General features: G+C 64.7%; 50 protein-coding genes and 1 pseudogene (1 of these 51 only partly in view). 22 read left to right on the forward strand and 29 right to left on the reverse strand.

What is annotated here, in order from left to right:
- Positions 1-436, forward strand: a 436-nt coding sequence (locus AWB78_RS08060) for a transposase (protein ID WP_157697436.1), incomplete at its 5' end; no start/stop codon positions are given.
- A 183-nt stretch (positions 437-619) separates the two neighbouring features.
- Here the strand turns inward: AWB78_RS08060 and AWB78_RS08065 are convergent.
- From AWB78_RS08065 to AWB78_RS08075, 3 genes are all read right to left on the reverse strand, one after another.
- The gene (locus tag AWB78_RS08065) at positions 620-2,425 is read right to left on the reverse strand and encodes an alpha/beta fold hydrolase (protein ID WP_063958955.1); all 1,806 of its coding nucleotides are present in this window, start codon (positions 2,423-2,425) and stop codon (positions 620-622) included.
- Between the two features lie 404 nt (positions 2,426-2,829).
- Positions 2,830-3,828 carry a PDR/VanB family oxidoreductase gene (locus AWB78_RS08070; RefSeq protein ID WP_062604034.1) on the reverse strand — a complete coding sequence of 333 codons (999 nt, stop codon included), beginning with the start codon at positions 3,826-3,828 and terminating at the stop codon, positions 2,830-2,832.
- Positions 3,829-3,896: 68 nt separating this feature from the next.
- Positions 3,897-5,441 carry a Rieske 2Fe-2S domain-containing protein gene (locus tag AWB78_RS08075; RefSeq protein ID WP_062604036.1) on the reverse strand — a complete coding sequence of 515 codons (1,545 nt, stop codon included), beginning with the start codon at positions 5,439-5,441 and terminating at the stop codon, positions 3,897-3,899.
- A 221-nt stretch (positions 5,442-5,662) separates the two neighbouring features.
- On the opposite strand from AWB78_RS08075, the gene AWB78_RS08080 reads away from it, so the two are divergent.
- Positions 5,663-6,355: a GntR family transcriptional regulator gene (locus AWB78_RS08080; protein ID WP_062604038.1), complete on the forward strand. Its 693-nt coding sequence runs from the start codon at positions 5,663-5,665 to the stop codon at positions 6,353-6,355.
- A 77-nt stretch (positions 6,356-6,432) separates the two neighbouring features.
- Here AWB78_RS08080 and AWB78_RS08085 read toward each other — a convergent pair whose 3' ends face one another.
- Complete coding sequence (locus tag AWB78_RS08085; protein ID WP_062604040.1) at positions 6,433-7,746, reverse strand: MFS transporter; 1,314 nt, start codon at positions 7,744-7,746, stop codon at positions 6,433-6,435.
- Between the two features lie 120 nt (positions 7,747-7,866).
- Between AWB78_RS08085 and AWB78_RS08090 the strand changes: the two genes are divergently transcribed.
- The gene (locus tag AWB78_RS08090; RefSeq protein ID WP_062604042.1) at positions 7,867-8,778 is read left to right on the forward strand and encodes a LysR substrate-binding domain-containing protein; all 912 of its coding nucleotides are present in this window, start codon (positions 7,867-7,869) and stop codon (positions 8,776-8,778) included.
- A gap of 1 nt (position 8,779) precedes the next feature.
- Here AWB78_RS08090 and AWB78_RS08095 read toward each other — a convergent pair whose 3' ends face one another.
- The gene (locus AWB78_RS08095; RefSeq protein ID WP_062604044.1) at positions 8,780-9,175 is read right to left on the reverse strand and encodes a hypothetical protein; all 396 of its coding nucleotides are present in this window, start codon (positions 9,173-9,175) and stop codon (positions 8,780-8,782) included.
- A 1,310-nt stretch (positions 9,176-10,485) separates the two neighbouring features.
- On the opposite strand from AWB78_RS08095, the gene ltrA reads away from it, so the two are divergent.
- The gene (gene ltrA, locus AWB78_RS08105; RefSeq protein WP_062604048.1) at positions 10,486-11,865 is read left to right on the forward strand and encodes a group II intron reverse transcriptase/maturase; all 1,380 of its coding nucleotides are present in this window, start codon (positions 10,486-10,488) and stop codon (positions 11,863-11,865) included.
- Between the two features lie 211 nt (positions 11,866-12,076).
- Here ltrA and AWB78_RS08110 read toward each other — a convergent pair whose 3' ends face one another.
- From AWB78_RS08110 to AWB78_RS08120, 3 genes are all read right to left on the reverse strand, one after another.
- Entirely contained in the window at positions 12,077-12,913 is an 837-nt protein-coding gene (locus AWB78_RS08110; protein WP_062604050.1) for a 3-oxoadipate:acetyl-CoA acetyltransferase, read from the reverse strand.
- Positions 12,914-13,107: 194 nt separating this feature from the next.
- Positions 13,108-13,392 carry a DUF3303 domain-containing protein gene (locus AWB78_RS08115; protein ID WP_062604052.1) on the reverse strand — a complete coding sequence of 95 codons (285 nt, stop codon included), beginning with the start codon at positions 13,390-13,392 and terminating at the stop codon, positions 13,108-13,110.
- 244 nt (positions 13,393-13,636) lie between these two features.
- A complete protein-coding gene (locus AWB78_RS08120) occupies positions 13,637-13,993 on the reverse strand; it encodes a hypothetical protein (RefSeq protein ID WP_082883262.1) in 357 nt (118 codons plus the stop codon).
- Positions 13,994-14,250: 257 nt separating this feature from the next.
- Between AWB78_RS08120 and AWB78_RS08125 the strand changes: the two genes are divergently transcribed.
- The 4 genes from AWB78_RS08125 to AWB78_RS08140 all read left to right on the forward strand — a co-directional run bounded on the left by AWB78_RS08125 (position 14,251) and on the right by AWB78_RS08140 (position 17,435).
- On the forward strand, positions 14,251-14,553 hold the full coding sequence (locus AWB78_RS08125; protein WP_062604055.1) for an EF-hand domain-containing protein: 303 nt from the start codon (positions 14,251-14,253) through the stop codon (positions 14,551-14,553).
- A 12-nt stretch (positions 14,554-14,565) separates the two neighbouring features.
- A complete protein-coding gene (locus tag AWB78_RS08130) occupies positions 14,566-15,279 on the forward strand; it encodes a response regulator (protein WP_062604057.1) in 714 nt (237 codons plus the stop codon).
- Positions 15,276-16,640, forward strand: a complete 1,365-nt coding sequence (locus tag AWB78_RS08135) for an ATP-binding protein (protein ID WP_062604060.1) — start codon at positions 15,276-15,278, stop codon at positions 16,638-16,640. The genes AWB78_RS08130 and AWB78_RS08135 overlap by 4 nt, the downstream gene beginning before the upstream one ends.
- A gap of 63 nt (positions 16,641-16,703) precedes the next feature.
- Positions 16,704-17,435, forward strand: coding sequence for a helix-turn-helix domain-containing protein (locus AWB78_RS08140; protein ID WP_062604061.1), 732 nt, complete (start codon positions 16,704-16,706; stop codon positions 17,433-17,435).
- A 27-nt stretch (positions 17,436-17,462) separates the two neighbouring features.
- On the opposite strand, the gene AWB78_RS08145 is transcribed toward AWB78_RS08140, so the two are convergent.
- Entirely contained in the window at positions 17,463-18,452 is a 990-nt protein-coding gene (locus AWB78_RS08145; protein ID WP_062604062.1) for a zinc-dependent alcohol dehydrogenase family protein, read from the reverse strand.
- Between AWB78_RS08145 and AWB78_RS08150 the strand changes: the two genes are divergently transcribed.
- Both AWB78_RS08150 and AWB78_RS08155 read left to right on the forward strand, forming a co-directional pair.
- Positions 18,451-18,672, forward strand: a complete 222-nt coding sequence (locus tag AWB78_RS08150; protein ID WP_062604063.1) for a hypothetical protein — start codon at positions 18,451-18,453, stop codon at positions 18,670-18,672. The two genes, AWB78_RS08145 and AWB78_RS08150, sit on opposite strands and share 2 nt — an antisense overlap.
- A gap of 396 nt (positions 18,673-19,068) precedes the next feature.
- Positions 19,069-19,443 carry a DUF3564 family protein gene (locus AWB78_RS08155; protein ID WP_062604227.1) on the forward strand — a complete coding sequence of 125 codons (375 nt, stop codon included), beginning with the start codon at positions 19,069-19,071 and terminating at the stop codon, positions 19,441-19,443.
- 16 nt (positions 19,444-19,459) lie between these two features.
- On the opposite strand, the gene AWB78_RS08160 is transcribed toward AWB78_RS08155, so the two are convergent.
- Positions 19,460-19,651 (reverse strand): DUF2964 family protein, encoded by a 192-nt coding sequence (locus tag AWB78_RS08160; RefSeq protein ID WP_062604228.1) that lies wholly within the window; start codon positions 19,649-19,651, stop codon positions 19,460-19,462.
- A gap of 360 nt (positions 19,652-20,011) precedes the next feature.
- Here AWB78_RS08160 and phaP point away from each other — a divergent pair, with 360 nt between their 5' ends.
- Together phaP and AWB78_RS08170 are read left to right on the forward strand one after the other, a co-directional pair.
- Positions 20,012-20,434, forward strand: a complete 423-nt coding sequence (gene phaP, locus AWB78_RS08165) for a phasin family protein (protein WP_062604064.1) — start codon at positions 20,012-20,014, stop codon at positions 20,432-20,434.
- Positions 20,435-20,504: 70 nt separating this feature from the next.
- The gene (locus AWB78_RS08170) at positions 20,505-21,338 is read left to right on the forward strand and encodes a class I SAM-dependent methyltransferase (RefSeq protein ID WP_062604065.1); all 834 of its coding nucleotides are present in this window, start codon (positions 20,505-20,507) and stop codon (positions 21,336-21,338) included.
- 9 nt (positions 21,339-21,347) lie between these two features.
- On the opposite strand, the gene AWB78_RS08175 is transcribed toward AWB78_RS08170, so the two are convergent.
- The gene (locus tag AWB78_RS08175) at positions 21,348-23,522 is read right to left on the reverse strand and encodes a serine/threonine-protein kinase (RefSeq protein WP_062604066.1); all 2,175 of its coding nucleotides are present in this window, start codon (positions 23,520-23,522) and stop codon (positions 21,348-21,350) included.
- A 444-nt stretch (positions 23,523-23,966) separates the two neighbouring features.
- Here AWB78_RS08175 and AWB78_RS08180 point away from each other — a divergent pair, with 444 nt between their 5' ends.
- Positions 23,967-24,188 (forward strand): hypothetical protein, encoded by a 222-nt coding sequence (locus tag AWB78_RS08180; RefSeq protein ID WP_062604067.1) that lies wholly within the window; start codon positions 23,967-23,969, stop codon positions 24,186-24,188.
- 37 nt (positions 24,189-24,225) lie between these two features.
- Here AWB78_RS08180 and AWB78_RS08185 read toward each other — a convergent pair whose 3' ends face one another.
- A complete protein-coding gene (locus AWB78_RS08185) occupies positions 24,226-28,596 on the reverse strand; it encodes a DEAD/DEAH box helicase (RefSeq protein WP_062604068.1) in 4,371 nt (1,456 codons plus the stop codon).
- A 60-nt stretch (positions 28,597-28,656) separates the two neighbouring features.
- Between AWB78_RS08185 and AWB78_RS08190 the strand changes: the two genes are divergently transcribed.
- Positions 28,657-30,018 carry a glycosyltransferase family protein gene (locus AWB78_RS08190; protein WP_232477643.1) on the forward strand — a complete coding sequence of 454 codons (1,362 nt, stop codon included), beginning with the start codon at positions 28,657-28,659 and terminating at the stop codon, positions 30,016-30,018.
- Between the two features lie 209 nt (positions 30,019-30,227).
- Positions 30,228-32,606, forward strand: coding sequence for a phosphoketolase family protein (locus AWB78_RS08195; RefSeq protein ID WP_062604229.1), 2,379 nt, complete (start codon positions 30,228-30,230; stop codon positions 32,604-32,606).
- A gap of 144 nt (positions 32,607-32,750) precedes the next feature.
- Here the strand turns inward: AWB78_RS08195 and AWB78_RS08200 are convergent, their stop codons facing one another.
- The 8 genes from AWB78_RS08200 to amaB form a co-directional block, all read right to left on the reverse strand.
- A complete protein-coding gene (locus AWB78_RS08200) occupies positions 32,751-34,088 on the reverse strand; it encodes an MFS transporter (protein ID WP_062604070.1) in 1,338 nt (445 codons plus the stop codon).
- Positions 34,089-34,120: 32 nt separating this feature from the next.
- A complete protein-coding gene (locus tag AWB78_RS08205; RefSeq protein ID WP_062604071.1) occupies positions 34,121-35,068 on the reverse strand; it encodes a hydroxymethylglutaryl-CoA lyase in 948 nt (315 codons plus the stop codon).
- A complete protein-coding gene (locus AWB78_RS08210) occupies positions 35,065-36,258 on the reverse strand; it encodes a CaiB/BaiF CoA transferase family protein (RefSeq protein WP_062604072.1) in 1,194 nt (397 codons plus the stop codon). Before AWB78_RS08210 ends, AWB78_RS08205 begins: the two co-directional genes overlap by 4 nt.
- Positions 36,259-36,380: 122 nt before the next feature.
- Entirely contained in the window at positions 36,381-37,298 is a 918-nt protein-coding gene (locus AWB78_RS08215; protein WP_062604073.1) for a LysR family transcriptional regulator, read from the reverse strand.
- A 16-nt stretch (positions 37,299-37,314) separates the two neighbouring features.
- On the reverse strand, positions 37,315-37,701 hold the full coding sequence (locus AWB78_RS08220; protein WP_062604074.1) for a PaaI family thioesterase: 387 nt from the start codon (positions 37,699-37,701) through the stop codon (positions 37,315-37,317).
- A 318-nt stretch (positions 37,702-38,019) separates the two neighbouring features.
- A complete protein-coding gene (locus AWB78_RS08225) occupies positions 38,020-38,211 on the reverse strand; it encodes a hypothetical protein (RefSeq protein ID WP_062604075.1) in 192 nt (63 codons plus the stop codon).
- 262 nt (positions 38,212-38,473) lie between these two features.
- Positions 38,474-39,646 (reverse strand): NAD(P)/FAD-dependent oxidoreductase, encoded by a 1,173-nt coding sequence (locus AWB78_RS08230; RefSeq protein WP_062604076.1) that lies wholly within the window; start codon positions 39,644-39,646, stop codon positions 38,474-38,476.
- Positions 39,647-39,668: 22 nt separating this feature from the next.
- Positions 39,669-41,168: an L-piperidine-6-carboxylate dehydrogenase gene (gene amaB / locus AWB78_RS08235; RefSeq protein WP_062604077.1), complete on the reverse strand. Its 1,500-nt coding sequence runs from the start codon at positions 41,166-41,168 to the stop codon at positions 39,669-39,671.
- A 236-nt stretch (positions 41,169-41,404) separates the two neighbouring features.
- Here amaB and AWB78_RS08240 point away from each other — a divergent pair, with 236 nt between their 5' ends.
- Complete coding sequence (locus AWB78_RS08240) at positions 41,405-42,028, forward strand: helix-turn-helix domain-containing protein (RefSeq protein WP_062604078.1); 624 nt, start codon at positions 41,405-41,407, stop codon at positions 42,026-42,028.
- Between the two features lie 40 nt (positions 42,029-42,068).
- Here the strand turns inward: AWB78_RS08240 and AWB78_RS08245 are convergent, their stop codons facing one another.
- From AWB78_RS08245 to AWB78_RS08275, 7 genes are all read right to left on the reverse strand, one after another.
- Complete coding sequence (locus tag AWB78_RS08245) at positions 42,069-42,347, reverse strand: type II toxin-antitoxin system RelE/ParE family toxin (protein WP_062604079.1); 279 nt, start codon at positions 42,345-42,347, stop codon at positions 42,069-42,071.
- Positions 42,347-42,562: a type II toxin-antitoxin system RelB family antitoxin gene (relB, locus tag AWB78_RS08250; protein WP_198399238.1), complete on the reverse strand. Its 216-nt coding sequence runs from the start codon at positions 42,560-42,562 to the stop codon at positions 42,347-42,349. The genes AWB78_RS08245 and relB overlap by 1 nt, the downstream gene beginning before the upstream one ends.
- Positions 42,563-42,643: 81 nt before the next feature.
- Positions 42,644-43,516: an IclR family transcriptional regulator gene (locus tag AWB78_RS08255; protein ID WP_062604080.1), complete on the reverse strand. Its 873-nt coding sequence runs from the start codon at positions 43,514-43,516 to the stop codon at positions 42,644-42,646.
- A 70-nt stretch (positions 43,517-43,586) separates the two neighbouring features.
- Positions 43,587-44,411: a sugar phosphate isomerase/epimerase family protein gene (locus AWB78_RS08260; RefSeq protein WP_062604081.1), complete on the reverse strand. Its 825-nt coding sequence runs from the start codon at positions 44,409-44,411 to the stop codon at positions 43,587-43,589.
- 14 nt (positions 44,412-44,425) lie between these two features.
- Positions 44,426-45,037, reverse strand: a complete 612-nt coding sequence (locus AWB78_RS08265; protein WP_062604082.1) for an NIPSNAP family protein — start codon at positions 45,035-45,037, stop codon at positions 44,426-44,428.
- Positions 45,034-46,791 (reverse strand): FAD-dependent oxidoreductase, encoded by a 1,758-nt coding sequence (locus AWB78_RS08270; protein WP_062604083.1) that lies wholly within the window; start codon positions 46,789-46,791, stop codon positions 45,034-45,036. Before AWB78_RS08270 ends, AWB78_RS08265 begins: the two co-directional genes overlap by 4 nt.
- Entirely contained in the window at positions 46,788-48,587 is a 1,800-nt protein-coding gene (locus AWB78_RS08275; protein WP_062604084.1) for an FAD-dependent oxidoreductase, read from the reverse strand. The genes AWB78_RS08270 and AWB78_RS08275 overlap by 4 nt, the downstream gene beginning before the upstream one ends.
- Before the next feature lie 210 nt (positions 48,588-48,797).
- Between AWB78_RS08275 and AWB78_RS08280 the strand changes: the two genes are divergently transcribed.
- The 5 genes from AWB78_RS08280 (at position 48,798) to AWB78_RS08300 (ending at position 54,110) form a co-directional block, all read left to right on the forward strand.
- On the forward strand, positions 48,798-50,516 hold the full coding sequence (locus tag AWB78_RS08280; RefSeq protein WP_062604085.1) for a SulP family inorganic anion transporter: 1,719 nt from the start codon (positions 48,798-48,800) through the stop codon (positions 50,514-50,516).
- Positions 50,517-50,712: 196 nt separating this feature from the next.
- Positions 50,713-51,540, forward strand: a complete 828-nt coding sequence (locus AWB78_RS08285) for a shikimate dehydrogenase family protein (RefSeq protein ID WP_062604086.1) — start codon at positions 50,713-50,715, stop codon at positions 51,538-51,540.
- 273 nt (positions 51,541-51,813) lie between these two features.
- Positions 51,814-52,278, forward strand: coding sequence for a hypothetical protein (locus AWB78_RS08290; protein WP_062604087.1), 465 nt, complete (start codon positions 51,814-51,816; stop codon positions 52,276-52,278).
- Positions 52,279-52,549: 271 nt separating this feature from the next.
- On the forward strand, positions 52,550-53,428 hold the full coding sequence (locus AWB78_RS08295) for an alpha/beta fold hydrolase (RefSeq protein WP_062604088.1): 879 nt from the start codon (positions 52,550-52,552) through the stop codon (positions 53,426-53,428).
- A gap of 199 nt (positions 53,429-53,627) precedes the next feature.
- Positions 53,628-54,110, forward strand: a complete 483-nt coding sequence (locus AWB78_RS08300) for a hypothetical protein (protein WP_062604089.1) — start codon at positions 53,628-53,630, stop codon at positions 54,108-54,110.
- Positions 54,111-54,113: 3 nt separating this feature from the next.
- Here AWB78_RS08300 and AWB78_RS08305 read toward each other — a convergent pair whose 3' ends face one another.
- Positions 54,114-55,442 carry an MFS transporter gene (locus AWB78_RS08305; protein WP_062604090.1) on the reverse strand — a complete coding sequence of 443 codons (1,329 nt, stop codon included), beginning with the start codon at positions 55,440-55,442 and terminating at the stop codon, positions 54,114-54,116.
- Between the two features lie 111 nt (positions 55,443-55,553).
- Positions 55,554-56,513: an MBL fold metallo-hydrolase gene (locus tag AWB78_RS08310; protein ID WP_062604091.1), complete on the reverse strand. Its 960-nt coding sequence runs from the start codon at positions 56,511-56,513 to the stop codon at positions 55,554-55,556.
- Between AWB78_RS08310 and AWB78_RS48240 the strand changes: the two are divergent.
- Positions 56,395-57,483, forward strand: a pseudogene (locus AWB78_RS48240) (IclR family transcriptional regulator); it runs 761 nt beyond the window's last position. The gene AWB78_RS08310 and the pseudogene AWB78_RS48240 sit on opposite strands and share 119 nt — an antisense overlap.

Genomic DNA, 57,483 nt, shown 5'->3' on the forward strand with positions numbered 1-57,483 from the left:
GGCCGAACTGGGTAACTGTGCTGCCGACAGCGGCCAATTGCCGATCGTTCTGGCGGCGGTAGCGCGCGACGCCGGGGCCGCCCCCAAGCAAGTCCTTGCCGATGCGGGCTACCGCTCGGAGGCGACGTTCGAACAATTGCGCGAGCACCCCGCCGAGTTGATCGTGGCGCCCGGACGCGAGGGCAAGAAAGAGGTGAAGGTCGATGCCCGGAAGCGCCCGCTATGCGCTGCGATGGCCGACAAGTTTACTTGTGCGCAAACTCAGGCGGCCTATCGAAAGCGCAAATGGCTGTCCGAACCGCCGAATGCCTGGGTAAAGAGCGTTCTCGGATTTCGACAATTCAGCATGCGCGGACTGGCCAAGGCCCAGGCCGAATGGAAACTCGTCTGCGCGGCGCTGAACCTACGCAGAATGTCGAAAATGACGCCTGCGTAAGTCCCGAAGGGGACAACATTGCCCTGATTTCGCCGCCGGGAAAGCCATTTTTGCGCGCAATGGCGGACCAAACCGCAATCGGCGTTGACGCCGCACGATGTGGCGTCAGTACCGGCAGCTCAAATTCTGTCTGCCGCGCGGATTCCTAGCTCGCTCGCGCGTGTTCGCGCGTGGAGCCATGCATCACAGCACGACCGATACCCTATTGGGAAGCACATGGTCCGCAACCGGAGAATTCGATTCCCTGGCGACACGTTCACATACTGCGACGACCTGCGCCGAGCCGGACGCAAGGAAGAGCGAATGATCGACGTCCGGAAAGATCGTCATTCGCACGGAGGGAAAACGCGACAGCCGCGCGCCCTGTTTGCCGAAATGCGCGGCGATAAGATCCATCCCGGCATCATAGGCGCCATAGACGAGCACGGTCTTCACGCGCTTCGCATCGAGTGCGCGGATGATCTGACCAGGCTCCGTCGCCCGCTCGGGCGGTGTCGTGTTCAGCCGGTCGAGTTGCAGCGCCTCGACGATACGCGAACGCACGCGCGTCAGCATATAGCCGAGCACGAAGCGCAATACACGCATCAAATGCTTTTCGCCGCGCAGGATCGCTTTCCATTTTTGACCGTCGAGCATCGACATGGCATAGCCGGCCATCGAATTGCGCGTGGACTCGCGCAGTCCATCGGGCGCAACGTCCGCGGGTTTTTTGAACGTCGGAAGATTGACCGTGACTACGCCCGTGATGACGTCTTCGACGAGCGCCGCCTTGAGCGCGTGATAGGCGCCCGAGCATACGCCGAAGGCGAAGATCGACTTATAACCCTGACGTGAGAGCCAGCGCGCGGCGGCTGCCGTGTCGTCCGTTGCGATCTGGTTATAGATGCGGCCGAATGCGGTGTCCGATTGCACCTCGCCGGGCGCCGCCGGACTGTCTCCGCGGCCCCGTGCGTCGAAGCGCAGCGAGGCTATGCCGCGACGCGCGAGTTCGCGCGCAATACGCACCGATAACCTGCTGTCGCCGACTCGTGAGCTCGCCGATGTATTCGCTATCAGAAACACCGGCCGGCGCGCCGAGCCGGTACGCGGCTCGCACATGATGCCGAATAGCCGTTCGTCGCCGATGAATACCGGACGCTCGACCGCTTCAGGCGTTTCGATTCGCGCGGCGCTCCATTCTTCGATCTTTGCAGGCGACCGCTCGCGCGACACCGATGCCGCACTGCCCGCCATCCACTGCACGGCCTCATCGAAAGCGGCGATCGGCAAGGCGTTGAATGCGGTCTCCTGAACGAAGCCGGTCAGACCTTCGAAAGGCCGCGCCTGCGCTTCAACGCCTCGCTCGAGGAGTGCATCGCACAACGGATCGTTTCCGCCGGCTTTCACGTTCATGATCAACACTCGGCGCGCCGGCGCGATTGCAGCGCGCTTCACGCTCGCCACGAGATCGATGGCTTCGAGCGAGCGTGTGAATTCGTCGCTATAGGCCTGACCCAGAACGTTTAGGCTGACCTCCTTTTCCTGGATCTCGCGCAAAGGCGGCGCAAGCAGTTCGAGCCAGGTTTTGCGCACGATGCTCAACTCACGCATATACACGCGACCACTCGCGACGGGTGCGAGTAGAACGAGATCGTCCACGGGCTCGCGCAATGCCGCTTCCAGCGCGAATGCGGCGCCCACGCGAAAACCGCATAACGTCACATGCTCGATATCAACTGAGGTTTTGAGCCAGTCGACCGCCGCGCCGATGTCATCGACCGACGATGCGAACTGATTCGGCGCGAGTTCGGCGTCCGTCGAGTCGCCCGTCCCCCGATAATCGAAACGCAGCACCCAGATGCCGCGCGCGGCCAATGTTTCCGCGAGATGGCGGATGCCGCTATAAGTCCATACGTATTCGTGGCCAAACGTATTGCAAAGCACAACGCCGCGCTTGCCCGTCCCTGCATGCAGCCATCCGAAACGATTCCCGAATACAACCGGTCTCATTGAATGTTTTCCTCGTCCTGGATGGCACGCCGTGAGCGATAACATCAAGTCTCTTCTTGCGATGCATGACCGTCAACGCCCGTTTAGCAAAACGGAGACGGTTTTAATGAGCAATCGTCGTGCCCGTAAGTAGAAAAGCCCCGCACGATGCCGGGGCTCTTAAGACGAAGCAAAATAAAAGGGGCTTCACATCACGAGTCGCTCGGCATTCTCACGGCGGGACCGCGAGGTATGAGGCGATTATATTAAGCGAGTCCTTAGTAGTGAGGCCGATCGCGGCACATGTGCCCGAACGCGCTACCTATTGGCGCATAAAGCATAGGCAGGCGGCTGGATCATCGTCGGAATGGAACAGAGCGGACAACTGACGTTGTCCGCCCATCGGATGACGCGTTGAGTGGCGATCAGAGATCGAGCACGAGCAACTTGCTGGCCGCACGTGATACACATGCGGTCAGGTATTCGGTCTTCTCTTCGTCGCTCAATATGCAGTCGTTGTGTTCGACGTCGCCCTCCAGATAGCGCACCTTGCACGTTCCGCATAAGCCCGCGCAGCACGACGTCTCCATCGTGACGCCCGCTTGCGCGAGCGCATCGGCAATGCTCTCATCCTTGGCCACTTCGATCTCCTGCCCGGTGCTGGCAAGGCGCACGATGAAACTGTCGAGCGCATCGTTGGCCGCCTGCTCGCCGGGATCACGCTCGGGCGCCTTGAAGTGCTCGAAGTGCACCGTGCCCGAAGGCCAGTGCTGCGCCGCTTCAGCGCATGCCTTCATGAAGCCGCCCGGGCCGCAGTAATACACATGCTCGCCTTCGCGGGGTGCGTCGAGCAGCTCGCGGATGTCGAGGCCCGCTGAAGGATCGCCGCCGTCGAAATGAAAATGCAGGCGCCCGCTCGCGCGCATCGGCTCGAATTCCGCCGAGAACGCGGCGCAGCTCGCGTCCTTTGCGCAATAGTGCATTTCGTAGTCGATACCCGCATCGTCCAGTTCATGCGCCATCGCTTTTAGCGGCGTGACGCCGATGCCGCCCGCGATCAACAACACGCGGCGCGCGCCGTCGACGATATGAAAGTTATTGCGCGGCCGACTGACGCGCACGATATCCTGCACGCGCAATTGCTCGTGAAGTGCCTTCGATCCGCCCCGCCCGCGCTCATCGCGCAATACGGCGATCACATAGCGATGACGTTCGCGCGGCGCATTGCTGATCGAATACTGCCGCACGACGCCGCCGGCGAGATGAATGTCGATATGCGCGCCCGCTGTGAAAGGCGGCAATGGCGCGCCCTCCGGATCGACGAGCTCGTATGAATTGATGCCCCGGCCTTCGAACCGGATCTGACGCACGAGCAGATTCAGCATCTGCTCCTGCGTGTGCGTTGAAATGAGTTGCGTTGACATGGTCGTCTTTCCTCGATCGATGATCCGACATCGCGAGGCACGCACGATGCGCCCTCGCGCTGCCCGTGTCACTGCTTCATCGATTGCTCGAGCGCCTCGAAGCGCTCGCGCACGAACGCGGCGCGTGCTTCGCCCTTCAGCGTCTCGCTTTCCGCCAGAATCGCGACGATCTGTTTCGTCACCTTTCGGCGGCGCACGATTTCCTCCTCGACAGTGATGCCCTCCGGAATCTCGAACACGTTGCCCGAGCAGAAGCTGTTCGGTGCGCCGGCATGCTCGCGGAACCATTCCGCGAAGTTCTGCGCGGATGCCGCAGGATTGGAACCGCGCAACGCATCGCGCAGCATCTTGCGGAACAGGAACAAGCCTGCATCGAACTTGGTCGGATTCTCGAGCGAATGCACCGCGATCGGCCGCTGACTGATGATCGCCTCATAGTCGCCCGGCGCGTATTGCGCCTGCTTGTAGTTCGCGCGCTCGCGATGATTCGGCGGAATGGGCACGATATCCTCGATGCCGTACTCGCCGAAACGCTCGGGACGGCGCATCGCAACCTGGCCATCGAGAAAGTCGATCGACTCGTAGCCCACCAGTTCCTTTTTGCCGATGCCGCGCGTGTCGATGCCCGGGCCCATCACGCGCCAGCCGATCATCTTGCTGTTCTCGTCGTCGACGGGCACCGTCCAGCGAATGATATGGAAGCGGCTGAAGAGCTTCTTTTGCGATCCGTCTTCCGACGTATAGGCATGCAGGCTCAGATTCGGCAGCACCTGATGCTGCACGCGCACGAAAAGCCGATCCTTGTTGACGCGGCGAGCCCCCGCGCACGCGAGGCTGCGGCCTTGCTGAACCGGCTGAAAGTGCATGTCGGGTGCGACTTCCATCGACGCTGCGCCGACTTCATCGAAGGTCGTGCCCTGAAACTGCCCATTCACCACGTTCTTCGCGGCATGCAATGCGGTCGGGTGGAAGTTGTCGGCGGCATTGTCCTGCACCTGCAGCCAGTTACAGTGCTGGAAGTTGCTGTAGGGCACGAGCTCATCGCCGGGAAGCACAGTGTAGTCGCCCTCCCACTCGGGGAACGGAGGCTCGTTTTCCGGCGGTCCCATGTAGGCGAACACGAGCCCATGACGCTCCACCGCCTTATATGCGCCCTGACGAATCGAGCACGCGTACTTCTCGGCTTCTTTCTCTTCGCCCTTTGGAAAAGGCACATGAAGGCATGCGCCGTCGACGTCGAACACCATGCCGTGATAGCAGCACATGATGCCGCGCTCCTGAATCGCGCCATATTCGAGGGATGCGCCGCGATGCGCGCAATGCGCATGTAGCAGGCCCACGCGCCCGCTGCCGTCGCGGAACGCCACCAGTTCCTCGTTGAGGATCTTGAGAAAGCGCGGCGTATCGGTCAGCTCGATCGACATGCACACCGGATGCCAGAACGCGCGCATGTACTCGCCCATCGGCGTGCCCGGTCCCGTTTCGGTCAGTTCGGGATCGTGGCCCGGCACCTTGTTCACGTAGTAACCGCCGTACGGCACGAGCTTCTTGACCGTCGCGCCTGCGCCGCCGCTGCTCTTCTGTCCTTCCAGCTTGTCCGATTTGATGGTCATGGGAATCCTGTTTGAGTGGGGGTGAGATTGAGCGATGCTCGAGACCTGAATTCCGGTTACCGAACTCCGAACTCTGTATACAAAGATTAGCCAGGCGATGCCGCCTTGTCTCTATGGGTAAACCTCAGTGCGACCGGGTATGACAGCGACGCGCGTTGACGCGCGGCGCTGCCGCGCTGTAACCTTGCCGTATTCTGTATCCAGAAATTACGGTCGTTATCATGCCCGCCAAACTTCTCAAGCTTCAGGCCCGCACCGATTATGTGGACGAGGTCTACAAGGTGCTGCTCGATGCCATCAGCTCCGGTTCCCTCGCCCCTGGCACGCGCATCACGCAGGAAGAGATCGCCGAGCAGCTCGCGGTGTCGCGCTCGCCCGTCCTGCAGGCGTTGCGCCTGTTGAAAAAGGACGGCCTCGTCGTCGATGCGCCCGGACGCGGCCTGCTCGTCACCCCGCTCGATCCGGCGTGGATCAGCCATCTCTATGAGATTCGCGGCGCACTGGATTCGCTCGCCGCGCGTCTGGCCGCAGCACGCGGTGCGAAGATCGACAAGGCGCTCATCACCAACGGCCGGCGCGCCTCGAAGAGCGACGACGTCAAAGCGATGATCGATGCCGACATGGCCTTTCATAACGCGATCTACACGGCATCGGGCAATCCGTTGATCGCAGAGACGGCGCAGACGCACTGGGTGCATCTGCGCCGCGTCATGGGCGCCGTGCTGCAGGCATCAGGACAGCGCAAGGCGATCTGGGACGAGCACGCGGCCATTGCGACGGCCATCGCCGAAGGAGACGGTCAGCGTGCCGCCGAACTCACCGATCTGCACACCGCGAATGCGCGCAAGAATCTCGTCGAACGGCTCGGCCTCGTGTTGAATGAGCAGCGCGACCGGGAAGCCGAAGCCACGTGAACGCCAAACCCGCCTGCGCAACGCGTCAACGACGACGGCCCCGTTTGCGCGGGGCCGTTCTTCTCGACGCGTGGGCTTCAATCTTCGCGACGCTTGCTGTTCACGAGCGCAGCAGGAACGGCGAACACGAGCAGACTGCCGATCACACAGCTCGCCGCGAGTCCGAGCACGCCGCTGCCCGTCGATCCCGTATGGGTCTGGATCACGCCGATGAGCCACGGACTCACGACGCCCGAGATGCTGCCCACGGAGTTCGCGAGCGCGAGACCTGCCGCCGCCGCACCACCGCTCAGAATCGCGGGCGGCAGGACCCAGAACTGCGAGATGGTGGTGACGACGCCCATCGTCGCGAGCGTGAGACCGATCATGCCGAAGAGGGTCGAGTGCGCGAAGGCCACGCTCATATACAGTCCGACCGCACCGACGATGCCCGCGCCCGCCAGATGCCAGCGGCGTTCGCCACGCTTGTCGGAGCTATGGCCGACCACGAGCATCGCGATCGCGCCGGCGCCATACGGAATCGCCGCGAGCAGACCTATATCGAGCGGATCGGTCACGCCGCTTGCTTTTACGAGCGTGGGGAGCCAGAAGCTCACGCCATAGAGACCCATCGTGAAGAAGAAGTAGGTCACGGAAAGCAGCAGCACCTTCGGATGCAACAGGCCATCTTTTACGGAATGCAGCGCATGCGTGGGCTTTTCTTCGCGCAGGTTCGCTTCGAGCATGGTTTTTTGCGAGTCGCTGAGCCACTTTGCGTCGGCGACCTTGTCGTCGAGATAGAAGTATGCGATGACGCCGAAGATAGCCGTCGGAATGCCTTCGAGCAGGAAGAGCCATTGCCATCCCGCGATGCCGTGAGCACCCCCGACATGCGTCATGATCCACCCCGACAGCGGACCGCCGACGACGCCGGACATCGGAATGCCCGTCATGAAGAGCGCGGTGACCTTGCTTCTGCGCGAAGCGGGAAACCAGTACGTGAGATAGAGCAGGATCGCGGGAATGAAGCCCGCCTCCGCCACGCCGAGCAGAAAGCGCATGATGTAGAAGCTCGTCGGCGTGGTGACAAACATCATCGCCGCCGATATGAGACCCCACGTCACCATGATGCGCGCGATCCAGCGCCGCGCGCCCACGCGCAGCAGAATGAGATTGCTCGGCACCTCGAACAGCAGATAGCCGATGAAGAACACACCCGCGCCCGCGCCATAGACCGCTTCGCTGAAATGCAGGTCGTTGAGCATCTGCAGCTTCGCAAAGCTCACGTTGATGCGATCGAGATACGCGCAGAGATAACACGCGAAGAGAAATGGCAAAAGACGCCATGTCACCTTCGCATACGTGGACGATTCATCGCCTGCCAGATACGCAATCGGACTGTGGGAACTCATGTGCTGTCTCCTGGTTATGTGATGCGTTTCGACCGCTCCCATATTCGTCACACGCACTCCGAAAGACAAACGATGCCTGTTCATCGAACCATGACAGGCGCTCATGCATAAGGTGTTTCCATGAGGCGCATCCCAAACTTCGTTCTCCTTCGCGCTTTCGAAGCAGCGGCGCGTCTGGAAAGCTTCACACTCGCCGCAAGCGAGCTACACCTCACGCAATCGGCGATCAGCCATCAGGTGAAGGAGCTCGAGCAGTATTTCGGCAGACCGCTTTTTCATCGGCGCAACCGGCGTGTGGAGACGACCTCGGAAGGCCGGCGCCTGCATGAAAGCCTGGGACGCGTATTCGATGTGATCGAGGCCGCCTGCGCGGAAGTGACGCTCGAGCCGCTCGCGCAAGTGCTCGCCGTTCACTGCGCGCCGAGCTTCGCGGTGAAATGGCTCGGGCCGCGTTTGCCCGAGTTCATGCAGACGCATCCGAACGTGACGATCCGTCTTTCGTCGGACGCGGAACCCGCCGATCTCGCACGCGCGCGCGAAGTCGATGTCGCGATCTCATATGGTTTCGCGCATGATCGTCCGGGCGTCGTCACGCGCGCATTGGGCGCCGAGCGCATCATTCCGATGTGCTCGCCGTCCTTGTTGCGCGATGGCGTTCCGGTCGCCGAGCAGATCATCACGATGACCTTGATCGACTCGCAACTGAGCCGCGTGACGTGGCCCGGCTGGTTCGCGCTCAATGGCCTCGACATGCCGCGCGGACCGCGTCCTTCATTCGACCGCGCGGCGCTCGCGATATCGGCTGCGGTGGATGGTATGGGTGTTGCGCTGGAAACGACGCGGCTCGCCGAGCGCGAGCTTGCGCGCGGCGATCTGATCGAGCTGGGCGCGGGTGTGTTCGCGCCGCTCGCAAGGGAGACGCACTTTCTTTCCTATCGCGTCAATGAGCGCAATGTCGAGAAAGTGAAATGCTTTTGCGACTGGGTTCTGGCCAAGGCGGGACTCGAAGAAACGGACGCGGCACAAGCGTGACTCAGGCAGCTTGCCGCGCCCTCTCCTCTTCGACCATGCGCGCGTGCGCGTACACGCGGTCACGTTCGCGCGCAACGAGCGTGCGCTTGCGCGCGAGCGTCTGTCGATGATATTTCGGGTCGCCCATCTGCATCACATACTCACTATGACGATGACGCAGATAGCGCTGGAAGAATTCCGCGCCGGGCAAGCCGCTGTCGAGCGCCATGAGCACGCCGTAGTCGATGTCGCACACGTCGCCGAGTGTCTTGATCGCGGATTCGAGCGCCGCATAGCGCTGGGGCAGCGGCACGCCTTTGTCGCATAGCGCATGAAAGCGCTGATAGGTCAGCACCTGCCCGTGCGATGCACAACGCCATAACGCCTTCGTGAGCCGTTGACTGAGTTCCGTTTCCACGTTTCCTCCCGCATGTCGTGCGGATCGTATGCGTGCGACATTCCACCGTCATTCGAAAATCGACGACGGCGAACGATTGCCTGGAAATCACCTGCAACGCCAAAAGAGATATGCGCGACATTGTCAATGCATCATGTCGCCTTGGGCCTTGATGTGCTTCACAAAACGGAAACGCTAAAGCACACTGCTGCTAAGCCCGCCTTTACGCGCCTTATTGAAGCGGCGTGTTTGGTTATTTCCTGCGTTGTAGGAAACGAGGCAAATAGCCAAGAACACGAAATACGCTAAACGTCTTTGTATATCAGGTCTTGCGCGACGCAACTCGAAACAGCGCACGCGCTCACACGGCTGCGGAAGCAGCAGTGCACTTGCAGAACATGTTTGTGACGCACGAAGCGACGCCAAAGCGCGAACCTTGCGCGCTTCGCTTGTTATCGGCCTCGACGGACCGTATTGAATTCCACGCTACAGCGCTGCACTCTCTGACGGAAGAGCTCTCGCAACGGCTGCAACCCGATTACATGCTAGCAAACATACAGGCGTAAACCAAGAAAAGTTTCCACATCGAAGACCGCGCAGGTTTTCACGCGGCTGTCATTCGGTATATTTTCCTTGCATCGATTCGCCGTTTAATGGTGCACACGAATTCGTAATTTGGAACGTTGTTTCGCAAGCCACGATGCTTAAGACCGGTTTAAGCATTCGAGACTAAAACATGTCATGAGACACGAGCAACATGACGACGCGATGCCGTTCATCGCGGCTCGCTGCATATCGGCTCTCACCCGAACGTCCACGCGGATGGTCAGACCGGGCAACGCCGCACGCGCATGCCAACGGCGCGAAGGCGCAGGCGATGACCATCCCATTCAGCCCGGCAGAAATGCCGGGCTTTTTTTTGGTGCGCCGAGCATGCGCAACAGCTTGGGGGTGCGAGTCCCCTGTCCAGCCTGATGGGGCGAAGGACTAGCGAAACGCAAGGGCGTCGTCGTGAGGCGGGGTCTGAAGGAAGCGTGTAGCAAAGCCACGAGCTGACGAACAGAAACCAGATACGAGGCCTACCCGTGCGGACGAGCGAGCCAATGATCGCGAAGTCCTCAACCATCAAGGGGCGGGGTGGTAAATCTGGCAGGTGTGTGGTGAAGGCGGTTGTGCTTACCTCGGGAGGCCTGCGCGGTGTCCTGGAATCAGGACTGAGCGACTCGCAAGGGGCGCTGAGCGCCGCGCAGGAGTCAGCAGCGGGCATATTAGGGCGGCGACGTCTGAAGGCCCAAACGGAGAGGAGCGGCGAGTAAGCCAGAGAACTCGACATGGGAGCGCAGCAGAAAACGCATCGCGTCCTTGACGGCGGAGGCAGGGGTGAAGCCCCGATGGCTGCTGATCGAGGGGCTGAACCTATGACGGCGAACCCCGAGCCTGAAAGCCCGTCGGCCTGTGACCGACTGATGGAAGAAGTCTGCGAAAGGGAGAACCTGAAGCAGGCGTTGAAGCGTGTGAAGGCAAACAAGGGTGCGCCCGGCGTGGACGGCATGACGGTTCAGGCACTACCGGCGTACCTGCGGGAGCATTGGCCGTCGATCCGGGACACGCTGCTGAATGGCACGTACAGGCCTCAACCTGTGAGACGGGTCGAAATACCCAAGCCGGATGGAGGTGGCGTGCGCAAGCTCGGCATCCCCTCTGCGCTTGACAGATTCGTTCAGCAGGCGGTATTGCAGGTGCTGCAAAGGCAGTGGGACCCGACGTTCTCGGACTCCAGCTACGGTTTCCGTCCGGGACGCTCGGCGCATCAGGCCGTGGCGCAGGCACAAGGCTACATTCAGGCGGGACATCGCTGGGTTGTAGATCTAGATCTGGAGAAATTCTTCGATCGCGTGAGCCACGATATCCTGATGAGCCGGGTGGCAAAGCGAGTTGGCGACAGGCGTGTCCTGAAGCTGGTTCGCTCCTTCCTGACGGCAGGTGTGCTGGAGAACGGGCTGGTTGGTGCAACGGACGAAGGGACACCCCAGGGTGGTCCTCTGTCACCGTTGTTATCCAATCTGATGCTCGACGACCTTGACCGGGAGCTTGAGCGGCGGGGGCTGCACTTCGTGAGGTACGCCGACGATTGCAATGTCTACGTACGTAGCGAACGCGCGGGCCAGCGTGTGATGGTGGGCCTGAAGGTCTTCCTCACCAGCCGGTTGAAGCTGAAGGTCAATGAGGCGAAGAGCGCCGTGGCGCGACCACACACGAGGAAGTTTCTGGGATTTACCTTCTCGAACCGGGATTCGGTCAAACGGCGCATCGCGCCCAAGGCGCTGGCCCGCTTCAGGGAGCGAATTCGGGAACTGACGCAACGCACGCGAGGGGTCAGCGTCGACCAGATGGTTGACGTGCTGAAACGATACCTGACTGGGTGGCGAGGCTACTTCAGCTTCTGCGAAACGCCCTCCGTACTCCACAAACTTGATGAATGGATCCGCCGTCGCCTTCGCTGCTTCCTGTGGAAGCAATGGAAACGCGGCCGGACTCGATTCGAGGAACTGGTTGCGCGAGGCGTGAACCGCAACCTTGCTGCCCAGACGGCGGGCTCACCGCACGGTGCATGGCGCCTTAGTTGCAGCCCGGCATTGAACCAGGCGCTGTCAAATCGTTACTTCCGTTCGCTGGGCCTGCCGTCGGTCGGGCCAACGCCGATCAACTGATCCGAACCGCCGTGTACGGACCCGTACGCACGGTGGTGTGGGAGGGGTCGGGCCGCGAGGCCTGCCCCTATCCCGATTTTCATCGCACAACGCGTGAAGCGTGCGCAAGCTCATGGCCGTCCCCCGAAGATGGTCGACGAACATAAAAAAAACGCGCCGCGGTTTCCCGTCGGCGCGTCTTGAGTCCTGTGTTTCGAACCGCGAGCAACACTCAAAGCGACAACAGCTTGCGCGCCTCCTGCGCCGTCGCGACAGGCCGTCCGTACTCCGCGCACAGCGACGCCACCCGGCTCACCAGTTGCGCATTGCTCTTCGCGAGCGTGTCCTTGTCCCAGCGCACGTTATCTTCGAGGCCGGTGCGGCAATGTCCGCCCAACTGCAGCGTCCAGTGATTCACTTCGAGCTGGTGACGGCCGATGCCCGCAGCGGTCCATGTCGCATCGGGCAGATTCTTCTTCAACTGCTCGACTTCGAACTCGAGAATCTCGCGCCTTGCGGGCAACGCGTTTTTCACGCCGAGCACGAACTGCACGTGCACGGGTGACTTGAGCAAGCCCTGGTTCACGAGATCGACAGTGCTGTAGAGCATCGCCAGATCGAAGATCTCGATCTCGGGCTTCACATTGTGATCGAGCATCGTCTGCGCGAGAGAGCGCACGAAGTCGGGCGGATTCTCGTAGACGATCGTCGGGAAGTTGACCGAGCCCGTCGCGAGCGATGCCATATCGGGCTTGAGATCGAGCATCGCGCCGCGCTGCTCGAACGAACGACCGCGCCCGCCCGTCGAAAACTGGATGATGATGTCCGGGCAATGCTTGCGGATGCCTTCCTGCAATTCAGCGAAGCGATGACGGTCCGAGCTCGAGCGCTCGTCTTCGTCGCGCACATGCAGATGCACGAGCGTCGCGCCCGCTTCGTACGCCTCGTGCGTGCTCTCGATCTGCTCGGCGATCGTGATGGGCACGGCCGGATTGTCCTTCTTGCGCGGCACCGATCCGGTGATCGCAACCGATATGACGCAGGGTTCCTTCGTAGGGGATTGGGTCACGCTTCGCTCCTTGACGGCGCCGTCCCTGCGTAAGACATCGCGGGGACCGAGACGGCGCTCAAATTTGAACTAACTAGTACGTTTAGTGATGATGCGGCATTGTCCGTTCCGCTGCAAGCCACACAAACCCTAAGCCTCCTTCCGCGCGCGTGCGCCGCCGAAACATTGCGTTCGTACGACGAATCGCGCCATGCCTACGTCTGCCGCGCCGCGTGCTCGGCGAGCATCTGGCCGACCTGCAGGTCGTCAAGTGCCGGCTTGATGTCGAACATGAACAAGTCGGCCCACTCGTGCGCCCACTGCGCCAGCGGCGCGAGGTCGTTGCATTCGCATACGGCGATTCCCCAGATCGAGCCGATCGCGTGCCAGCGGCCCAGCAGATGAATGCCGTCGGGCGGCGCGCCGCGGGTCTGCAGGAATCGCTCGGCCGCCTGTCTTTCGACATCGGGTTGCGCCGTCCAGTTGACGATGAATAGCATGGCTCGATCCTCCTGTTGGAACGCGATGACACGGCGCGATGCGTCGCGCCCCGCCGCATCGGCACGCGCGGCGGATGCGGTTCATCCAGTATAGGAGGCGGCGGCCGGGCCAACGGGGCGTCGCATCGTGCGTGCTCGTGCGCGCTTGTGCGATTGCATTTTGCGTATTGCATGACGCATTCAAACGCAGCCGCCATGCACTATCCTCTTGCCACCGCATCGGCACGCACGCAGGCGGCGTCGCTCAATGCATCACGACGACCGGTGCCGCGAGCACCGGCTGCGCATACGTCACCCTCACGGCCGGTGCGGGCGCATAGGCGGAGACGACCACAGCCGTCCCCGGCGGCGGAGACGCAGGCGGCGGCGCAGCGACGGCCACGGGCGCAACGACGGGCGCAATCACCACGGTGCGCGCGGGCACGTAGTAGTACGGCGGCCTCGGCGGCGGCGCATAGTAATAGACGGGACGTGGCGGCGGTGCGTAGACGACGGCGGGCGCCACGTAGGAAACCTGCACGTTCGTTCCAGCCGACGCGGTCTTCGCGCAAGTGAGACTGACGACGGCAACGGCGGAAACGCTGAGCAAACGGATATTCATGGTGAAGTCCTCATGTATCGAAGGCGGTCGATCGGGAGAGATATCGATATCTCAAGTGCCGGCGATGAGAACGATAGCGAAGCGCCGCGCGAAGCGTGAGGCATAACTTGTGTCATCGAATGTCGGCGAAAGCGCCGGGCATCGCGGATGAAATGCGGCGACATGGTTCGTAGCATCCCTGAGATTGCGTTCGCCGCGCGGCTCAATAGAATGGCATCACCGCTTACGTTCATCGCATTCGAAACGAGGAGAACGCCATGCGAAAGATCCTTGTCATCCTTGCAGCATGCGCGGCCTGCGTCACGTCGAACGCCGCCTTCGCGCAGACCGCCACGCAGCCGATGGGCGCGAGCCCGCGCGTCGAACACGCGCTCGGTCAGTTGCAGACGCGCTTCTCGAGCGCCAACACCACGCACGACGGCAAGCTCACGCGCGAGCAGGCCACCACCGGCATGCCGATGGTCGCGAAGCACTTCGACGAAATCGACACGCAGAAGAACGGCTACGTGACGTTGCCGCAGATCGAAGCCTTCATGCGCGAGCACGCCGCGCAACGTTGATCCGGAGCCTCCATGGAACCCCTGCCGAAGATCATCGTGCTCGACGACGAAGCCGAGCTGCGCAACATGCTGCAGCGTTTTCTGAGTTCGCAAGGTTTCGAAGTGCGCGTCGTCGAGAACGGCAAACGCCTCGACCGCTATCTTCAGCGCGAGCCCTATGACCTCCTCGTGCTCGACTGGATGATGGAGCCCGAAGACGGCCTTTCGGTCTGCAAGCGCTTGCGCGCGGAAGGCCAGACCTTGCCGATCCTGATGCTCACGGCGAAGGGCGATCCGGTCGACAAGGTGATCGGCCTCGAAACCGGCGCCGACGATTACCTCGCGAAGCCCTTCCTGCCGCAAGAGCTCGTCGCGCGCGTGCGTGCGTTGCTGCGCCGCCAGAAGATCGCCGCCGGCGATCCCACCCACACGCAGCAAGTCGTCCGTTTCGGCGAGTTTCGCCTCGATCTCGGCAAGCAGAAGCTCTATCGCAATGGCGAGCCGTTCGAGATCCACTCCGCGCAGATGCAGTTGCTCGGTGCGCTCGGCTCCTCGCCGAATCGCGCGGTGAGCCGCGACAACCTCATCGCGCGCACGCGTGGCCGCGACCACGACGCGCTCGATCGCAGCATCGACGTGCAAGTGCTGCGGCTGCGTCAAATCGTCGAGGAAGATCCCGGCAAGCCGCGCTTCATCAAGACCGTCTGGGGCGTCGGCTACATGCTGCTCGCAGAAGTCGAATCGTGAGCCGCGCGCCGCTCGCTCGCGTCGTGCCGCGCTCGCTCTTCGCGCGCAACATCCTGCTGCTCGTCACGCTCGTCGCAGTGAGCCAGGTTTGCGCGATCGCCGTGCTGCTGCACTTCATCCAGACGCCGCGCCTCGAGCGGGCGGCGGCGGCGTTCGCGAGCTACATCGTCACGCTCGACACGCTGCTGCAGACGACGCCGCCCGACGCCGCGCAGTCCGTCGCCGCGCATCTCGACCTGCACGCCGAATTGCCCGCCGGCACCCGCGATACGGCGCCGCAATCGCGGCTGCGCTTTTATCAAACGTATCAGCGCCAGACTTTCATCGAGAGCCTGCGGCGCCATCTGCCCGCGGACATGCTCGTGCGCTGGCAAGGCGGCGATTCAGCCGACGACGGCCAGCAACGGCTGTGGATCCGCGCGCATCTGTCGGGCGAGCCGCGCTGGCTCGCGCTGCCGGTGCCCGAAGCCGCGCATGACGACGGCCTCGCCACGGCGCTCCTGCTGTCGCTCGGACTCGGCGCGCTCGCGTTCGCGACGGCCTATGCGATCCAGCGCCATCTGAACCGTCCGCTCGCGCATCTCGCCGATGCCGCGCGGCTCGTGTCGTCGGGCGGCGAGCCGGGCGTCCTGCCGACCGACGGCCCGACCGAAATCGCCCAGGTCAGCAGCGCGTTCAACCGCATGACGGCGGCGCTGAAGGAAGCGGACGCCACGCGCGCGCTGATGCTCGCGGGCATCTCGCACGATATCCGCACGCCGATGACCAAGCTGCGCCTCGCCATGGCGATGTCCTCGGTGCCGTCGACGGACGCGGCCTTCGCGGCATCGGCGGAAGGCTATCTCGACACCATCGACACGATTCTTCAGCAGTTCATGGATTACGCGGGCAGCGGCGCGAAGGAGGCGCCTGTGATCGGCGATCTCAATGCGCTGATCGCGAACCTGGCCGCCGATTTCGCGGGACTCGGGCACGAGTTCGCGCTCGATCTCGGCGAGATCGAGCCGTTTCCGTTCCGCCCGATCAGCATGATGCGCATGCTCATGAACCTGATGCAGAACGCGGTGCTGTACGGGGTCGTCGGGCTGGAAGTGCGCACGTGGACCGACCCGCGGACGCGCGCCGCGTGCGTTGTGATCGCGGATCGCGGCAAGGGGCTCGGCGGACAGGACCCGGAAGCGCTCAAGCAGCCCTTCAAGCGCGGCGGCGGCGAAGGCCAGCCGAAGGGCACGGGCCTCGGCCTCGCGATCGTCGAGCGCATCGCGCGGCTGCATGGCGGCACGCTCGAACTACGCGCGCGCGAAGGCGGCGGCGCGGAATCGCGCATCGTGCTGCCGCTAGCGGCGGCCGCAACGCGTTAGCGCTGCGTCGAATTTTCCTTTCCTCCATCCGTGAACCATACTGCTCTGTAGGAGGAAACCGCCATGGAACCGTCCATCGATCCCGCCACGCCTGCCGGACGCGCGGCGCGCGACGGCGCGCACGGCGCCGTGCCGTCGCTGCATGTCCGTCTGTCGGACGCCGACGCCATCCCGTTTCCGACGCGCACCGTCGAGCGCGGCGACGCGCTCTATTGCGCGGGCGAGCCGCTGCGCAGCCTCTATACGGTGCAAAGCGGCTGCTTCAAGACGGTCGCGACCTATCCCAGCACCGACGACGACAGCGCCCCGCACACGCAGGTCACGGGCTTTCATCTCGCCAACGAGACGCTCGGCCTCGACGGCGTATGCACGAGCCGGCACGAAAGCGACGCCGTCGCGCTCGAGGCGAGTGTCGTGCGGATCATGCCGGTGGGCATACTCGAACCCTTGTGCCGTGAGTACGCGGCGATGCAGCACGAACTGCTCGCGATCATGAGCGCCGAGATCGTGCGCGCATCGCGTCTCGCGCTGATGCTCGGCACGATGCCCGCGCGCGAGCGCGTCGCCGCGTTCCTGCTCGATTTCTCGGAGCGGCTCGACGCGAGCACCTCATCGTCCGGCGAGCGCGCGACGGAACTGCTCCTGCCGATGACGCGCGCGGATATCGGCAGCTATCTCGGGCTCGAACTCGAAACCGTGAGCCGCACGCTCTCGAAGCTGCAGCGCGAAGGCGCGATCGGGCTCAATGGAAGGCAGGTGCGGATCGTCGATCGCACGATGCTCGAGCATCACTGACGAACGTTCGTCGCTTCGTTGCTGCGCTCAAGCGCGGACCGTGAGCACGGCCGCGCCCGTCACTCTGCCTTCGCGCAGATCGTCGAGCGCGCGGTTCGCGTCTTCGAGCGGATACGGCGTCGTATGCAGATCCAGATGAAACTCCCCGGCGATGCGCATGAACGCGCGCCCGTCCTCGCGAGTCAGATTCGCGACCGACACGACGCGTCGTTCGCCCCAGAGCAGATCGTAGGGAAACGAAGGAATATCGCTCATATGGATGCCGCCGCACACCACGGCGCCGCCCTTCGCGACCGCCTTGAGCGCCGCGGGCACGAGCGCGCCGGCCGGTGCGAAGATGAGCGCCGCATCGAGCGTATCGGGCGGCGTCTCGTCGCTGCCGCCGGCCCAATGCGCCTTCAGATCGAGCGCGAGCCGCTGCGCGGCGCTATCGCCCGGACGGGTGAACGCATAGACGTCGCGCCCCTGATGCCGCGCCACCTGCGCGACGATATGCGCGGCCGCGCCGAAGCCATAGATGCCGATGCGCTTCGCATCGCCCGCCATGGCGAGCGTGCGGTAGCCGATGAGCCCCGCGCACAGCAGCGGCGCCGCTTCCACATCCGAATAGCGCTGCGGCAGATGCAGACAGTAGCGCGCATCCGCGACGACCTGCTCCGCGTAGCCGCCGTCGATCGTATAGCCGGTGAAGCCGGGGTCATCGCAGAGATTCTCGCGGCCCGCCGCACAGTAGCGGCAGCGGCCGCAGGTATGACCGAGCCACGGCACACCGACGCGATCGCCGGGCGCGAAATCCGTCACGCCCGCGCCGAGCCGCGCGACCGTCCCGACGATCTCGTGCCCCGGAATCACGGGCCGCTTCGGATGCGCAAGCTCGCCGTCGACCACATGCAGATCGGTGCGGCACACGCCGCACGCGTGCACGTCGATGAGCACTTCGCCCGGACGCGGCGACGGGTCGGGCAGATCGAGTGCCTGCAGGCGCGGTGCGGTGCCGTCGAAAATCATTGCGCGCATGGATACGTCTCCCGTGATCGTTGCAATCGAGCGTACGCCGTTCGATATTGCGATGCAGCGCCTGCGCATGTGTCGCGACGAACGCAACGCCTGCCTACGCGACCTCGTGGGGCGCGAGAAGCCGCCGTGGTGCAATCATGCACGCGCATTGCGCGCCGGCGCGACGCTTCATGACGCCGTATCGCGCGATGATGCGGCGCACTCATCGCGTATCGAATGACCAGCGCATGCGGCGATATGTCTCCCGCGCCTGTCTCTGAAGCGTCAGATTGTCGTACTAAACTTTGGTCATGCAGTCACGAAGCGAACATGTGCGAGAAGTGCTTTTTCGGCATCGGTCTTGCTTGACTGGCTCGGACGTCATCGCTGTTGCGGCGCGGCAAACCATGTGATCCTGGCGTGCCTTACGAACGTTCCGGCGATGGAACCCATTACATGCGGCGCGATTAAACTTATCTTCCGCGCACCGTTCGAACTTGTCATCGCGGTCTTCACGGGCCGCGTCGTAACGCCTTGGAAATACGCGCGGCGCGAGCCGCCATTCAACCGACGACGCTCATGGCCGGCACGAAAGTGCTGGGCGTCTCGTCCATCGAATCGTTTCATGGAGGAAGACATGCGTATCACGGTCAAGCTGGATGGCTTCGAGGGCGCTCAATCGGCGGCTTACGCCATCCTGTGGCTCGACAAGGAAACCCGCCGCTGGTCACGCGAGGGCCACCAGGCAGTGGAGGTCCCGGACTGGGGCGGACTGCGCTCGGGATCGAACGGAACGATGATTTGCGGCCAGGAGGTCGAAGATCCGATCTGCGTGCTGGAGCGCCTCGATTTCGATGCGCCCGACGGTCCGTGCGAAGGTCTCGCGGGCCGCGTGCTTTGGTATCACGACGGCGCGCGCACGAAGAGCACCGGCCGGTGGCACGTGCAGTGCATCGACCGCGAGCAGATCAAGGCGGAACACGGCGTCTTCGCTGGAGAGGAGGACAGCTGACGCGAGAGCAGGAACGTCAGGGCTCGTCGCTCGGCAATGGTGTGAGCATCACGACGAACGACGCAGCCCCGATGAGAATGGCGAGCACGCCGTAGTACGTGACGGCCGTCTCGTCGAAGAGCAATCCGCGCAGCGCCGCATGAATGCCGCCCAGCGTCACGAAGACGGCACCCAAGGCCGCGACGATGCGCCCTTCACCCCTGATCATGATGTTCTCCCGACCGTCGGGCGGCTGCGGCCGCTCACGCGGTCGCGGCACGCGGTCATCCTTTGCAGACGTCCTTGCTGCGCCGCCATGACTTCATGGTCGCTTCGGCGGCGCGGTCCGATTTGATCTGCATCAACCTCGCCCGGACGCCGCGCTCCTGCGCTCGTCGGGCAGGCATCAGGCGAGAGGAGACCGCTCGTTCTGGTGTTTTCCCTTGCCCCATCTCCAAGGCTTATATTGGTAGTATCGGGTGCGGCTGCGCGTTGGCACGATTTCGCGCACCGCGCTCGTCGCCGGGCCATTCTCGCGTTTTGCCCGCAAGCATGGCTTGCATTCGACCGAAGAACCTGGAGAGGCACGATGAATCAAAATTTCAGCGATCCGTTCAGCCAGTTCGCCGCCATGTTCCAGCAGTATCAGCTTCCCGGGTTCGATGTCACCGCAATCATGGAATCGCGGCGCAAGGACGTCGAAGCGCTCGCGGCGACCAACCGCGTCGCGTTCGGCGGCATGGAAGCGCTGCGCGACAAGCAAGTCGAAATCCTGCGCCGGACCCTGGGCGAGCTCGAAACCATCGCCAGACAATTCGCCAATACATCGACCCAGCCTCCCTTCAACGCCAACGAAGTCGTGCAACGCGCGCTGCACAACGCTCTCGCAGACATGCAGGACATCGCGCGCACGACCCAGCAAACTCAGGCCGAAGCCTATGCGCTCGTCAGCAAGCGCATGGAAGACGCCCTGAAGGAACTGAAAGCTTCTATCGAGAAGCCCAAGACCTAGCCTCGCACATCCTGCGGGGCCCGGCCTCCGGCAATGCCTTGGCCGCGCAAGCGGCGAGCGGAGGTGCGTCATGCAATTCGACGAATTCGCGGCGTTCGAAAAGAACGGCTGGGAGCACGTCGTCCAGCAGTACGAGGATTATTTCGGAAGGCTGACTGTCCAGTCGCATCCCGCGATGCTGGACGCGCTCGAGGTCGGTCCGGGCACGCGCATGCTCGATGTCGCCGCCGGGCCCGGCTATCTCGCCGCGGCGGCCATCGAGCGCGGCGCGACCGCGGCGGCCATCGATTTCTCTGCGTCGATGATCGCGCATGCGCGCCAGCTTCATCCCGAGGTCGAGTTTCAGATCGCGGGCGCCGAGCATTTGCCCTTCGACGCCGAGAGTTTCGACGCGGTCGGAATCAGCTTCGGCATGCTGCATTTTCCCGAGCCGGAACGCGCGCTCGAGGAAGCGGCGCGCGTGCTGCGCCAGGGCGGCCGCGTCGCGTTCACCGCCTGGGCGCCGCCCGAGCGCGCGGTGGGCTTCGGCATGGTGCTCGACGCGGTCCAGCTGCACGGCAAGCTCGATGTCGGTTTGCCGCCCTCGCCGCCCTTCTTCCGTTTCAGCGATCCCGACGAATGCCTGCGCGTGCTGACGGAAGCGGGATTCACCGCCGCGCGCGCCGACGAAGTCGAGCAGACCTGGCACCTGGTGCTGCCGGAAACGCCGCTCGACGGGCTGATGCACGGCGGCGTGCGCATGGCGGCGCTGCTGCGCGCGCAATCGAAGAGCGCGCTCGCGCAGATCGAGCAGGAAGTGAGAATGCGCGTGAAGGCCTATTCGCAGCAAGGCGCGCAGCACGCGCAATTCGGCGAACTGCTCGTGCCGATGCCGTGCGTGCTCGCCTCCGCCACCAAGCCTTGAGATCCGCCCTTACTTTTTGGCCTGCGTCGTGATCTGAAAGATATCGACGGCCACGCGGTCGCGCCCGTACTTGCCCGCGAGCGCGGAGAGGCGCTTTTCGACGGCGCGCAGATATTCGGGCTTCGCCTCGCTGTCGGGGCGCGCGGCATCGAAGAGCGGCGCGGGCGTGACCATGAGCACGATCATCTCCGAGCCGAAGGGCTTGCCGACGACCCAATCGCCCATCGTGCCGATGGTCGCCGTGTAGCTCGGCGGCGCCTGGTTGTCGCGCGAGCGCGAGTTGGGCAGCAGATGCACGACGCTGCCGTCGAGCATGTAGTAATCGACGTTGACGTAGGAATCGAAGGCTGGCGTCATCAGATCGACGATCAGCGGTTCGCCTTCGCTGAGGCGCGTCGCGCGCGAGCGCGTGTGCACCGACGCCGGCCCGCCCGACTGCCGGTTCGTTGTCCAGTACGGGCCGAAGACCTTGAGCAGATCGCATTTGTCGTCGGCGACCGGCTGCACGCCGAAGTTCGTCGTCTTCACGCCGGGCACGCGGCCGAGCGCTTCCTTGAGCCGCGCGAGCCCGTATTTTTGCGACACGAAACCCTGCACGTCGACAGTCTGATCGTGCACCGACGCAACGAGCGCCGAGCACGGCACGCTCGCGAGCACGGGCGTGACGGCGGCCATCGTGAGCGTGGGAACGGGCGTCGCGGGCACCGCGGGCGTGACCGCCACGGCGGACGCCGCCGCGGCCGTCTCGGGCGCGGGAGTCGTCACCGTGCCCGACGCGCTCCCTTCCGACGGACGCGGTGGGGCTTCGCGCGGCGCCTCCCGCGCGGTTTCCTCGCCGTTTCCGGATTGCTCGAAGTAGTACCAGCCCCCGGCGGCCGCGAGCACCGCCGCGACCGCCGCCGCGCCGATCGCGAGCTTCGGCGCGGCGCCTTTCTTCGCCTTGCGGCCCGCAGGCGTCGTGGCGTGCTCCTCGCTGATTTCGTCGAGGAACTGCGAAACGCTCGGCGTCCTGTCTTCGCGCTCGAACGCGAGCGCGGCCTTCACGGCTTTCCACTGCTTGTTGCCGAGGTGTTCCGGACGCTGCGGCTTCATGCCCGCGCTCTTGGCCTGCATCGCGGGCACGCGGTCGAACGGGTGCTTGCCCGTCAGAAGTTCATACGTGATGCAGCCGAGGGCGTAGATATCGTCGCGCGGATCGGGCTCTCGATGCTCCAGCATCTCCGGGCTCGCATACGCGGGCGTCAGCGCGCCGAGGCTGCCGGGATCGAAGACCGTCGCCTCCATTTCCTCTTCGGGCCGCTGGATCACGCGCGAAATGCCGAAGTCGATCACCTTCACTTCGGACGTGTCGGTCAGGAACACATTGGCGGGCTTGAAATCGCAGTGCACGAAGCCGCGCTCGTGCGCATAGGCGAGCGCATTGGCCATGCCCTTGAAGATCGGAAACGCTTCCGCGAACGGCATGCCCTTGAAATTCGGGTTCCGAAGCAAGCGCGACAGCGGCTGGCCGGACAAATACTCCATCGTCAGATAAACCACCTGGCCGTCGCGGTCGAAATCGTAGACGGTGACGATGTTCCGGTGCGCGAGCTGCTGCGCCTTGCGCGCCTCGCGCTGCAACGCGATCAGCGATTTCGGATTGCCGCGGAACTGGAGATTGAGCACCTTGATCGCGACATACGGCCGGCGATCCGACGCTTCGAGCTTGCGCAGATCGAGCGCCTTGTACACGGTGCCCATGCCGCCGATGCCGAGACACTCTTCCAGCACGAAACGGCTGTTGAGCGTATCGCCGACGCCTTTCATCTGCTGATCGTGGTCGGCGATCACCTGTGTCGCCTGCCCGAAGGTGCCGCCCGTGCTGCCCGTGTTGCTGCCGGCATCGCGCGAAGGAGCCTGCGAAAAGCCGGGCGTGGTCTGCAGACGCGTCTCGTCGCGGCCGGCGGGGCCGGTGGCGGAATGCGGATCGGGACGCATGCGCGCCGCGTGCTCGATGCGGCGCCGGATGGCCGCATAGATGTCCGGCGGCAACGGCCGCGCCGCGTGCTCCTCGTCGAGGATCTCCATGAGCCGCTTCGCCGGTGTCTGCTCGGTCGCCAATGCGCCGTCGACCCCGGCAAAGAACTCGTCGCGCGACCCGCCGTCGCCCCGATAAGTACGAATCGCTTGCGCAAAACTTGTCATCTGTGCGACGCGACGCGGCTCCAATCGTTCGACACTACTTGTCGTAATAAAACCCCGGTGCTCGTTCGATACTAGCCTTCGCATGACGCTTGTGCAAATGTCGTTTTCGATCATGCGCGGCATTGCGCACATGTCGTTCGGAGACCGACACGTCGATCGCAAGTGTCCGCGCGGTCACGTCAGATCACCTCGATACGCGCGCGGGCGGTTTCGGCGAATATATCGGAAAATCAAGGCGTTACAGGGCCTTTCGCCGGCGCTCGCACGACTGGCACAGCTTTCGCATTGTTCAGCCCGAACGTCCTCGCGGCAGACGCCTTAGTCTTTTGCCGCCATCGGCGTTGGCGGACAGAAAAATGGCGCGCCGGATCGCGGAGTCCGATCGGCGCGACGAAGCGAATTGTCTATACTCGATTGCGACTCCCCACTCTGGAGGAAGCATTCATGGCCGTACTCAAAATCAGGGATCTCGCCGACAGCGTCGAACTCGACCGTCAGGCGATGAACACGATCGTCGGCGGCGCGCGCGACGGATTCCGGCCGTCGTTCCGCATCCGGCTGGCGTCGAACGTGAACCGTGTCGTCGATTATCCGGGCGTGCCCGTGAAGGACGTGCCCGTCGTGCAGACCGGGCCGTTCACGACCCGAATCCTCACGAAGAAATAAATGTCGATATACGCGAGGGATTTCGTCTCTCGCGTCCTCAATGGCGCATCGGCACGCCGGTGCCCGCCATGCCGATTCCGGCCGAAGTCCCGAGCGAACGCGCCGAGCGCTTGACGAGCGCGAGGCGCAGACGCTCGCGCCCGGCGCCGTCGAAATCGCCGAAATAGCGCGTCTTGCCCGCGATCACCGCGCCAACCGGCACGCCGTCGAGATACAGCACGCGATTGCCCGCGAGCGCCGGCACCTTCTCGCCGGGCAACAACGTGCCGACGAGATTGAGCGGATCGACCGCCGACAGCGCGACGAGCGCGCCGTCCTTCGGCCGCTTGCGCATGTCGCGCAGGAGCGGCACCGCTTCGGGCAGCGCGAACTGCTCGCCCGCGAGACCGGCGACGAAACGCCCGCCGCGAATCTCGCCGCGCGCCTCCAGCCGGTGATACACGCGCAGCAGATCGCGCCACGGCGGCAGCCATTCGGCTTCACGCTCGAGCAGACGCCAGAACACGACGCCATAGCGCCGCAAGAGCGTCATCGCGACGTGCTCGATAGCGCCGTCCTCGCGCGCGTCCTCCTGCTTGGCGCGACGCAGAAGCGCCCAGCGCCCGGCATCGTCCATGCCGCCGATGAACAGGCCGCCGCGCCGCGGACGGCGCGCGAACGCGTTGCGCTTCGCCGCCGGTGCGAGCAGCGCGCGCAGGCCCGCGAAGCTGTTCGCGTTGACGAGCCCGAGCGCGACCAGTTCGCCGAGCGCGTCTTCGAGCTCGGTGCGCAAGAGACGCACATCGGCGAGAAGCTCGTCGAAGAACATCGCGCCGTGCGTCTTCAGCGCATCGAACACGCGTTCCGCGCGCGACGAAAGGTGCGGCGCTTCGTCGGGACGCATGAGTGCGTTCCAGGCATCGAGATGACGGCGCGGCAACAGCACGATCGGCGTGCCGCGCACCGGGCCGCCCGACGCGCGCGAACGTCCCGCGGGGCGCGTCCATACGAGCTTGCCCGCGCGGCAGAGATCGTCGAGCCACATTCCCGAATAATCTGCGATGCGCGCCGGCAGGATTTCATCCTCCCATGCGACGGCAGGCGCCTCGAAACCTTCGAGCTGTTCGAGCACCGCGCCGAGCGCGTCGCGGCCCTCGCCGTGCGAATCGGGTGCGACGCGCTGCCATTCGAGCAGAAAGCGCATGAAATCCTGCCGCTCGACCGGCTCGATTTCGCGCCGCAGCCGCCGCACCGTGTAGCGATGAATCCGCGCGAGCAGATGCCGCTCGCACCATTCCTCGGCCTGCGCGCCCGGCGTGAAGCGGCCGCGCATCACGTAGCCCTGCGCTTCGAGCCGCGTCAGCGCGAGCGCGATCGCCGATGCGGGCAGCGCGAGCGGGCGCGCGATCTCCGGCACCGTCAGCGGACCGAAGCCCGACAGCCGCGCGCGCACGATCTCGACGAGCGCGTCGTCGGGCGCCCAGGCGTCGTCGAAGCCGGGCGGCGGCTGCAAGACCGGATGCATCGGCGCGTGCTCGTAGACGGCGCGCACGCACGCGAGACGCTCGACGGGCGTCCACAGCGCGTCGTGCCCGGCGATCCGCAGGCGCGTCGCGCGGCCTGAGCGCGCGAGGGCATCGAGCCACGCGGGCCATTGCGCGCTGCGTTGCGCCTCGCTTTCCGCGATGCACGCGAGCGTCGTCAGCGCCTCGTGCATTTCGTCGGCGCTCGTGACGTCGGGCCACGCTTCCTCGCGCACGCTCGCGATCGCGTCGGGATCGAGCGCGCCGAGATCGTCGGAGGATTGCGGATCGGTCCAGCGGCGCGCGAGCACCGCCTGCGTGCGGCGCTCTTCGAGCGGCGCGTCGTCGAGGAACGCATACGGCCGCGCCGACAGGATTTCAGCCGCGAGCGGCGACGGCGCGGGCAATTCGCGCGTGACGAGGCGCACGCCGCCCGCTTCGATGCGCCGCAGGAGCGCGAGCCACGCGTCGCAGTCCATCGCGTCGTGCAGGCAATCGTCGATGGTCTGCTCGACGAGCGGATGCGCCGGCACCTCGCGCTCCCCGGCGATGTTCTCCGCGCACGCGACCTGATCCGGAAACACGGCCGCGAGCAGATCCTCGCTTTTCATGCGCTGCAGTTGCGGCGCGACCTTGCGCCCGCCGGTGTAGCGCGGCAGCGCGAGCGCATTGGTCGCGTTCCAGCGCCAGCGCACGCCGAACAGCGGCGCGTCGAGCAGCGCCTGGATCAGCACGTGTTCCGCCGTCGCCGATTTCAGATAGCGCCAGACGTCGTCGAGCGCGAAGCTGTGGCTGCCGGTCAGCGACAGCACGATCGCGTCTTCCGTCGCGGCCGCCTGCAGTTCGAAGTTGAACGTGCGGCAGAAACGCTTGCGCAGCGCGAGACCCCAAGCGCGGTTCACGCGGCTGCCGAACGGCGCGTGGATGACGAGCTGCGTGCCGCCCGATTCGTCGAAGAAACGCTCCATGACGAGCGTGTCCTGCGTCGGCAGCACGGTGAGCGCGGCGCGCGAGCGCGCCAGATAATCGACGATCTGCCGCGCCGGCTCCACGCCGATGCCCGTTTCTTCCGCGAGCCACGCGGCGGTGTCGTCGGTGCCGCCTTGACCGAGCCGCGCGTCGATCTCGCCGCGCAGCCGCGCAATCGCGTGCGAAAGCTCGCCGCTGCGACCCGGCGCCTCGCCGAGCCAGAACGGAATGTTCGGCGGCTGGCCGTTCGCATTCTCGACGCGCACGCGGCCGCCTTCCACGCGCACGATCCGGTACGACGTATTGCCGAGCTGAAAGATATCGCCCGCGAGGCTCTCGACGGCGAAGTCCTCGTTCACCGTGCCAATCTGCAAGCCCTGCGGTTCGAGCAGCACGGCGAAATCGGCATTGTCGGGAATGGCGCCGCCCGAGGTCACCGCCGTCAGCTTGCCCCCGCGCCGGCCGCGCAGCGTGCGGCTCACCGCATCGCGATGCACATAGGCCGCGCGCACGCCCTGCCGCCCCGTATAGCCTTCCGCGAGCGTGCGCAGCACGGCCTCGTAATGCGCGCGATCGAGCGTCGCGTACGGATACGCGCGCGTGATGCGCTCGAAGAGCGCGTCTTCGCTCCATTCGCGGCACGCGACTTCGGCGGTGATCTGCTGCGCGAGCACGTCGAGCGGCGCGTGCGGGATCGTCAGCGCATCGAGTTCGCCGCGCCGCACGCAGTCGAGCAGCGCCGCGCACTCGATCAGATCGTCGCGCGAGGTCGGAAAGAGCCGCCCTTTCGGCACGCCGCCGACGTGATGCCCCGAGCGCCCGACGCGCTGCAAAAAGGCGCCGATCGAGCCGGGCGAGCCGATCTGGCAGACGAGATCGACATCGCCGATATCGATGCCCAGCTCCAGCGATGCCGTCGCGATCAGCACGCGCAACTCGCCGCGTTTCAGGCGCTGCTCCGCCTCGAGCCGATGCTCGCGCGCGAGGCTGCCGTGATGCGCCGCGACCGCTTCCTTGCCGATGCGCTCGGTCAGATGCCGCGCCGCGCGCTCGGCCATGCGCCGCGTGTTGACGAAGACGAGCGTCGTGCGATGCTGCGCGGACAAGTCGGCGAGACGGTCGTAGACGCGCTCCCACATGTCGTTGGACATGATCGCTTCGAGCGGCATCGGCGGAATGTCGAGCGCGAGATCACGCGCGCGGACATGACCGACATCGACGATTTCGCACGCCTCGTTCTCGCCGACGAGGAACTTCGCGACGAGCTCGATGGGCTTCTGCGTTGCCGACAGCCCGACGCGCACCGGACGCTGCCCGCCCGCTTCCTCGCACAGCGCGTCGAGCCGCGCGAGCGACAGGCTCAGATGCGAGCCGCGCTTGCTGCCCGCGACCGCATGGATTTCGTCGACGATCACCGTGCGCGTGGTTCCGAGCATCGCGCGGCCGGAGTCCGACGAAAGCAGCACGTAGAGCGATTCGGGCGTCGTCACGAGAATGTGCGGCGGGCGCTTCTTTACCGCGTTGCGCTCCTGCTGCGTGGTGTCGCCGGTGCGCACGGCCGCGCGAATTTCGGGCGCGGCCACGCCGGATTCGCGCAAGGTTTCGGCGATCCCCGCGAGCGGCGCTTCCAGATTCACGTGGATGTCGTTCGACAGCGCCTTCAGCGGCGACACATACACGACGCGCGTTTCGTCCGGCAACGCACCGCCGAGCGCCACGCCGTCGCGCACCAGTTCGTCGATGGCGGCGAGAAACGCGGTGAGCGTCTTGCCCGAGCCCGTCGGCGCGGCGACGAGCGTCGAGCGGCGCGCATGCACGAGCGGCCAGGCGCGCGCCTGCGCGGCGGTCGGCGCGGGAAAGCGCGAGCGGAACCAGCCCGCGACGGCCGGATGGAAGCCCTGGAGGGCGTCGTCCGGGGCAGAGGATTTTCGGATCATCCGGACATTTTATGAGCGCTTGGGAATCGGCGTGTTTGTCGCGCTTTTCGGACAGCTCCCATGCGAACGAATCCTGGTTCCGGCGATGCTTCCGGCTCGCTCCATCGTCCGTCCGCAGCTTCCATGATCGTCATCAGCCTTCTGTTCGACCACGCGCCCGGCGCGCTCGCCAACCATCGACGATATGCCCGTGCGCATGGCTATCGCCACGTCGAGCTCGACTTCGCCGAACTGTCCGGCAGCGCCAACGCTGTTCGCTGGGTCTACAAATACGAAACGCTCCTGCGCCATCTCCGTCAGGCCGAACACAACGAAATCGTGCTCCTGTTGAGCGAGAACGCCGCGATCCTGCGCCCGGTGCCCCTGCCGGAACTGATGGCGGGCCGGGACTGGCTCATCGCCTGCACCGAATCCGAGCTGCCGCAGACGGACGTGCTCATGTTCCGTAACACGCAGGCGGTCCGCGAGAAAGTCGCCGATCTCGTCAGCCGATGCCGCCTCGGTGTGGTGCTGCCGCAAGAGGAAGCCGAGGTGCTGCACGCGTTCAGTGCATGCCCGCCTCAATTCCGCATCGGCGATGTCTACGCGGTCGTGCCGGCCGCGGCCTCCCTGCAAAGCGTATGGGCCACCTGGAAGGCCTTCTCGGTCAGCATTCGCGACGAAAGGCAGCATCGCCGGTTTCGCGCGGCGCTCATCGAACATGTCAACGAATGCGGGACGCTCGGCGTGCCCTATCTGACGCTCACGGAAGCGGGCGAGCGCGATACCTCCGCGCACAGCGTCTTTCAGCCGAACCGGCCTGTTGCGATCGTCATGCTCCATACGCCGAACGTCGCGCGCTACGGGCGCATCGCGGAGGACAACTTCAGGCGCTATTGCGAGCGGCAGGGTTACACGCTCTACGTCCATCGCGACATTCCCGCGCATCTGAACGACGGCAAGAGCGCGGGGAACTGGTACAAGGCCGCGCTGCTGCGCGAGTACCTGCCGAATCATCAGTGGGTGTTCTGGCTCGACGCCGACGTGCTCGTCAACGACATGAACCGGCGGCTCGAGCCCTTCACGCACGGACGCGAAACCGTGCTCGCGCGCGATGTGGGAACGTGGACCTTCAACTCCGGCATCATGGGCTTCGAGCGCAACCAGAGGAACTATGACGCGTTCGCCCGCATCATGGAGGCGTGTGAAAGCCTCGAAGACAGGTCGCACGTGTATGCCAGCCGGGGCGATCAGCATTACTTCATCCGCGCCTTCGAGGCGATGCCCGGATTCGATGCCGCGCAGATCCACGATTTCATCGACATCAACACGCCGTGGATCTATCGCCGCCCGGACAGCTTCATGGTCCATTACGTCGGCATGTGGCAAGACAACCGCGCGCTCCTGATGCATTACGACCTCAAACATTCCGCGATGGAATGACGCGCCCCCCTACCGCGCCTCCCGATCCCCTTTATGATGTTCCACGGCGCTCGTCGGGCGCCGTTTTTCTTCTGCCAACACAACGCCACAAACACGCCGGATCATGGACGGAATGCGCGGGACGCGATCTCGCGCGAAGCCGTGCGCAGGACGCTCGACCAATCACCTCACCTGCCAAGGAGAAGCAATTGAACGACGACGTCAATGGCATGACCGCGACCGAGACGCCCCTCGACGCCGACCTCCTCGCGAAAATCGACGCGTACTGGCGCGCCTGCAACTATCTCTCGGCCGGCATGATCTATCTTCGCGCGAATCCGCTGCTGCGCGAGCCCCTCAAGCCCGAGCACATCAAGCGGCGGCTGCTCGGCCACTGGGGCTCGGACCCCGGCCAGTCGTTCGTGTGGGTTCACCTGACCCGCCTGATTGCGCGCGACGATCTGAACGTGCTGTTCGTCTCGGGCCCCGGTCACGGCGCGCCCGCGACGCTCGCCAATTCCTGGCTCGAAGGACATTACGCCGAAATCTATCCCGATCGCAGCGCCGACGAACGCGGCATGCTCAAGCTCTTTCGCGCGTTTTCGTCGCCGGGCGGCATCGGCTCGCATTGCACACCGGAGACGCCCGGCTCCATCCACGAAGGTGGCGAACTCGGCTACAGCCTGTCGCATGCGTTCGGCGCGGCGTTCGACAATCCGGATCTGATCGTCGCGGCGGTCGTCGGCGACGGCGAAGCGGAAACCGGGCCGCTCGCCACATCGTGGCATTCGAACAAGTTCCTCAATCCGGCGACCGATGGCGCCGTGCTGCCGATTCTTCATCTGAACGGCTACAAGATCGCCAATCCGACGATCCTCGCGCGCATTCCGCACGACGAGCTCGAAGATCTCTTCAAGGGCTATGGCTACGCGCCGCATTTCGTCGAAGGCGACGAGCCCGAAGCGATGCATCAGCGCATGGCCGCGACGCTGGAACGCTGCATCGCCGATATCCGCACGATCCAGACGAACGCGCGCGCGAACCCGGAGAACACGACGCGCCCGCGCTGGCCGATGATCGTGTTGCGCACGCCCAAAGGCTGGACCGGCCCGAAGGAACTCGACGGCCACAAGGTCGAGAACTTCTGGCGCTCGCATCAGGTGCCGATCGCCGATCCGGCGAGCAACCATCGTCATCTCGCGGCGCTGGAAGCGTGGCTGCGCAGCTACCGGCCCGAAGCGCTGTTCGATGAAGACGGCCGCCTGATCGAATCCCTGCGCGCGCTCGCGCCGAAAGGCACGCGGCGCATCAGCGCGAATCCGCATGCGAACGGCGGCGTGCTGCGGCAATCGCTCGATCTGCCCGATATCCGCGACTACGCGTTCGAGTTCAAGCGCGCGGCGAGCGTCTATCAGTCGCCGACGGCCGTGCTCGCCACGTTCCTGCGCGACGTGATCCGCCGCAACATGACGAGCTTCCGTCTCTTCGGCCCCGACGAAACCGCGAGCAACAAGCTCGACGGCGTGTACGAAGCGTCGGGGAAGCGCTGGGTCGCACAGACGCTTCCCGAAGATGCGGACGGCGGCGCGCTTTCCATCGATGGCCGCGTGATGGAAATGCTGTCCGAGCACACGCTCGAAGGCTGGTTCGAAGGCTATGTGCTCACCGGCCGCCACGGCCTCTTCGCCACCTACGAAGCCTTCGTGCACGTGATCGACTCGATGTTCAACCAGCACGCGAAGTGGCTCGAAAAAGCGAAGAACGAGCTCGACTGGCGCAGGCCGGTGCCGTCGATCAATCTGCTCATCACGTCGCTCGTGTGGCGGCAGGATCACAACGGCTTCACGCATCAGGACCCCGGCTTTCTCGATGTCGTCACCAACAAGAGCCCGGACGTCGTGCGCATCTATCTGCCGCCCGACGCGAACTGCCTGCTGAGCATCGCGGATCACTGTCTGCGCTCGCATGATTACGTGAACGTGATCGTCGCGGACAAGCAGCCGCATCTGCAATACCTGAGCATGCAGGACGCCATCGTGCATTGCGCGAAAGGCATCGGCATCTGGGATTGGGCGTCGACGGATCAGGGCGCGGAGCCGGATGTCGTGATCGCCTGCGCGGGGGATATCGCGACGATGGAAGCGCTCGCCGCCGTCGAGATCCTGAAGGCGAACTGCGCCGATCTGAAGATCCGCTTCGTCAACGTCGTCGATCTGTTCAGGCTCATGCCGGACACGGAGCATCCGCACGGGCTGTCGCATCGCGATTTCGATTCGATCTTCACGCGCGACAAGCCGGTGATCTTCAACTTCCATTCTTACGCGTCGCTCGTGCACAAGCTCACCTACAACCGCACGAATCACGCGAACATGCACGTGCATGGATATCGCGAGCGCGGCAACATCAACACGCCATTCGAGCTCGCGATCATCAACGGCGTGGATCGCTATACGCTCGCGATCGACGTGATCGACCGCGTGCAGCGCATCGCGGCCAGCAGCGCGCATACGAAAGAATGGCTCAAGAACCAGATCATCGAAAGCGTGCGGTATGCGCACGAGGAAGGCATCGACCGCGATGAAATTCGCGAGTGGACGTGGAAGGGTTGATGCCCGTTTCGCCGTTGTCGGGGTGAATGCGGCATTCAAAATGCCATCTGGTCGAATGAATGCAAAACGCCAGATGCAAAATGCAAAAAGCGCCCGGGGACATGCAGTCCGCCGGGCGCATTTTTATTCAGAACCGCCGGAAGCTCAGCTCTGGTGCGCCGAATGATCCCGCTGCCTGAGCGATTGCGGCAAGCCGAACAGCAGCAACAGCGCGCACAACACGCTCATCGCGCCGATCGCGTACAGCGCGGGCGTCGTGCTGCCCATCGTGTCGCGGATGCGGCCCACCATCACCGGGCTCACGATGCCGCCCAGTTGCCCCAGCGTGTTGATCAGCGCGATGCCGCCCGCCGCGCCCGCGCCGGTCAGCAGCTTCGGCGGCAGCGCCCAGAACGCCGGAATCGATGCAATCACGCCCGCGCCCATCACGCCGAGCGCGGCGATGAGAAGCGTCGTCTGCTTGTCGAAGATGCCGGCCGCGAAGAAGCCGGCCGCCGCCATCACGAGCAGCGCCGCGACGAACTTGCGGCGTTCGCCCGAACGGTCCGACATGCGCCCGACCACCACCATGCAGATCGCGCCGCAGATGTACGGCACCGCCGTCAGCAGACCGATGATCGTCGGATTCTGCGTGCCCGCCGCGCGGATCAGGTGCGGCGCCCAGAAGTTGAGACCGTAGGATGCGATCTGGATCAGGAAGTAGATCAGGCCGAGCATCAGGAAGCCGGGCGTTTTGATCGCGCCGAAGAGCGAATGGCCGGTGTCGGTGTGCTGGCTTTGCGTCGAAATCTGGCTCTTGAGAAGGGTCTTTTCGTCGCTCGTGAGCCACGCGGCATCATCGACGCGATCCTTGAGCACCTTCAGCACGAGAATGCCGAGCAGCACGCACGGAAGACCGCCGAGCAGGAACAACCAGTGCCATCCCGCGATGCCCGCAACGCCGTTCAGATGCCCGAGCACGAGACCCGACAGCGGTGCGCCGAAGAGACCCGAGAACGCCGACGCGAGAAACAGCATCGACGTGATGCGGCCGCGATAGCTCGCCGGAAACCACAGCGTGAGGTAGTACAGCACGCCCGGCGCGAAGCCCGCTTCCATCGCGCCGATGATGAAGCGCAGTCCATAGAACTGCCACTCCGTCTGGACGAAGACCATCAGCGCGGTCGCGATACCCCACGAAATCATGATGCGCGCGATCCAGCGCCGCGCGCCGACCTTGTAGAGCAGCATGTTGCTCGGCACTTCGAAGAGCACATAGCCGATCACGAAGAGACTCGCGCCGAGACCGTAGGCGGTGTCGGACAGACCGAGCGAGCTCTGCATCTGAAACTTAGCGAAGCTGATGTTGATGCGGTCGAAGAACGCGAAGAAGTAGCACAGCATGATGAGCGGCATGAGCCGCAACGCCACCTTTTTGATGATGTCCGAGGTGTTCCCGACAACTTGCGGCTCACTGGCCGCGTTCACGCTTAGATCGCTCATGTTTGTCTCCAATATAGTTTTGGTCTTTTGATTCAGATGGTTTTCACGTAATCGGGCGCCGCATGCAGATCGCAATTGCGTCCCGCCTTCGCGACTTGTCCCGACACCTCATGTCCGACGAGCGCGGGCAGCGTGCGCGACAGCGCGATCAGCTTTTGCAGATCGATGCCAGTGGGAATGCCCATCTCGTCGCACATGTTCACGAGGTCTTCGGTGCAGATGTTTCCTGATGCACCCGGCGCGAACGGACAGCCGCCGAGCCCGCCCAAAGCCGCATCGAAGCGGCGCGCGCCCGCGTCGTAGGCGGCGAGCACATTGGCGAGGCCGAGGCCGCGCGTGTTGTGAAAGTGCAGCGTGAGATCGGCGGCCGGCACGTGTTCGAGCACGCGAGCGACGAGCCGCGCGACCTGACGCGGATTCGCCATGCCGGTCGTATCGGCGAGCGTGATGCCGGCGATGCCCATCTCGCGATACGTCCGCGCGATCGACACCACGCGCTCTTCATCGATGCGCCCTTCGAACGGACAGCCGAACGCAGTCGCGACCGTCGCGTTCAGCGTCGTTGCCTGCGATGCGCCTTGCACGAGCCGCACGACATCGCCGAAACCCGCCAGCGACGACTCGCAGCTCATGCGCATGTTCGCGCGGTTGTGCGTCTGGCTCGCGGACATCACGAGGTTCAACTCATCGGCGCCGGCGGCGAGCGCGCGTTCCGCGCCCTTCACGTTCGGCACGAGCGCGACGTAGATCACGCCATTGCCGCGCCGGATGCCGTTGAACACCGCCTCGCCGTCGCGCAGCGCGGGAATCGCTTTCGGCGACACGAACGAGCCCGCCTCGATGCGCGTGAAACCGCAAGCCGACAAGCCATCGATCAGCGCGATCTTGTCTTCGGTCTCGACCCACTGCTTCTCGATCTGCAAGCCGTCGCGCGGGGCGACCTCCTGAACGATCAGCGGTTCTTTGTATTCATCATTCATTGCACCGCTCCTTCGGCGCGCAGCCGCTGCACTTCGTCGGCTCCGAAGCCGAGCGATTCCAGCACCGATTGCGTGTGCTCACCGAGCGCCGGACCTTGCCAGCGCACTTCGCCCGGTGTGTCGGAGAGTTTCGGCACGATGCCCGGCATCTTCACCGATGCGCCGCCCGGCAGATCCGCCTGCAGGAGCATGTCGCGCGCTTGATAGTGCGCGTCGTTCACGATGTCCGCGACCGAATAGATGCGGCCCGCGGGCACTTCCTCGCGCTCGAGTGTCGCGAGCACGTCGTCCATCGAGTGATGCGATGTCCATGCAGTGATCGCTTCGTCGAGCATCGCGCTCTGCTTCACGCGGCCGTCGTTGTGGGCGAGCGCGGGATCGTCCGCGAGATCGGCGCGGCCGATCACGTTCATCAGGCGCCGGTAGATCGGGTCGCTATTGCCCGCGATCACGACGAAGCCGCCATCTTCCGTGCGATACGTATTCGACGGTGCGATGCCCGGCAGCGCCCCGCCACTGCGCTCGCGCACATGGCCGAGCAGATCGTATTCGGGGACGAGGCTCTCCATCAGGTTGAAGACGCTTTCGACGAGCGACACGTCGACCACTTGGCCGTCGCCCTGGCCGGTCTTCACGCGCAGCACCGACATCAGCGCGCCGATCACGCCATGCAGCGACGCCAGCGAATCGCCGAGACTCACGCCGACGCGCGCGGGCAGGCCTTCGGCGTCGCCGGTCGTGTAACGGATGCCGCCCATCGCCTCGCCGATCGCGCCGAAGCCCGGCCGGTCGCGATACGGGCCGGTCTGGCCGTAGCCGGAGATGCGAACCATCGTGAGCTTCGGGTTTATTGCATGCAAAACGTCCCAGCCGAGGCCGAGCTTTTCGAGCGCGCCGGGTCGCATGTTTTCGATGACGATGTCGGCATCGGCGGCGAGGCGCTTGATGACGTCCGCGCCTTCCGTCGACTTGAGATTCACGCACACGGACTTCTTGTTGCGCGATTGCAGATACCACCAGAGCGACGTGCCCTCGTGCAGCTTGCGCCACTTGCGCAGCGGGTCGCCGCCGTTGGGCGTCTCGATCTTGATGACTTCCGCGCCGAACTCGGCCAACATGCGCGCGGCGAAAGGCGCGGCGATGAGGGTGCCGATCTCGATGACCCGGATGCCTTGAAGGGGTCCGCTCATGCTGCTCGTCTCCTGAAATTTGTACTGTGGAGACAAGCTTATTGGCGAACGCTCGGGTGCGTCCAACCGCATTTCGGCAAGCATCGTTCGCCAAACGCGAACGCTCGCGGGGTTTTCGAAAGCTAGACGCGCGCTTCGACGGTCCGCAGATGATCGAACAGCAGGCGGCTCACGGGCGAAAGCGCCTCCGAATCGCGCACGACGATCACGAGGCTGCGCGCGGCCCATTCCTCGTCGAGCGGCACGGCGGCAAGCCCGAGCTGACGCCCCATCGCCTCGAAAACCTGCAGCGGCAGCACGCCGACGCCCATGCCCGCCTGCACCATGCGGCACACGGCATCGAAGCCAGGCACGTGGATGCGCAGCCGCAGCGCGCGGCCCGCCTGACGCGCGGCGAGATGCGTACGCATGTTGATCGAGCTCGCCGAATGCAGGCCGATGTGGTCGAAGTCGAGCGTGTCCGCGAACGCGACGCTCGCCCGATGCGCGAGCGGATGATCGCCGGGCGTCACGATGCAAAGCCGGTCGTGCCGGTAATGCGCGGACTCGAGGCCGCGCGTGTCGGCGTCGCCGGAACAGATGCCCAGATCGACGAGACTGTCGGCCACGCCATCGACGATGCCGCCGCTCGGCCGCTCTTCGAGATCGATCTTGATCTGGTCGTGCACGGAGATGAACGCGCGCAAGTCCTCCGGCAGGAATTCGACGATCGCGGAGAGGTTCGCCATCATCCGCACATAGCCGCGCACGCCGCTCGCGTGCTCCGCCAGTTCGATGCCGATGTTCTCGACATCGCGCAACACGCGCCGCGCATGATGCAGCAGCGTTTCGCCCGCCGGCGTGAGGTCCATCCCGCGTGCCTTGCGCTCGAAGAGCACGGCGCCCACGGCCTGCTCCAGTTCGAGCAGCCGCTTGCTCGCCGCGGAGACCGCGATCGCCTCGCGCTCCGCCGCGCGCGTGAGTGTGCCTTCCTCGAACACGGCGAGAAACAGTTGCAGCGTCGTGAGATCGAGACGCCTGAGCAGATTTCGGGTGGCCATCGTCGGAGGTGCCCGCTCAGCGCGCGTACTTGAACGTGCCTTGCGCGCTCGCGATCATCACGCGGTCGTCGACCCATGCCTCGCCGCGCGCGAAGTAGACGGAGCGCCCCTGCCGTTCGAGAAAACCCTTCGCGACGACCTTGTCGCCGATGCCGCGATCGAGATAGTTCACCGTGAGCGAAAGCGTGAAGCCGTGCACGGGCGCGGCGCCCGTCGTGAAAAGGCCCGCGTAGCCGCAGGCCGCGTCGAGCAGCGTGGCGATCGCGCCGCCTTGCAGGATGCGCTGCCGGTTCAGATGACCCGCGTGTATCGGCATCGTGAACTCGGCGTAGCCCGCGCGCCACTCCGTGAAGATCGCGCCGAGCGCTTCGAGAAACGGATTGTCCAGATCCAGATTCGCCACCTTTGCTCCTGATAAGCCTGCGTTGCGAGCGATTGTGCCATCGACGGACGCGGGCTGCCGGGCGGATCGGAATGCGCAAAATGCGCCGCGCAATTGAAAAACCCGCACGCGGCGGGTTCATTTGCGTCGAGGCAATCGCCAGGATCGCCAAGCCGTTCTCTGTTTGACAGCGCACACAAACTTCGCATCGCCGGTCGAATTTCACCGGCGCGGCGCGTTTCATGAAGTGCGGTCATGAATCGCGCGATACGTCTTTATGTGCGCGTTTAGTGCAACATGACAGACCGTGTCACGCGCGCAACACCTGCTTTAAGGCATTCAGTTATATCCGCGAATCACACAGGAGTTTTTTTCCTCTTCGGTTTTTCCGAAACGTCCGCAAATCTCCGCGACATACTCGGGTGCGGCGGATACCTGGCTGGAGAGGTGCGACACGGGCACACTCGTGTCGTGAGGCATTTCGCCGTCGTCGATCCAGGCATAGAAATGTGCGCTCGTATTGGCTTCCATGTTTTGTCTCCTTTAGGTTGAAGCGCGAGAAGCGTCTGATGGTTCCAGAATGCGCTTATCGAAAGCCGCTGGCCCTAGTGGATTTCATTAATGGACGCAGCGCGAACGCATGGCGATGATGATAAGAATGCCCGTTCGAAACGCAAACCGGAGCGGTGTCAATCCGCTTATCTCTCTTCCCAGCGAAAAAAATGCCCGGTCTGCGGCCGGGCTGACTTAAATCATCGATTAGGGAAAGCGGGATTCGTAAGTCTTCTATCAGTTATACGACATTCTTTTCCACGATCGGCCTGCCTTCCAATACGCGCGTCCAGTCGAGCGGCGATAAATCGAGCGTTTCGTAACGTCCGCGCAAAATCAGTTCGCTCACGCCGCGCCCCGTTGCCGGGCCTTGCTGCAGGCCGTGTCCGCTGAATCCATTCGCGAAGATGCAATTAGCGATGTCCGGGTGATACCCGATGATCGCGTTCTGGTCGAGTACGTTGTATTCGTAATAGCCGGACCAGCAGCGTTCGACGCGCAACGCCTCGAATGCCGGCACGCGATGCGCGAGGGTAGGCCAGATCACGTCGTCGAACAGCGCGTGGTCGACTTCGTCGAGCGGCAGGTCGTCGGGATCGTTGTCCGCCGAGGGCGATGTGCCGCAAATATAGGTGCGCCCTTCGGGGCGGAAATAGACGCCGCTCGGATCGATCAGCAAAGGCGCACGTTCGAGCTTCGCCGGCGACGACACGTTGAAGATGCTGCGGCGGCGCGCGTACACCGGAATGTCGATGCCGAGCATCGCCGCGATCGAACGCGACCACGCGCCCGCCGCGTTCACGACGACATCGCACGCATAGGTCTCGCCGTTGGACGCGCGCACGGCTGTCGCGCGGCGCCCGTCGCGCTCGATGCCGATCACATCCGTCGCCACATAACGCGCGCCGAGCGATTGCGCCTTGCGACGCAACGCCTGCACGAGACCGTAGCCGTCGAACCAGCCTTCGCCGCTTTCGCCGAACGTGCCGGCCGCCAGATCTTCCGCGTTGAGCCACGGAAAGCGCGCCTGCAACTGCGCGCGATCGAGCAGGCTGATATCCGCGCCGAGCTCGCGTTGCAGCGCGTGGTTCTCGCGCAGCGTCGCGGCGCCCGGTGCGGTCGCGAGGAAGAGATAGCCGCCTTCATGCAGATCGATCGACGGGCGTTCGCCGTTCACTTCGAGCCGCTCGCCGATCGAGCGCAGGAACTCGATGCCGAAGAGCGACATGCGCACCGAAAGCGGTGTCGAGAACTGCTGCCGGATCGACGCCGCCGACAGCGCCGACGACGAGCGCGCGTAAGTCGGATCGCGCTCGATGACCGTCACTTGCACGGTCGGGTCCGACAGACGCAGAAAATACGCGACCGAGCTGCCGATCACGCCGCCACCCACGATCACCACTTGAGAAGCCACGCCGCCTCCGGACCGTTGTGCTTCAGCCGAGATTGAAGTCGATGCCCTGCGCGAGCGGCAATTCCGACGAGTAGTTGATCGTGTTGGTCGCGCGGCGCATATAGGCTTTCCACGCATCCGAGCCCGATTCGCGTCCGCCGCCCGTTTCCTTTTCGCCGCCGAATGCCCCGCCGATCTCCGCGCCGCTCGGCCCGATGTTCACGTTCGCGATGCCGCAATCGCTGCCCGACGCCGACAGGAAGCGCTCCGCCTCGCGCAGATCGGTCGTGAACGCGCACGACGACAAGCCATGCGCGGCTGCGTTGTTCGCGGCGATGGCTTCGTCGAAATCGGAATAACGCATCACGTAGAGAATCGGTGCGAAGGTTTCCTTCAGCACGACTTCCGTCTGCGACGGCATTTCGACGAGCGCCGGGCGCACGTAGTAGCCGTTTTCGCTGCCCTTCACGCTGACACGCTCGCCGCCGAATACCTTGCCGCCCTCGCCCTTTGCCTGCTCGAGCGCGTCCTGCATGCGCGCGAACGCTTGAACATCGATGAGCGGCCCCATCAGCACGCCCGGCTCCAGCGGATTGCCGACGGGCACTTTCGCGTAGAGATCCTTCAGGCGCGAGACCGTTTCGTCGTAGATGCTGTCATGCACGAAAAGACGCCGCAGCGACGTGCAGCGCTGCCCCGCCGTGCCGACCGCCGAAAACAGGATGCCGCGCAGCGCGAGATCGCGATTGGCCGTCTGCGACACGATGCCCGCGTTGTTGCCGCCCAGCTCCAGAATCGAGCGGCCGAAGCGCTCCGCCACCGCGACGCCGACCTTGCGGCCCATTGCCGTGCTGCCCGTCGCGCTGACGATGTCCGAGCGCTTGTCCGCGACGAGCGCCGCGCCGACGTCGCGCCCGCCGATGATTACCGAGGCGAGGCCCGCCGGCGCGGAACCGAATTCGTCGATGGCATCGCGCAGAATGCGGTCGACCGCGAGCGCGGTGAGCGGCGTCTTTTCGGACGGCTTCCACACGACGGCGTTGCCGCACACGAGCGCGAGCGCCGCGTTCCACGACCACACCGCGACCGGGAAATTGAACGCCGAGATGATCGTGCACACGCCGAACGGATGCCACGTCTCCGCCATGCGATGCCCGGGGCGCTCCGACGCGATCGTCAGGCCGTACAACTGGCGCGAGAGGCCGACGGCGAAATCGCAGATATCGATCATTTCCTGCACTTCGCCCAGGCCTTCCTGGAGAATCTTGCCCGCTTCCAGCGACACGAGGCGGCCGAGTGCCTCCTTCTTCTCGCGCAGCCGGTTGCCGAGCAGGCGCACGAGCTCGCCACGGCGCGGCGCGGGCACGTTGCGCCACGCGGTGAAGGCGCTGCGCGCGGCGCCGAGGGCGGCGTCGACATCGGCGGTGGTGTGCTGTTTCACCCGGCCGATGACTTCGCCCGTGATCGGCGAAGTGGCGACCATGTCGCCGTCGGTGACGAGGCTCGCGATGCCGAGGTCGGAAAGAATCGATTGTGCGTTCACGATGAAGTCCTTTCGATGCGGGTTCGTTCGTCTGAGCGAAAGTTTCTGATAAGAAACTTTCGTGAGTCAGGAGACTATACGCGCTGCCGTCGCCGCTCACAACAGCGGACTATATTGGGGTTGTCACCAATGCGTGCAGCCTTGCACGGCGGTAGATTCGGCTTGTTTCGAGGCTTTGCCCCGATCCCTTCGCGGGATTCACGCGATGTTATTATCGGAAACAAAACGCTTACCCTATGCCCAGCCTCAGCACGAAAAATTCGCCCGAACAATCCGCAGCCGATCTCGGACGCCGGGTGAAACGCGCGCGGCTCGCGCATGACCTGACGCTCGAGACGGCTAGCCGGATGTGCGGCGTGTCGCGCTCGGCGCTGTCGAAGATCGAGAACGGCTTGATGTCGCCGACTTTCGACGTGCTGCAGAAAATCGTGCGCGGCCTGCAGATCGATCTCGCCGAACTTTTCGGCACGGCGCCCGCGCCGAGCGCGAGCGGGCGGCGCGCGCTCACGCGCAAGGACGAAGGCCGGCGCCACGCGTATCGCGGCTATCAGATGGAACTGCTCGCCACCGAGCTCGCGCACAAGGCGATGCTGCCGTTTCGCATCCGCATCTCGGCGCATACGCTCGACGCCTTCGACGACTGGGGCCGCCACGAAGGCGAGGAGTTTCTCTATGTGATCAGCGGCAGCGTGTGCCTCTATTCGGAACTCTACGCGCCGACGCATCTGAACGCCGGCGACAGCATCTACTTCGACAGCCGCACCGGCCACGCGGCCATTTCGACGAGCGAAGAAGACGCCGAAGTGCTGTGGATGGCGACGGGCGGCGTGCCCGCGCCGGATGTGGTGGATGCGCAGTGACGGGTTCTATCGCGGGAAGGGACGCATCGGTCCGGAAACGTCATATGGGATATTGCCGTCGTGAATGCACGACACCCATCACTTGGATCCATCCGTCGACGATTTCATAGACAACGATGTAGTTCGGATGAGCGACGATCTCGCGCGTGCCGGCGACGCGTCCCGGACGAAAGAGGTAAGGATGAGTCCCGGCGGGAATGACAGCATTTTGGATTTGTTCGAATATATCGACCGCTGCCCACGCGCTGTCTTCGGCAATGTGATCGGTCAGTTCCTCAAGGTTGTTGAGCGCTTTGGTCGTCCATCGAATAGGCAGCATCACTTTCGCGCTTTCTCTTTTTCCTTGATTTTGGCCTGAAGCTTGTTGCGAATACGCGCCATCGCTTCATCGTGAGGGATGAGAGGACCGGGATTGTCGCGTGCAGCCTGAATCTTTTCCCGAAACCACTGGTCATAAGCTTCCGCTTCTTCGACAGTGGCGAATTCGGACACGATGGGATCGAGCGGGGTAGGCATTTCGAGTTCTCGTTTCATGATGAAAACCATCATAACGCAGCTATTTCCGCTGCGTCATCTCGGCCATTCGGCCAATCCGCGCCGGCTGTCGGCCCGTCATCAGACCGTGTTCACGCTCTTCGCTTTCGCCTTCCTCGCGGCCTTTTCAGCGGGCGCCGAAGCCGCCGCGTGGTCCTCGGGCTTCACCAGCGATCGCTTGAAATAAGGCGAGCTCAACGTGGCCGCGCCCATGTCCGACGCCGCTTCGAGCAGCGCCGGCGCGAGTTCCTTCAGCCGCGCCTCGGGCAGGCGGCTCGTCGGTCCGGCGAGACTCACCACGCCGACCACGACACCCGTCACCGGATGATGAATCGGCGCGGCCATCGATGTCATGCCGGCCTCGTACGTCTCGCTCGCGATGCCATAGCCGCGCTTGCGGGCGGCGTGCAGATCCGCGAGAAACTGCTGAATGGTTTTCGGCGCCTTCGGCCCGCCCTGCCCCGGCTTGCCGAGCCCGCCCTGCTTCGACACGAGCGCGAGCGCTTCTTCATCCGTCAGCGACGACAGCCACGCCTGCCCGCTCGCCGTGCAATGCAAGGGCGGCTGGCTGCCCATGTCGGGGTCATAGCGCAGGCCCGACTTCGCGCCCTGCGCCTTGCCGACGAACGTGATGTGATCGTCCTCGACGACACCCAGACGCGCCAGTTCGCCCGACTGCGCCGCGAGCCGGTCGAGCACCGGCTGCGACACGTCGAGCACGCCGCCCGTCGACAGATAGATGAGCGCGAGCGACACGAGCTTCAGCGCGAGCATGTACTCGCCGTGATCCTCGTCCTGCCGGACATAGCCTTCGTCGATCAGCATCGCGAGCAGGCGATGCGTGCCGCTGCGCGGAATGTTGAGCGTATCGGCGATGCTGGCGAGCTGCATGCGCCCGCCGTTTTTCGCCAGCAGCTCGATGATCGACAACGCCCGTTCCAGATTTCCCGCCATCTTTCAGTCTCTCGAAGTTCCGATTCTGAAATGAGAACACGATTCCAGCCCGGAATTCAACTGCCAGCGCTCAATGTTGCGCGTAGACCTCCTCCAGCACCGCGAGCGTGGCATCCCGCAGGCGCTTCGCACGCGTGAGCGCATCGGCGGTTTTCGCCCATGCGTTCATCGGCACTTCGATCGACAGCGGCAAGCCGTCCGGCAGCGCCCGCAGGATGCCGGCGAGATCCAGCCCGCCCTCGCCCGGAATCATGCGCTCGGCGCGCGCCTGATAGAGCAGCGTGTCGAGATCGGCGGGGCGCTCGGCGGGCGCGTCGCAGAACTGCACGTAGCCGAACCATTCGCGCGGCAGTTCGCGCAGCGTGTCCGTCGACGACCCGGCGCGGTCGAAGTGAATCGGATCGATGATGAGGCCCGTGTTCGCGCGCCCCGCCGCCCTCACGATGCGCGCGCCCTGCACGATGTCCTTCGCATCGGTCCAGGGCATCGGTTCGAGCGACGGCGACAGGCCATACGGCTTCGCCAGATCGCACAGCGCCGCGAGCCGTTCGGCCGTGCGCGCCTCGTCGGGATCGTTGCCCGCGACGAGCACGTAGCGCGCGCCCAGCTCGGCGGCGGTCGCGAGCATCGGTTCGTAATCGGCGACGTTCGTATCGGGCTTGAGGCGCAGGATTTCCGCATCGAGCACGCCGATGCCGGTGTCTCTGACGGCCGCGAGCGTTTCGTGCTTCAACGCCGTCGCGCCGATGATCTCGTGGCGCACTTCCGTATCGGTCGCGGGCAGAAGCCGCAGGCCGACGAAATCGTAACCCGCCTGCGCCGCGCACTCGACCATCTGCGGCGGCGTCAGTTCGAGCACCGTCAGCGCGGATAAAGACAGCTTGCGTCGTGACATCGCTGAGTCTCCGGTTAGCGCAGCGGCGAGAACGGCGCGGGCACGTAGATGGTCGATTCCATCGTCGTCAGATGAGCCGGTCCGCCCTTCGGTGGCCAGATGCCGTCCTTCACCGCTTCCGCGCGAATGCGCGAACGCTCGTCCACGCTCTTGTACGGCCAGATGTTCAGAAAGCGCGGCACGGTGCCGTCGAGCGCGTACATCGCGCCGATGAGCGGCGAGCGCTTCGTGCGCTCCGGCACGGCGTTCTTCCACGCGTCGATCGTGTGTTGCAGGCTCGCGAGCTTCGTGCCGTACACGCGCATCTCGTAGATGCCGCCGTGCTCCGCCGGTTCGATCGGCGGCAGGAACGGGAAGAGCGCGTAGCTGTTCACTTCGACATCGGTGATGAGTTCGCCGCAGCCGAACGGATTGCCTTCGAGCAGCAGGCGCTGGCGCTCTTTTATCAACGCCGCTTCCGATTCGAAGCCGCGCAGCACCATCACTTTACCCAACGCGCCGATGTCCGAATACCAGCAGCCGAGCAGCTTCGAGCCGGGCGCGTCGCCGCTCGCCTTGATGTTCTCGAAGACCTGCGCGTTCGCGCCGATCTTCACCGTCAACGTGACTGTGTCGTACAGAGTCATAGCAGAGTCCTTGCCTGTTTGATGTCCGAAAGATGTGTGATGTTTTCTTCGCGCGCCGGTTGCGCGGCCTGGGCCGGTTGCGCCAGTTCGAGGCCCGTGAGATAGCCGAAGGTCATCGCGGGTCCGAGCGTGATGCCGCCGGCGGGATAGTGTCCGCCCATCATGCTCGCGGCGTCGTTGCCGACCGCGTAGAGGCCGGGTATCGGCGCGTGCGATTCGTCGAGCACGCGCGAGCGCGCATCCGTCGAAAGACCGGCGAAGGTGCCGAGGCTGCCCGGCAGAATCTTCACCGCATGGAACGGGCCTTCGACGATCGGCGCGAGACACGGATTCGGCCCGTGCGATGCATCGCCCTGCACGCGGTTATAGGGCGTCGAACCTTTGTGGAATTGCGGATCGAAACCGTCTTTGGCATACGCGTTGTAAGTGGCGACGGTATCGGCCAGCCCGCGCGCGTCGATGCCGCATTGCTGCGCCAATGCGTCGAGCGTCGGCGCGGATTTCAGATAGCCCGAGCGTTCATACGGCCCGAGCGGAAACGGAAACGGCTTCGCGAATCCGAGCCCATAACGCCGCTGAAACCGATGGTCGCAGACGAGCCACGCGCACACTTCCTCGCCCGGCCGCGTTGTGCCGATGAGCGCGGAGATGAAGTCGTAATACGACGACGCCTCGTTCGTGAAGCGCCTGCCCGCGCGCGTCACGGCGATCACACCGGGCTTCGCGCGCTCGATGAGATGCGGAAACGCGACCGCATCGCCGCGGCCCTTCGGCACCAGCGACACCGGCGCCCACGCGGCGGGCGCTTCGAGCGACGCGTCGAAATGCGCGCCTGCCGCTTCGCCGAGGCGAATGCCGTCGCCGGTATTGCTTTTCGGCGCGGCGGACCAGTGCGGCGCGTAGGGAAAGGTCGCGGCCTGACGCTGCGCGTCGTGCGGATAACCGCCGCACGCGAGCACGACGCCGCGTCGCGCGCGCACTTCATGCATCACGCCTTCGATCTCGACACGCGCGCCCGTCACGCGATGCGCTTCGCGCGTGAGCGACACGGCCTTCGCCCGCGTGCGCAGATCGAGGCCACGATCGGCCGCCGATTTCAGCAGCCGCGCGACGAGCGCGTTGCCGTTCACGAGATGCATCGAGCGCCGATAGCGCAGCGTGTGCCACGCGAACGCGGCGAAGCGCTTCATCACGTGCCATGCGGATTTTGCGTTGCGCGTCGCGTTCAAAAAATGCGCGAGGTCCTGTCCCGACGCGATCGCCATGCCCTTGACCGTCACTTCGTCCAGGGGCGGGCGCAGTTTGCCGATGAGCGGACCGAGCTCGCGTCCATCGAACGGCATCGCGCAGACGGAGCGCCCGCCGGTGGCCGCGCCTTGCGTCGTGTGGAAATCGGGGATGCGATTGCCGTCGATGAAGCGCATCGACGTATTGCGCTCGAAGAATTCGACCATGCGCGGGCCGTGCTCGATGAGCGCATCGGCTTTGGCGGCGTCGAAATGCGCGCCGAGTTCGCTCTTCAGATACGTGCGCGGCGCGTCGTCATCTTCGACGATGCCCGCGCGCGTCGCGAGCGGACTGCGCGGAATCCACATCCAGCCGCCCGACCACGCGGTCGTGCCGCCGAACACGTCTTCCTTCTCGCAGACGAGCACGGACAAGCCTTGCGTCGCCGCCGTGACGGCCGTCGACAAACCGCCCGCGCCGGAGCCGAGCACGAGGACATCGCATTCGAGAATCGGTTCGTGCTTCATCTGGCGTGCGCGGGAGATTGGAGGTCGATCGGCAACGTGAGCGCTTCGTCGCGCGCGTCGGTGAGCGCCGCGCTCGACGGCTGTCTCGCGCGCGCCGCCGCATGCCGCGCCGCGAGATAGCCGAACGCGAGACCGGGCCCGAGCGTGATGCCGGGGCCGGGATAGACGCCGCCCATCACCGATTGCATGTCGTTGCCGCAGGCGTAGAGGCCGCCGATCGGCTGGTCGTCGCGATTCAGCACGCGCGCGTCGGTATCGGTGACGAGGCCGGTCGCCGCGCCGATATCGCCCGGATACAGCCGCACCGCATAGAAAGGCGCCTGGCCGATCGGACCGAGGCACTTGTTCGGGCCGGTCCAGCTGGCGTCGCCGTTGGCGTTCTGGTAGTCCGTCGTGCCGCGCTGAAAATCCGCGTCGACGCCCGTCTGCGCATAGCGATTGTTGCGCGCGACGCTGTCGGCGAGACCCGCCTTGTCGATGCCGAGCTTGCCCGCGAGTTCATCGAGCGTCCTGCCTTCGACGAGATAGCCATCGGCAAGAAACGGCGCGAGGCCCTTGCCGCCCGGGCGCACCATGCCAAGCCCGTATTTGCGCAGCCCTTCGGAGTCCGTGACGAGATACGCGGGCACAGCGGGCGCCGACTTGTTCGCTCGCTGCATCGCGATGCCGAAGAGGTGATACGACGTGTTCTCGTTGAGAAACCGCTTGCCGGTTTTGTTCACGGTGATCATGCCCGGCTTGCCGCGATCCATGATGAAGTGCGGAAACACGGCGGTCGTGCCGTCGGCGCGCGTGCGCACGGAGACCGGCGCCCAGAACGCGTTCGACAGCGCGCCTTCACCGAAGCGCGCGCCCGCCGCGAGGGCGAGATCCTGCGCGTTTCCGGTGTGGCCGGGCGCGCCGGGGCACCACGCGGGATCGGCGCCCGGCAGCATCTCGCCGCGACGCGTCGAATGCCGATTGAATCCGCCGCTCGCGAGAATCACGCCGCCCTTCACGGCGACGCGCCGCCGCTCGTTGACACAACTGAGCGTCACGCCTTCGATGCCGTTCGCGCCCGTATGCACGGCTTCGACCTTCGTGCCCGTCAGCACCGTGACGCCGCGCTGCAGCAGCGAATACAGCAGGCGTCCGATCAGCGCGTTGCCCATCACGAGCCGCGTGCCGCGAGGCGAACTCAGGCGGTCGCGCGCGTGACGCGCGAGGAGCTTCGCGGCGTGTCCGAACGATGCGAACGATTTCGTCATGTTGAGCAGATGCCCGACGTCGTCGCGGTCCACCATCATGCCGCCGAGCACGGTGAATTCGGGAATCGGCGGACGGATCAGAGAAAACGCGCGGCCGAGCTTGCGGCCGTCGAAGGGCAGCGGCTCCAGCGCGCGGCCGCGCAGCGTCGAGCCTTCGACTTCGGACAAATAGTCCGGATGAAACGGGCGCGCGCGATATTTCACCTCGGAATTCGCTTCGATATGCGCGACCGCCTTCGGCCCTGCTTCCAGAAACGCTTTTCGCATCGCCGCGCTGCTGTGTCCGCCAACGGCGCGGTTCAGAAAGCCCTCGGCGATCGCGGAAGTATCGTCGCGATTGACGCTCGCCGCGTGCATCGACGCCGGAATCCACGTCGTGCCCGCCGAGAAGGCCGTCGTGCCGCCCACGTATTCCGTGCTTTCGACGAGCAGCACGCGCGCGCCGTCGATCGCCGCGACGAGCGCCGCCGACATACCCGCGCCGCCCGCGCCGATCACCACTACATCGAACGTTTCGTTCTGCCCCAGTTTGTCCAGTGTCTCCGCCATCCGTCCGCTCCGTCTCGTTCGCGCCGCCGTTTCTCCGACGATGCGAAATTCGTGTTTCCTGTAGAACTCGCTTTGATAGTGGAATGCTATTCTAAAACAACGATCGAAGCCAAGCTCTTTTTTGAGACCGCTGTCGCTAGGGCGAACCGAGTCTTGGCATCGCCTGTTCATTGGGGCACGATTCGCTTCTTCAGGAACACGGTGTCACGCATGCAAGATTCGACTCGAACGCCGGCCGTGAGCACGCGGCTTCTCAAAGGCATCCTTCCGATCGACCGGGCCGCGGCGTTGCGCGATGCGCTCGCCGGCGTCTCGCTCGCGTCGATGGATATCCCGCAGGTGCTCGGCTATGCGCGCATCGCCGGCATGCCCGCGGTGACGGGGCTTTACACCGCGTTCCTGCCGCTCCTCGCGTTCGCGCTCTTCGGCGCGTCGCGGCATCTCGTCGTCGCGGCCGACTCCGCCACCGCGACGATCTTCGCGAGCAAGGTTTCGTCGATGTCCGCGATGGGCAGCCCCGAATACGTCGCGCTCGCGGGCATGGTCGCGCTGCAGACCGCCGCGCTCCTGCTGCTCGCGCGGCTCTTCAAGCTCGGCTTTCTGGCCGATTTTCTGTCGCGCACGGTGCTCGTCGGTTTTCTTGCGGGCGTGGGCGTGCAAGTGGCGATCGCGATGCTCGGCGATCTGTTCGGCATGACGGTGCCGTATCCGTCGTCACGCAGCCTCGCGCAGCTCCTGTACGTCATCGAACACGCGATGCACGCGCACGGGCCGACGCTCATGCTCGCGCTCGGCGTGATCGTCGCGATCCTCGGCTGCAAGCGCTTCGCGCCGCGCTTTCCGATGCCGCTCGTCGCGGTGATCGGCAGCATCGCCGCGAGCAGCATGTTCGACTTCGCCGCGCACGGCATATCGGTGCTCGGCGCGATCGAAGGCGGCTTGCCTCCGATACGCTTTCCCGATGTCACGTGGCAGCAGTTTCTCGACCTCGTGCCCGTCGCGGCCTCGTGCTTCGTGATGATCATCGCGCAGAGCGCGGCGGCGTCGCGCGTGTTCGCGCAGCAGTATCGGGAGGACGTCGATACCAACAGCGATATCCTCGGCCTCGCGGCAGCCAACGCGGCGGCGGCCGTGAGCGGCACCTTCGTCGTCAACGGCAGCCCGACGCAAACCGCGATGGCCGAGCGCGCCGGCACGCGCAGCCAGTTCGGACAGCTCGTTTTCGCGGCGGTCGTCGCGATCGTGCTGCTGTTTCTGAGCGCTTATCTGCGCTATCTGCCGCATTGCGTGCTGGCGGCGATCGTCTTCACGATCGCGCTCGGTCTCATCAACCTGCAAAGCCTCTCGGACATTCGCGCCGAGAGCCCGGGCGAGTTCATGCTCGCGCTCGTCACGGCCGGCGCCGTCGTGCTGGTGGGCGTCGAGCACGGCATTCTGCTCGCGGTCGCGCTGTCGCTCATGCGGCACGTGCGCCACAGCTACCATCCGCACACGATGGTGCTCACGCCCGTCGAGCCCGGCAAACCCTGGCAGTTCACGCCGACGAAACCCGGCGCGATGACCGCGCCGGATCTGATCGTCTACCGCTTCGGCGCGGACCTGTTCTACGCGAACGATCACTTCTTCGCGGCGGAAGTGACGCAGCTCGTCGATTCCGCGCCGGACGGCTTGCGCCATCTCATCGTCGATGCGGGCGCGATCACCGATCTCGATTATTCCGCCGCCCGCACGATCGGCGAGCTGATGGAGACGCTGCGCCGACGCGGCGTCGCCGTGAAGTTCGGGCGCGTGAACCGTTTTCTGCGCAGCGACATGGACCGGCACGGGCTCACGCCAGTGCTGGGGGCCTCGAATGTATTCGAGACGCTTCACGAGGCGCTGGCGGCTGCCGGCGCGGCTCCGGTGATGCATGAACCGGACGTGCTTTGACACGCGCGCGGAAGTCCGGCCGTGGCGCTGCAAAGCGGTTTGGGTCGGTGCTCCTGCGCCTGCAGCTTTTGCGGGGGTAGAAATCATTGACCGTTAGTTGCTTGGCGGTGGATTCAATTTTGTTGAACACTATTCCATTTTCAACTAGCATTCACCAACCGGACTTCACAAATTTTTTCAGGAGGCAATCGACGCAATGGCGCAGGACACTTCTTTTTCCGCATCGCTCGATGCGGGCTTGAGCGGCGCGACCCGCGTGTACTTCATCGTCGGCGATCCGATCGCGCAGGTGCGCTCGCCGTCCGGCGTGACGGCGGCGCTGCGCGCGGCGGGCCGCGACGCGATCGTGATTCCGGCGCACGTCGCGCCCGACGATCTCGGTGCGTTCTTCGCGGGCATCGCACGTCTTCAGAACTGCGACGGCGTGATCATCACGGTGCCGCACAAGTTCAGCGCGACCGGCTACTGCGCATCGCTGACCGATGAAGGCGCGTTTCTCGGCGCGGTCAACATGCTCAAGCGCAATGCGGACGGCACCTGGCACGGCGGCGCATCGGACGGCATCGGCATGGTCGCGGCGCTGCGCGATGCGGGCTGCGAACCCGAAGGCAAACGCGCGCTCCTGATCGGCGCGGGCGGCGCGGGCTCGGCGATCGGTCACGCGCTCGTCGATGCGGGCGTCGCGTCGCTCGCCATCCGCGATTTCGATGCCGCGCGCACCGGCGCCCTCGCCTCGCGCCTAGCCGCGCTGGGCCGCGGCGCGGTGGGCGTCGCCGACGATGCGCCGGCCGAAACCTACGACCTCATCGTGAACGCGTCGCCGGCCGGCATGCGTCCCGGCGATCCCCTGCCGATCGACGTATCGCGCCTTTCCCCGACGACCTTCGTCGGCGATGTCGTGACCAAGCCGCCGCTCACGCCCTTCATCGAGGCGGCCCGCGCACGCGGCTGCGCGACCGTCACCGGCACGCAGATGTTCGCGCGCGTATGCGATGCGATCGTCGCCTATCTGCTGAAGGACTGACGACGCGGATCGATTTGCCGCGGCCTGAATCGGAGGAATCTGGTTCCATCGCGGCGCGCATTCGTTCAAGATTCCGGCGCGCTTCGCGTCCCTCGCGAAGCGCGCCGGCATTCCGGTTCCGAACCGAATCGCCAACGAGCGCCGCCCTCTTACGGGCGGCGTTTTTTTGCGGCGGCATTTCCGGGCACGCCGGCGTGAGCGCGCGAGGCTTTCACATCGCGCGCACGCATCGAGGGCCAATGAAACGCGTGCATTCGCACGCAAGAGGCTGGAATGAAACTGGAACAACGCTTGATTCAACGCGCGGCGCGAGCGGGCGTCGCGGTCTTCGCATTCGCGATGCTCGGCGCGTGCGCGAGCGGTCCGGGCGCATCGGCGCCGCTGCCCGCAGACAGCACGCTCGCGACCGGCCGCATCGTCGGCAAACAATATCTGACGACGGTCTCGACGGGCGCGGCGCCCTCTTCCGGCCCGACGGTCGGCGTGGGCGGTGGCGGCATCGGCGGCAATGGCTGGAGCGGCGGCGGCGCGGGCGTCGGGCTGGGCTTCGATCTGACGAGCCTGTTCCAGAAGAGCCCCGAGCAAACGGCGAAGGTCTACCGCTACAGCGTCCAGATGAAGGACGGCTCGAAGCGCGACATCGACAGCACGCTCGATCTCAGCGACGGCGCATGCGTGACGACGATCGATTCCGGTCAGCCCGGCTATCCGCGACTGGCGAGCGCCGACGCCTGCTGATGACCGCGCGCGAGCATCATTCGATGATGAAACGCAGTGCTTCGAATCCTCGATTGTGCGCCGCGCACGGCTTTGCCATACTGAATCCAGTTGGCCTCGTCTCCTCAAGCGTCCGCTCTCGATTCACGAGCCCACAAGCGGACGCGCTCTCGCCGCCTCTTTCCGGGCGGCTTTTTTTTTGTGCGCGCGGCCTATTACCTTCGGGGTAATTGTCCGGCCCACTTCGTCCTGCGACGATGCACTCACACTGTTCATCGACAAGGAGACGGACATGGCCGCGCATCAGCATGGGGATCGGCATCGGGATCGCGCAGGAATCGCCCGCCCGGGTTTCATCGGCACGACTGACGGCGTCGAGCTTTTCTATCGCGACTGGCGTGACGACGGCGCGCCCCGCAACGGCAAGACGATCGTTTTTGTCGCCAGCTATTCGCTGCCGGGCGACATGTGGGCGTATCAGATGTTGCCGCTCACGCAACAGGGCTTTCGCTGCATCGCATTCGACCGGCGCGGCCACGGCCGTTCGAGCGATCCCGGCGGCGGCTACGACTACGACACCCTCGCGGACGATCTCGCCGCCGTCATCGACGCGCTCGATCTGTCCGATATCACGCTCGTCGGCTATTCGATGGGCGGCGCGGAAGCCGTGCGCTATCTGACGCGCCACGGCAGCGCGCGGGTCGCGCGCCTCGCGCTGATCGCATCGACCTTGCCGATGCTCGCGAAGACGCCGGACAATCCGGACGGCATCGATCGCGCTCATGTCGATGCCTTCCAGCACGACCTGCTGACCGACTATCCGCAATGGCTCGCCGAGAATGCGCGGCCGTTCGCCGGGCCGGAAGCGTCGGAGGCGATGATCGGCTGGATTCGCGAAATGGCCTTGCGCACGTCGCACCAGGCGCTCTTCGCGTGCAACGAAACGGTGAGCCGCGGCGATTTCCACAATGAGCTGCGCGACATCGACGTGCCGACGCTCATCGTGCAGGGCGACCGCGATGTGTCCAATCCGCTCGAACTGACTTCGCAGCGCACGGTGCGCCTGATTCCGGATGCGCGGCTCGTCGTTTATGAAGGCGCGCCGCATGGCGTCTTCCTGAGCGATGCGGCGCGGCTGACGGCGGATCTGGCAGCGTTTGCATCGGGGTGATGGAACGCCGTCTGTGGCAGCGGCTTAATATCGCCCGCTTCTATCGGACAAGCGCTGCGTCCTGACGCATGCCGAAACGCTCAGACCAATAGACGCTGCAGGAATCCGGGCGCACGGTAGCACTGCGAATTGACATCGATGCGCCGTCCATGAAAGCATCGCCGCGCAGTCATCCCTCTCTCCATCGGAGTCCACCGCGATGATCTTCCACGCATCCATTCCCGCCAATGATCCGAAGCACGTCGCGCAGGTGCTCGCCGAACTGTGGCAAGGCTTCGCCGCGCCCTTCTCGCCGTTTCCCGATGCATGGATGGCCGTCGCGGGCGACGATCGCGGCAGCATCATCGAGGTGTATCCGAGCGATCAGGTCATCACGCCGGGCGGCGGCCACGAGGAAAGCGTGAGCTACGGCGCGCAGACATCGAAGCGCCCGCAGTACAGCGCGTTCCACATGGCCATCGCGACGAAGCTGGGCGCGGACGAAGTCATCGCGATCGGCGAGCGCGAAGGCTGGCGCGCGGTGCACTGCACGCGCGGCAACGACTTCTTTCATGTGATCGAGCTCTGGATCGAAAACTCGACGATGCTCGAATTCCTCACGCCCGACATGCAGGCCGAATACCTCGCCTTCGCGACGCCCGAGAACTTCAAGGCGATGGCCGCGGCATCCACCGCGGCCTGACGCTCAGCGGGCGGAGCGCAGCCCGAACATCAGCGCGGCGCCGCTCGCGAAGAGCAGCAGGGAAAGCAGATGCACGGCGAGATCCATGCTGCCCGTCGCGGTGCGGATCTGGCCGATCACCCACGGGCTCACGATCCCGCTCGTGATCCCGATGCTGCTGATGAACGCGATGCCCGCCGCCGCGCTCTTGCCCGGCAGATGGCTCGCAGGCACGGCCCAGAAAATCGGCAGCGCGGCGAAGATCAGCGTGGCCGCGATCGAGAGGATCGCGAGCATCAGCGGAAAGCTCGGGAAGTGCAGCGTGAGCGCCGCGAGCGCGATGCCGCCGCCGATCGTGCAGCACGCGAAGTGCTTGCGCCGCTCGCCGACACGATCCGAATGGCGCGCGATGAAGATCAGCCCCACCGCGCCGATCGCGTTCGGCACGACGGTGTAGAGACTCACCGACATCACATCGGTGATGCCGAAATCGCGGATCATCAGCGGCATCCAGAAACTCAGCGTGAGCGACGCGCAGGTCAGCGAAAAGTAGATGAACGCGAAGAGATAGATGCGCGGATTGCGCAGCGCATCGAGCAGGCCGTGACGATCGTGCGCATCGGCGCTGTCTTTCGATTCGGAGCACAGCGCGACGAGGCGATCCTGTTCGGCTTGCGTGAGCCAGCGCGCATCGCGCGGCGAATCCACCAGCAGGCGCAGCGCGATGACGCCGAGCAGCACCGCGGGCGCGCCTTCGATCGCGAACATCCACTGCCAGCCGTGCAGGCCCATGACGCCCGCCATGTCGCGCATGATCCAGCCGGACACGAGGCCACCGAACACGCCCGCCACCGCGACGCCCGCGAAGAACACCGACATCACGCCCGCGCGCCGTTTCGCCGGAAACCAGTACGTCAGATAGAGCACGATGCCGGGAAAGAAGCCCGCCTCGAACACGCCGAGCAGGAAGCGCAGCAGATAGAAGTGGCCGGCCGTCGATACGAACATCATGCCGACGGAGGCCGCGCCCCACAGCAGCATGATGCGCGTGAAGGTGCGGCGCGCGCCGAACTTCGCGAGCAGCAGATTGCTCGGCACCTCGAAGAGCACATAGCCGACGTAGAACACGGCGGCGCCGAGGCCGTACATCGCATCGGAGAAGCCGAGATCGTGCTTCATCTGCAACTGCGCGAAGCCGATATTGATGCGATCCAGAAACGACACCACGTAGCACAGGAACAGGAACGGAATGATGCGCCACGCGACTTTGTGGAACAGCGCATCGTCCGACAGGGCGTGCTGCTCCGCGGCGGCGCTCGGGCTGAGCGCCGCCGTACCGATCGACTTCGACATGTCTCGCTCCAGATGGGCGTGAGAAGGCCGGCGTCTTGAGCGCGCCTTTTGCCTGAAGAGAAAAGAGAAGAAAGCGCGGCGCGTTTCAGTACGCGCCGCGCGAGACGAGGGTCAGTCCTGCAAGGCAGCCCACATGTCCTTGTCGCGCTGGGCCGTCCAGATGCGCGGATGCTTGATGCCGCTCGCTTCGTCGTAGGCGCGCGAGACGTCGAACGGCAGGCAGTGCTCGTAGATGAAGACGTGGCCGAACTTCGGATCCATCGACTTGCGCGTGTGCGCCATCGAGCCTTTCAGGTCGAGCTTGTCGGCGACGGCTTCGCGGCCCGCCTGCAGCAGCGTCGTGACGAAGTCCTTCGTGTAGTCGAGGCCCTTGTCCACTTCGGCCGGCGACAGCAGCGCGGGGCCGCGGCCCGGCACGAGCTTTTCCGCCTTCAACGCACGCAGCGCTTCGAGCGTCGCGGGCCATTCCTCGAGCTGCGCGTCGCCGCAATAGCAGGCGGCGTCGTATTCGACGAGATCGCCCGAGAACAGCACTTTCTGCGACGGCAGCCAGACGACCGTGTCGCCCTTCGTGTGGCCCGAGCCGAGATGCGCGATCTTCACTTCGAGCTTGCCGAGCCACAGCGTGATTTCCTTCTCGAAGACGAGCGTCGGCCACGTGAGGCCGGGCACTGTCTCCACACCAGCGAACAGACGCGGAAAGCGCTCGATCTCCGATTTCATGTCCTGCTCGCCGCGCTCGACGATCATTTCATATGTGCCGCGGCTCGCGATGACCTGCTGCGCGCCTTCCTCGAAATACGCCGACGCGCCGAGCACGCGCACCGCGTGGTAATGCGACAGCACGACGTACTTGATCGGCTTGTCGGTGACGCTGCGGATCTTCGCGATGAGGTCCTGCGCCATCGCGGGCGTGGCGGTCGTGTCGACGATCAACACGCCGTCATCGCCGATGATGACGCCGGAGTTCGGGTCGCCCTCCGCCGTGTATGCGTATGCGTTCTCGGAGAGCTGCGTGAAGGTGATCTTCTTCTCTTCCAGATCGGCCTGCGATGCGAATGCCTTTGCCATGGTCGTGTCTCGCTTCCATTCTCGTGGGGATGGGTGGATGATCGGCGCGGCGCCGATTTTTGTCAACAGCAAGCTCGCTTGCTATTTGCAAATTACGGGTAAATACCGAATCGCTTCATCGGAGGGTGCCGGCTCGGCTAACATCTGCCACTCGTTCACTTTCATCGATCGCGGAGTGCTCTTGGTTCATTCTGAATCCGGCGAAGAAAAAAAGCAGCGCGGCATCCAGAGCGTGGAAGTCGGGGCGCGTCTGCTCGCGGCGCTCGCCGCGCGACGCGAGCCGCTCGCGTTGAGCGCGCTTGCCGACGCCGCCGGACTGTCGACCGCGCAGGCGCACACGTACCTCGTGAGCCTCACGCGGCTCGGGCTCGTCAAACGCGACGCGCTCACCGGCAACTACGAGCCGGGCCCGCTTTCGCTCCGGCTCGGCCTGTTGAATCTGGAGCATCAGCCGGCATACCGCGCGGCCGCGCCGTGTGTATCGGCGCTCGCGCTCGCGACGGGCATGAGCGTCGCGGTGAGCGTCGCCGGGCCGCAGGGGCCGACCATCGTGCGCTACGAGCGCGGCGGACATCCGCTGCATGTGAATCTGCACGTCGGCACGGTGATGTCGCTTTCGGCGACGTCGACGGGCCGCGTGTTCCGCGCCTTCGACGACGAAGCTCGCGTCACCGCGATGCTCGCGCATCAGCAGGAAGCCGTCGCGCCCGACATGGCCGCGCGCATCGACGCGATCCGCGCGCGCGGCATCGAACGCAGCGTCGATGCGCCGAGTCCGGGCGTCAGCAGCATGAGCGTGCCGGTGTTCGACGGCGCGCATCGGATGCAGCTCGCGCTGACGGCCATCGGCCCGACGGGGCTGTGCGACGTCGGCTGGGAAGGCCCGCTCGCGCGCGCCTTGAGAGATGCCGCACGCGACATCACCGGACTGCTTTCATGACGACGTTCGAAGAAGACGCGAGGCCGCAGC

This window comes from Caballeronia calidae (assembly GCF_900044055.2).
In the GTDB taxonomy this organism is placed as follows: Bacteria; Pseudomonadota; Gammaproteobacteria; order Burkholderiales; family Burkholderiaceae; genus Caballeronia; species Caballeronia calidae.

Coding starts and splice junctions, on each gene's coding strand:
- AWB78_RS08170 (WP_062604065.1), top strand. CDS start 20,505: ATGCAATTCGACGAATTCGCGGCGTTCGAAAAGAACGGCTGGGAGCAC.
- AWB78_RS08245 (WP_062604079.1), bottom strand. CDS start 42,347: ATGCTGCCTATTCGATGGACGACCAAAGCGCTCAACAACCTTGAGGAA.
- AWB78_RS08065 (WP_063958955.1), bottom strand. CDS start 2,425: ATGAGACCGGTTGTATTCGGGAATCGTTTCGGATGGCTGCATGCAGGG.
- AWB78_RS08225 (WP_062604075.1), bottom strand. CDS start 38,211: ATGGAAGCCAATACGAGCGCACATTTCTATGCCTGGATCGACGACGGC.
- ltrA (WP_062604048.1), top strand. CDS start 10,486: ATGGGAGCGCAGCAGAAAACGCATCGCGTCCTTGACGGCGGAGGCAGG.
- AWB78_RS08310 (WP_062604091.1), bottom strand. CDS start 56,513: ATGGCAAAGGCATTCGCATCGCAGGCCGATCTGGAAGAGAAGAAGATC.
- AWB78_RS08285 (WP_062604086.1), top strand. CDS start 50,713: ATGGCGCAGGACACTTCTTTTTCCGCATCGCTCGATGCGGGCTTGAGC.
- AWB78_RS08265 (WP_062604082.1), bottom strand. CDS start 45,037: ATGACTCTGTACGACACAGTCACGTTGACGGTGAAGATCGGCGCGAAC.
- AWB78_RS08295 (WP_062604088.1), top strand. CDS start 52,550: ATGGCCGCGCATCAGCATGGGGATCGGCATCGGGATCGCGCAGGAATC.
- AWB78_RS08255 (WP_062604080.1), bottom strand. CDS start 43,516: ATGGCGGGAAATCTGGAACGGGCGTTGTCGATCATCGAGCTGCTGGCG.
- AWB78_RS08150 (WP_062604063.1), top strand. CDS start 18,451: ATGGATACGTCTCCCGTGATCGTTGCAATCGAGCGTACGCCGTTCGAT.
- phaP (WP_062604064.1), top strand. CDS start 20,012: ATGAATCAAAATTTCAGCGATCCGTTCAGCCAGTTCGCCGCCATGTTC.
- AWB78_RS08215 (WP_062604073.1), bottom strand. CDS start 37,298: ATGGCCACCCGAAATCTGCTCAGGCGTCTCGATCTCACGACGCTGCAA.
- AWB78_RS08270 (WP_062604083.1), bottom strand. CDS start 46,791: ATGAAGCACGAACCGATTCTCGAATGCGATGTCCTCGTGCTCGGCTCC.
- AWB78_RS08090 (WP_062604042.1), top strand. CDS start 7,867: ATGAGGCGCATCCCAAACTTCGTTCTCCTTCGCGCTTTCGAAGCAGCG.
- AWB78_RS08305 (WP_062604090.1), bottom strand. CDS start 55,442: ATGTCGAAGTCGATCGGTACGGCGGCGCTCAGCCCGAGCGCCGCCGCG.
- AWB78_RS08130 (WP_062604057.1), top strand. CDS start 14,566: ATGGAACCCCTGCCGAAGATCATCGTGCTCGACGACGAAGCCGAGCTG.
- AWB78_RS08070 (WP_062604034.1), bottom strand. CDS start 3,828: ATGTCAACGCAACTCATTTCAACGCACACGCAGGAGCAGATGCTGAAT.
- AWB78_RS08085 (WP_062604040.1), bottom strand. CDS start 7,746: ATGAGTTCCCACAGTCCGATTGCGTATCTGGCAGGCGATGAATCGTCC.
- AWB78_RS08140 (WP_062604061.1), top strand. CDS start 16,704: ATGGAACCGTCCATCGATCCCGCCACGCCTGCCGGACGCGCGGCGCGC.
- AWB78_RS08195 (WP_062604229.1), top strand. CDS start 30,228: ATGACCGCGACCGAGACGCCCCTCGACGCCGACCTCCTCGCGAAAATC.
- AWB78_RS08180 (WP_062604067.1), top strand. CDS start 23,967: ATGGCCGTACTCAAAATCAGGGATCTCGCCGACAGCGTCGAACTCGAC.
- AWB78_RS08290 (WP_062604087.1), top strand. CDS start 51,814: ATGAAACTGGAACAACGCTTGATTCAACGCGCGGCGCGAGCGGGCGTC.
- AWB78_RS08200 (WP_062604070.1), bottom strand. CDS start 34,088: ATGAGCGATCTAAGCGTGAACGCGGCCAGTGAGCCGCAAGTTGTCGGG.
- AWB78_RS08240 (WP_062604078.1), top strand. CDS start 41,405: ATGCCCAGCCTCAGCACGAAAAATTCGCCCGAACAATCCGCAGCCGAT.
- AWB78_RS08160 (WP_062604228.1), bottom strand. CDS start 19,651: ATGATCAGGGGTGAAGGGCGCATCGTCGCGGCCTTGGGTGCCGTCTTC.
- AWB78_RS08300 (WP_062604089.1), top strand. CDS start 53,628: ATGATCTTCCACGCATCCATTCCCGCCAATGATCCGAAGCACGTCGCG.
- AWB78_RS08275 (WP_062604084.1), bottom strand. CDS start 48,587: ATGGCGGAGACACTGGACAAACTGGGGCAGAACGAAACGTTCGATGTA.
- AWB78_RS08120 (WP_082883262.1), bottom strand. CDS start 13,993: ATGAATATCCGTTTGCTCAGCGTTTCCGCCGTTGCCGTCGTCAGTCTC.
- AWB78_RS08280 (WP_062604085.1), top strand. CDS start 48,798: ATGCAAGATTCGACTCGAACGCCGGCCGTGAGCACGCGGCTTCTCAAA.
- AWB78_RS08205 (WP_062604071.1), bottom strand. CDS start 35,068: ATGAATGATGAATACAAAGAACCGCTGATCGTTCAGGAGGTCGCCCCG.
- AWB78_RS08075 (WP_062604036.1), bottom strand. CDS start 5,441: ATGACCATCAAATCGGACAAGCTGGAAGGACAGAAGAGCAGCGGCGGC.
- AWB78_RS08115 (WP_062604052.1), bottom strand. CDS start 13,392: ATGCTATTCATCGTCAACTGGACGGCGCAACCCGATGTCGAAAGACAG.
- AWB78_RS08260 (WP_062604081.1), bottom strand. CDS start 44,411: ATGTCACGACGCAAGCTGTCTTTATCCGCGCTGACGGTGCTCGAACTG.
- AWB78_RS08175 (WP_062604066.1), bottom strand. CDS start 23,522: ATGACAAGTTTTGCGCAAGCGATTCGTACTTATCGGGGCGACGGCGGG.
- AWB78_RS08080 (WP_062604038.1), top strand. CDS start 5,663: ATGCCCGCCAAACTTCTCAAGCTTCAGGCCCGCACCGATTATGTGGAC.
- AWB78_RS08210 (WP_062604072.1), bottom strand. CDS start 36,258: ATGAGCGGACCCCTTCAAGGCATCCGGGTCATCGAGATCGGCACCCTC.
- relB (WP_198399238.1), bottom strand. CDS start 42,562: ATGAAACGAGAACTCGAAATGCCTACCCCGCTCGATCCCATCGTGTCC.
- AWB78_RS08155 (WP_062604227.1), top strand. CDS start 19,069: ATGCGTATCACGGTCAAGCTGGATGGCTTCGAGGGCGCTCAATCGGCG.
- AWB78_RS08125 (WP_062604055.1), top strand. CDS start 14,251: ATGCGAAAGATCCTTGTCATCCTTGCAGCATGCGCGGCCTGCGTCACG.
- AWB78_RS08145 (WP_062604062.1), bottom strand. CDS start 18,452: ATGCGCGCAATGATTTTCGACGGCACCGCACCGCGCCTGCAGGCACTC.
- AWB78_RS08185 (WP_062604068.1), bottom strand. CDS start 28,596: ATGATCCGAAAATCCTCTGCCCCGGACGACGCCCTCCAGGGCTTCCAT.
- AWB78_RS08190 (WP_232477643.1), top strand. CDS start 28,657: ATGCGAACGAATCCTGGTTCCGGCGATGCTTCCGGCTCGCTCCATCGT.